The organism is Bacillus sp. CZDM1 (assembly GCF_055502545.1).
In genome coordinates this window covers 57,672-115,342 of sequence record NZ_JBUESO010000008.1, presented here as the reverse complement: position 1 = coordinate 115,342, position 57,671 = coordinate 57,672, and the positions used below count along the sequence as shown (strand labels likewise).

General features: G+C 36.8%; 54 protein-coding genes, 1 pseudogene and 1 riboswitch (2 of these 56 cut by a window edge). Of the genes and pseudogenes, 28 read left to right on the top strand and 27 right to left on the bottom strand.

The window, feature by feature from the left end; all coding sequences use genetic code 11:
- From ACY3XC_RS18590 to ACY3XC_RS18570, 5 genes are all read right to left on the bottom strand, one after another.
- Positions 1-349, bottom strand: the 5' portion of a protein-coding gene (locus ACY3XC_RS18590) for an enoyl-CoA hydratase (protein ID WP_464869865.1). 443 nt of this gene lie to the left of the window's left edge; only the first 349 of its 792 coding nucleotides appear in the window; the start codon lies at positions 347-349; the stop codon falls past the left edge of the window.
- 166 nt (positions 350-515) lie between these two features.
- Positions 516-2,132 carry a long-chain fatty acid--CoA ligase gene (locus ACY3XC_RS18585; protein WP_464869864.1) on the bottom strand — a complete coding sequence of 539 codons (1,617 nt, stop codon included), beginning with the start codon at positions 2,130-2,132 and terminating at the stop codon, positions 516-518.
- A 111-nt stretch (positions 2,133-2,243) separates the two neighbouring features.
- Positions 2,244-3,755 (bottom strand): coproporphyrinogen III oxidase, encoded by a 1,512-nt coding sequence (locus ACY3XC_RS18580; RefSeq protein WP_464869863.1) that lies wholly within the window; start codon positions 3,753-3,755, stop codon positions 2,244-2,246.
- A 125-nt stretch (positions 3,756-3,880) separates the two neighbouring features.
- Complete coding sequence (locus tag ACY3XC_RS18575) at positions 3,881-4,750, bottom strand: Cof-type HAD-IIB family hydrolase (protein WP_464869862.1); 870 nt, start codon at positions 4,748-4,750, stop codon at positions 3,881-3,883.
- Between the two features lie 126 nt (positions 4,751-4,876).
- Positions 4,877-5,224 (bottom strand): YlbF/YmcA family competence regulator, encoded by a 348-nt coding sequence (locus tag ACY3XC_RS18570; RefSeq protein WP_095248519.1) that lies wholly within the window; start codon positions 5,222-5,224, stop codon positions 4,877-4,879.
- A gap of 176 nt (positions 5,225-5,400) precedes the next feature.
- On the opposite strand from ACY3XC_RS18570, the gene ACY3XC_RS18565 reads away from it, so the two are divergent.
- From ACY3XC_RS18565 to ACY3XC_RS18530, 8 genes are all read left to right on the top strand, one after another.
- Entirely contained in the window at positions 5,401-6,762 is a 1,362-nt protein-coding gene (locus ACY3XC_RS18565; RefSeq protein ID WP_464869861.1) for a YheC/YheD family endospore coat-associated protein, read from the top strand.
- The gene (locus ACY3XC_RS18560; RefSeq protein ID WP_464869860.1) at positions 6,763-7,866 is read left to right on the top strand and encodes a YheC/YheD family endospore coat-associated protein; all 1,104 of its coding nucleotides are present in this window, start codon (positions 6,763-6,765) and stop codon (positions 7,864-7,866) included.
- The gene (locus tag ACY3XC_RS18555; protein ID WP_464869859.1) at positions 7,844-9,211 is read left to right on the top strand and encodes a YheC/YheD family endospore coat-associated protein; all 1,368 of its coding nucleotides are present in this window, start codon (positions 7,844-7,846) and stop codon (positions 9,209-9,211) included. Before ACY3XC_RS18560 ends, ACY3XC_RS18555 begins: the two co-directional genes overlap by 23 nt.
- Positions 9,205-10,266: a YheC/YheD family endospore coat-associated protein gene (locus tag ACY3XC_RS18550; RefSeq protein WP_464869858.1), complete on the top strand. Its 1,062-nt coding sequence runs from the start codon at positions 9,205-9,207 to the stop codon at positions 10,264-10,266. The genes ACY3XC_RS18555 and ACY3XC_RS18550 overlap by 7 nt, the downstream gene beginning before the upstream one ends.
- Positions 10,267-10,346: 80 nt before the next feature.
- Entirely contained in the window at positions 10,347-10,556 is a 210-nt protein-coding gene (locus ACY3XC_RS18545) for a YheE family protein (protein ID WP_179158237.1), read from the top strand.
- A gap of 65 nt (positions 10,557-10,621) precedes the next feature.
- Positions 10,622-10,798 carry a hypothetical protein gene (locus ACY3XC_RS18540; RefSeq protein ID WP_464869857.1) on the top strand — a complete coding sequence of 59 codons (177 nt, stop codon included), beginning with the start codon at positions 10,622-10,624 and terminating at the stop codon, positions 10,796-10,798.
- 116 nt (positions 10,799-10,914) lie between these two features.
- Positions 10,915-11,817, top strand: a complete 903-nt coding sequence (locus tag ACY3XC_RS18535; protein WP_464869856.1) for a PucR family transcriptional regulator — start codon at positions 10,915-10,917, stop codon at positions 11,815-11,817.
- Positions 11,818-11,928: 111 nt separating this feature from the next.
- Entirely contained in the window at positions 11,929-13,038 is a 1,110-nt protein-coding gene (locus ACY3XC_RS18530; RefSeq protein ID WP_179158234.1) for an ABC transporter ATP-binding protein, read from the top strand.
- A gap of 165 nt (positions 13,039-13,203) precedes the next feature.
- Here ACY3XC_RS18530 and ACY3XC_RS18525 read toward each other — a convergent pair whose 3' ends face one another.
- On the bottom strand, positions 13,204-13,446 hold the full coding sequence (locus ACY3XC_RS18525; protein WP_464869855.1) for a hypothetical protein: 243 nt from the start codon (positions 13,444-13,446) through the stop codon (positions 13,204-13,206).
- A gap of 286 nt (positions 13,447-13,732) precedes the next feature.
- On the opposite strand from ACY3XC_RS18525, the gene ACY3XC_RS18520 reads away from it, so the two are divergent.
- On the top strand, positions 13,733-13,939 hold the full coding sequence (locus ACY3XC_RS18520; RefSeq protein ID WP_179158232.1) for an alpha/beta-type small acid-soluble spore protein: 207 nt from the start codon (positions 13,733-13,735) through the stop codon (positions 13,937-13,939).
- Positions 13,940-14,014: 75 nt separating this feature from the next.
- Here ACY3XC_RS18520 and fumC read toward each other — a convergent pair whose 3' ends face one another.
- The 12 genes from fumC to thiT form a co-directional block, all read right to left on the bottom strand.
- Positions 14,015-15,394: a class II fumarate hydratase gene (fumC, locus tag ACY3XC_RS18515; protein ID WP_464869854.1), complete on the bottom strand. Its 1,380-nt coding sequence runs from the start codon at positions 15,392-15,394 to the stop codon at positions 14,015-14,017.
- A gap of 268 nt (positions 15,395-15,662) precedes the next feature.
- Positions 15,663-17,678 (bottom strand): ABC transporter ATP-binding protein, encoded by a 2,016-nt coding sequence (locus ACY3XC_RS18510; RefSeq protein ID WP_464869853.1) that lies wholly within the window; start codon positions 17,676-17,678, stop codon positions 15,663-15,665.
- Complete coding sequence (locus ACY3XC_RS18505) at positions 17,675-19,432, bottom strand: ABC transporter ATP-binding protein (RefSeq protein WP_464869852.1); 1,758 nt, start codon at positions 19,430-19,432, stop codon at positions 17,675-17,677. The genes ACY3XC_RS18510 and ACY3XC_RS18505 overlap by 4 nt, the downstream gene beginning before the upstream one ends.
- A 320-nt stretch (positions 19,433-19,752) precedes the next feature.
- Positions 19,753-19,953 (bottom strand): sigma-Y antisigma factor component, encoded by a 201-nt coding sequence (locus ACY3XC_RS18500; RefSeq protein WP_464869851.1) that lies wholly within the window; start codon positions 19,951-19,953, stop codon positions 19,753-19,755.
- On the bottom strand, positions 19,950-20,297 hold the full coding sequence (locus ACY3XC_RS18495; protein WP_464869850.1) for a YxlC family protein: 348 nt from the start codon (positions 20,295-20,297) through the stop codon (positions 19,950-19,952). Before ACY3XC_RS18495 ends, ACY3XC_RS18500 begins: the two co-directional genes overlap by 4 nt.
- Positions 20,251-20,808, bottom strand: coding sequence for an RNA polymerase sigma factor SigY (gene sigY, locus ACY3XC_RS18490; RefSeq protein WP_464870007.1), 558 nt, complete (start codon positions 20,806-20,808; stop codon positions 20,251-20,253). The genes ACY3XC_RS18495 and sigY overlap by 47 nt, the downstream gene beginning before the upstream one ends.
- 150 nt (positions 20,809-20,958) lie before the next feature.
- Positions 20,959-22,989 carry a transglycosylase domain-containing protein gene (locus tag ACY3XC_RS18485; RefSeq protein ID WP_464869849.1) on the bottom strand — a complete coding sequence of 677 codons (2,031 nt, stop codon included), beginning with the start codon at positions 22,987-22,989 and terminating at the stop codon, positions 20,959-20,961.
- Between the two features lie 110 nt (positions 22,990-23,099).
- Positions 23,100-23,555, bottom strand: coding sequence for a helix-turn-helix transcriptional regulator (locus ACY3XC_RS18480; RefSeq protein ID WP_179158225.1), 456 nt, complete (start codon positions 23,553-23,555; stop codon positions 23,100-23,102).
- A 103-nt stretch (positions 23,556-23,658) separates the two neighbouring features.
- Positions 23,659-23,823, bottom strand: a complete 165-nt coding sequence (locus tag ACY3XC_RS18475) for a FeoB-associated Cys-rich membrane protein (protein WP_464869848.1) — start codon at positions 23,821-23,823, stop codon at positions 23,659-23,661.
- A gap of 17 nt (positions 23,824-23,840) precedes the next feature.
- Positions 23,841-25,847 carry a ferrous iron transport protein B gene (gene feoB / locus ACY3XC_RS18470; protein ID WP_464869847.1) on the bottom strand — a complete coding sequence of 669 codons (2,007 nt, stop codon included), beginning with the start codon at positions 25,845-25,847 and terminating at the stop codon, positions 23,841-23,843.
- Entirely contained in the window at positions 25,847-26,071 is a 225-nt protein-coding gene (locus ACY3XC_RS18465; RefSeq protein WP_179158222.1) for a FeoA family protein, read from the bottom strand. The genes feoB and ACY3XC_RS18465 overlap by 1 nt, the downstream gene beginning before the upstream one ends.
- A 136-nt stretch (positions 26,072-26,207) precedes the next feature.
- Positions 26,208-26,780, bottom strand: a complete 573-nt coding sequence (gene thiT, locus ACY3XC_RS18460; protein WP_464869846.1) for an energy-coupled thiamine transporter ThiT — start codon at positions 26,778-26,780, stop codon at positions 26,208-26,210.
- Between the two features lie 128 nt (positions 26,781-26,908).
- Positions 26,909-27,015, bottom strand: a riboswitch (TPP riboswitch).
- A 120-nt stretch (positions 27,016-27,135) separates the two neighbouring features.
- Between thiT and ACY3XC_RS18455 the strand changes: the two genes are divergently transcribed.
- The 4 genes from ACY3XC_RS18455 to ACY3XC_RS18440 all read left to right on the top strand — a co-directional run bounded on the left by ACY3XC_RS18455 (position 27,136) and on the right by ACY3XC_RS18440 (position 30,576).
- A complete protein-coding gene (locus ACY3XC_RS18455) occupies positions 27,136-28,269 on the top strand; it encodes a histidine kinase N-terminal domain-containing protein (protein WP_464869845.1) in 1,134 nt (377 codons plus the stop codon).
- A 209-nt stretch (positions 28,270-28,478) separates the two neighbouring features.
- Complete coding sequence (locus ACY3XC_RS18450) at positions 28,479-28,856, top strand: MerR family transcriptional regulator (RefSeq protein ID WP_218781139.1); 378 nt, start codon at positions 28,479-28,481, stop codon at positions 28,854-28,856.
- 61 nt (positions 28,857-28,917) lie between these two features.
- Positions 28,918-30,270, top strand: coding sequence for a hemolysin family protein (locus ACY3XC_RS18445; protein WP_179158219.1), 1,353 nt, complete (start codon positions 28,918-28,920; stop codon positions 30,268-30,270).
- A gap of 129 nt (positions 30,271-30,399) precedes the next feature.
- On the top strand, positions 30,400-30,576 hold the full coding sequence (locus ACY3XC_RS18440; RefSeq protein ID WP_179158218.1) for a hypothetical protein: 177 nt from the start codon (positions 30,400-30,402) through the stop codon (positions 30,574-30,576).
- A gap of 80 nt (positions 30,577-30,656) precedes the next feature.
- Here ACY3XC_RS18440 and ACY3XC_RS18435 read toward each other — a convergent pair whose 3' ends face one another.
- Positions 30,657-30,995: a hypothetical protein gene (locus tag ACY3XC_RS18435; protein WP_464869844.1), complete on the bottom strand. Its 339-nt coding sequence runs from the start codon at positions 30,993-30,995 to the stop codon at positions 30,657-30,659.
- Between the two features lie 304 nt (positions 30,996-31,299).
- Here ACY3XC_RS18435 and ACY3XC_RS18430 point away from each other — a divergent pair, with 304 nt between their 5' ends.
- The 6 genes from ACY3XC_RS18430 (at position 31,300) to ACY3XC_RS18405 (ending at position 36,666) form a co-directional block, all read left to right on the top strand.
- Positions 31,300-31,596: a HesB/YadR/YfhF family protein gene (locus ACY3XC_RS18430; RefSeq protein WP_179158217.1), complete on the top strand. Its 297-nt coding sequence runs from the start codon at positions 31,300-31,302 to the stop codon at positions 31,594-31,596.
- Between the two features lie 277 nt (positions 31,597-31,873).
- Positions 31,874-32,587, top strand: a complete 714-nt coding sequence (gene atpB, locus ACY3XC_RS18425; protein ID WP_464869843.1) for a F0F1 ATP synthase subunit A — start codon at positions 31,874-31,876, stop codon at positions 32,585-32,587.
- Between the two features lie 55 nt (positions 32,588-32,642).
- Complete coding sequence (locus tag ACY3XC_RS18420; RefSeq protein WP_179158215.1) at positions 32,643-33,029, top strand: ATP synthase F0 subunit B; 387 nt, start codon at positions 32,643-32,645, stop codon at positions 33,027-33,029.
- A 3-nt stretch (positions 33,030-33,032) separates the two neighbouring features.
- The gene (locus tag ACY3XC_RS18415; RefSeq protein ID WP_464869842.1) at positions 33,033-34,004 is read left to right on the top strand and encodes an AtpZ/AtpI family protein; all 972 of its coding nucleotides are present in this window, start codon (positions 33,033-33,035) and stop codon (positions 34,002-34,004) included.
- A gap of 87 nt (positions 34,005-34,091) precedes the next feature.
- Positions 34,092-35,345 (top strand): DUF445 domain-containing protein, encoded by a 1,254-nt coding sequence (locus tag ACY3XC_RS18410; RefSeq protein WP_464869841.1) that lies wholly within the window; start codon positions 34,092-34,094, stop codon positions 35,343-35,345.
- A gap of 244 nt (positions 35,346-35,589) precedes the next feature.
- Positions 35,590-36,666: a putative glycoside hydrolase gene (locus ACY3XC_RS18405; protein ID WP_464869840.1), complete on the top strand. Its 1,077-nt coding sequence runs from the start codon at positions 35,590-35,592 to the stop codon at positions 36,664-36,666.
- An 89-nt stretch (positions 36,667-36,755) separates the two neighbouring features.
- On the opposite strand, the gene ACY3XC_RS18400 is transcribed toward ACY3XC_RS18405, so the two are convergent.
- The gene (locus ACY3XC_RS18400; RefSeq protein ID WP_464869839.1) at positions 36,756-38,039 is read right to left on the bottom strand and encodes a purine/pyrimidine permease; all 1,284 of its coding nucleotides are present in this window, start codon (positions 38,037-38,039) and stop codon (positions 36,756-36,758) included.
- A gap of 384 nt (positions 38,040-38,423) precedes the next feature.
- On the opposite strand from ACY3XC_RS18400, the gene ACY3XC_RS18395 reads away from it, so the two are divergent.
- Entirely contained in the window at positions 38,424-40,133 is a 1,710-nt protein-coding gene (locus ACY3XC_RS18395) for a PucR family transcriptional regulator (RefSeq protein ID WP_464869838.1), read from the top strand.
- Positions 40,134-40,178: 45 nt separating this feature from the next.
- Here ACY3XC_RS18395 and ACY3XC_RS18390 read toward each other — a convergent pair whose 3' ends face one another.
- The 3 genes from ACY3XC_RS18390 to ACY3XC_RS18380 form a co-directional block, all read right to left on the bottom strand.
- Positions 40,179-41,399 (bottom strand): amidohydrolase family protein, encoded by a 1,221-nt coding sequence (locus ACY3XC_RS18390; RefSeq protein ID WP_464869837.1) that lies wholly within the window; start codon positions 41,397-41,399, stop codon positions 40,179-40,181.
- 15 nt (positions 41,400-41,414) lie between these two features.
- Positions 41,415-42,653, bottom strand: coding sequence for an amidohydrolase family protein (locus tag ACY3XC_RS18385; RefSeq protein WP_464869836.1), 1,239 nt, complete (start codon positions 42,651-42,653; stop codon positions 41,415-41,417).
- A gap of 68 nt (positions 42,654-42,721) precedes the next feature.
- Positions 42,722-44,299, bottom strand: coding sequence for a glutathione ABC transporter substrate-binding protein (locus ACY3XC_RS18380; protein ID WP_464869835.1), 1,578 nt, complete (start codon positions 44,297-44,299; stop codon positions 42,722-42,724).
- Positions 44,300-44,642: 343 nt separating this feature from the next.
- Between ACY3XC_RS18380 and nikC the strand changes: the two genes are divergently transcribed.
- From nikC to ncs1, 8 genes are all read left to right on the top strand, one after another.
- Complete coding sequence (gene nikC / locus ACY3XC_RS18375; protein WP_464870006.1) at positions 44,643-45,497, top strand: nickel transporter permease; 855 nt, start codon at positions 44,643-44,645, stop codon at positions 45,495-45,497.
- A gap of 14 nt (positions 45,498-45,511) precedes the next feature.
- On the top strand, positions 45,512-46,432 hold the full coding sequence (gene nikB, locus ACY3XC_RS18370; protein WP_179158205.1) for a nickel ABC transporter permease: 921 nt from the start codon (positions 45,512-45,514) through the stop codon (positions 46,430-46,432).
- Positions 46,433-46,448: 16 nt separating this feature from the next.
- Complete coding sequence (locus ACY3XC_RS18365) at positions 46,449-47,468, top strand: ABC transporter ATP-binding protein (RefSeq protein WP_464870005.1); 1,020 nt, start codon at positions 46,449-46,451, stop codon at positions 47,466-47,468.
- On the top strand, positions 47,468-48,460 hold the full coding sequence (locus ACY3XC_RS18360) for an ABC transporter ATP-binding protein (RefSeq protein ID WP_464869834.1): 993 nt from the start codon (positions 47,468-47,470) through the stop codon (positions 48,458-48,460). The genes ACY3XC_RS18365 and ACY3XC_RS18360 overlap by 1 nt, the downstream gene beginning before the upstream one ends.
- Before the next feature lie 99 nt (positions 48,461-48,559).
- Positions 48,560-49,309, top strand: a complete 750-nt coding sequence (locus ACY3XC_RS18355) for a sensor histidine kinase (RefSeq protein WP_464869833.1) — start codon at positions 48,560-48,562, stop codon at positions 49,307-49,309.
- Between the two features lie 18 nt (positions 49,310-49,327).
- Positions 49,328-50,020: a response regulator transcription factor gene (locus ACY3XC_RS18350; protein WP_464869832.1), complete on the top strand. Its 693-nt coding sequence runs from the start codon at positions 49,328-49,330 to the stop codon at positions 50,018-50,020.
- Positions 50,017-51,330 carry a sodium:solute symporter family transporter gene (locus ACY3XC_RS18345; RefSeq protein ID WP_464869831.1) on the top strand — a complete coding sequence of 438 codons (1,314 nt, stop codon included), beginning with the start codon at positions 50,017-50,019 and terminating at the stop codon, positions 51,328-51,330. Before ACY3XC_RS18350 ends, ACY3XC_RS18345 begins: the two co-directional genes overlap by 4 nt.
- 13 nt (positions 51,331-51,343) lie before the next feature.
- Positions 51,344-52,786 carry an NCS1 family nucleobase:cation symporter gene (gene ncs1, locus ACY3XC_RS18340; RefSeq protein WP_464869830.1) on the top strand — a complete coding sequence of 481 codons (1,443 nt, stop codon included), beginning with the start codon at positions 51,344-51,346 and terminating at the stop codon, positions 52,784-52,786.
- 71 nt (positions 52,787-52,857) lie between these two features.
- Here ncs1 and ACY3XC_RS18335 read toward each other — a convergent pair.
- The 4 genes and pseudogenes from ACY3XC_RS18335 to ACY3XC_RS18320 all read right to left on the bottom strand — a co-directional run.
- Positions 52,858-54,423: pseudogene (locus ACY3XC_RS18335) on the bottom strand (glutathione ABC transporter substrate-binding protein).
- A 217-nt stretch (positions 54,424-54,640) separates the two neighbouring features.
- A complete protein-coding gene (locus ACY3XC_RS18330; protein ID WP_464869829.1) occupies positions 54,641-55,864 on the bottom strand; it encodes an amidohydrolase in 1,224 nt (407 codons plus the stop codon).
- A 74-nt stretch (positions 55,865-55,938) separates the two neighbouring features.
- The gene (locus ACY3XC_RS18325; RefSeq protein ID WP_464869828.1) at positions 55,939-57,498 is read right to left on the bottom strand and encodes a glutathione ABC transporter substrate-binding protein; all 1,560 of its coding nucleotides are present in this window, start codon (positions 57,496-57,498) and stop codon (positions 55,939-55,941) included.
- A 115-nt stretch (positions 57,499-57,613) separates the two neighbouring features.
- A protein-coding gene (locus tag ACY3XC_RS18320; protein ID WP_464869827.1) for an amidohydrolase family protein crosses the window boundary here: on the bottom strand, positions 57,614-57,671 show its 3' end. Its footprint extends 1,412 nt past the window's final position; 58 of the gene's 1,470 nt are visible here — the last part of the coding sequence; its start codon lies beyond the right edge, outside the window; it ends in the stop codon at positions 57,614-57,616.

Below are 57,671 nucleotides of genomic sequence, written 5' to 3'. Positions count from 1 at the left end.
ATCCAAGCCCTGCTGCAGCACCATTTACGGCGCTAATGGTTAATTTAGGAATACTGTATAAAGTAATGATTAATTCGCTAATGCAGTCCATCACTGGGAAGAATTCGCTTTCATCCAAGTCAGAAAGCATCGTTTTAATATCCCCGCCTGCGGAGAAGGCTTTGCCACTACCAGTTAATATGACAATATCAATATCATCCGAATCAGATATTTCTTTTAATTTAGAGGCTAACCCTTTTATCATTTCCACATCGAGTGCATTTAATGCTTCCGGTCTATTCATTTCTACCGTTACAACCCGGCCGTTAACCCTCACCTTTACCTTATCTGTTACAAAATTAATACTCACCCCAAACGCCTCCCATTCACTTTATTCATTTCTATTATAGCTTGAATTGGTTTGATAAAAAATAAATTTTCATAATATATGGAATTTTCACTGCCACTATTTACTAAAACTATTTTTTACGGCAAAAAGGACAAAGAGCAGCCTCTTTGTCCTTTTACAAACCTACTTACTTCCTTAGTACTTCCTTTTGTACCTGCTCTCTAAGTGTCATCTTTAAAAACTTCCCTACAGAGGTCTTCGGAATTTCCTCTAAGAACAAAATTTCATCAGGTAACCACCACTTAGCAAACTGTGGTTTTAAAAATTCAATTAATTCTTCTTTCGTCACCTTATCTTTATAGACATCTTTTAAAACCACACAAGCAACCGGTCTTTCCTGCCATTGTTCGTGCGGTACAGCAACAACTGCCGCTTCAAACACCGATTCATGGGCCATCAAAGCATTTTCCAAATCAACGGAAGAAATCCATTCTCCGCCGCTTTTAATTAAATCCTTTGTCCGATCGACAATTTTCACAAAGCCTTCCTCGTCGATTGTTACAACATCTCCAGTGTGAAGCCAGCCATCATGGAAGGCATCTAGTGTTCTCTCATCCTTATAATACTCAGAGGCAATCCATGGGCCCTTGATGCATAGTTCACCCATTTCCTGACCATCCCAAGCCACTTCTCCGTTCTTGCCGACAACTTTTATGCTCAAGCCTGGAACAAGAACTCCTTGCTTTGCTCTTATTTCGAGTCTTTCCTCATAATCTAAATTTTCTTGATAGCTTTTTAGTGTGGAAATAACCACCAGCGGACTTGTTTCAGTCATACCATATGCATGTAAGAACGGCACTTTGTGACGTTGTTCAAATGCCCTAATCATTCCTTTTGGAGCTGCTGATCCGCCGCAAAGTACTCCTCTTAAACTACTAAGGTCGTAAGAACCCTCGTCAAGTTCTTTTAACAACCCGAGCCATATGGTTGGAACACCCGCGGTAATGGTTACTTTTTCATTTTCTATGAGCTCTGCTAGTAGTTTCGGAGTAAAATATGGTCCTGGCAGCACTAAGGAGGTCCCAAACCATACAGCTGCAAATGGCATCCCCCAAGCATTGGCATGGAACATTGGCACAACTGGCAATGCAATGTCTTTTTCACTCATCGCCGCACTATCCGCAAGACCTAACGCCATACTATGTAGAAAAATCCCTCTATGCGAGTATACGACTCCTTTTGGATTTCCTGTGGTCGCAGAGGTATAACACATACCTGCTGGATCATTTTCTTCGATATCTACAGGATATTTAAAATTAGGATTCGCTTCAGCTAGCAGATCTTCGTAATGATAAATAGGTGAAAGGCTGGTTTCAGGAAGTTCCTTATCATCTGTCATGATTACATAAGCCTTCACGCTTTTTAGCTCTGATGCACATTTTTCAAGTAATGGAATTATGTCTGGGTCTACTAAGAGGACACTATCTTCTGCATGATTAATAATATAGGATATATGATGTGGAGAAAGACGGATGTTAATCGTATGAAGAACAGCACCGATACATGGAATCGCAAAATAGGCTTCTAGATGACGGTGATGATTCCACGCAAGTGTTCCTACCCTGTCACCTTTTTCTACTCCTAGTCTTTTTAGACTATCTGCAAGTCTTCTCGTTCTATCACCGATTTGTTTATACGTAAAACGATGAATGCCGCTAGATGTTCTCGAAACAACCTGTTTCTTTGGAAAATACTTCTCTGCTCTTTCAATCATCTGTGTCATTGTTAAAGGCGTCTGCATCATTACTAAATCCCCTCCATAACCGAAAGCGTTTTCAAGTCATATAAAATATTCTCCATAATAATGACAATTCCTCTATTAAGAACGAGAATCAAAAAAAAAATCTCCTGCCTATTAAGCAAGAGATCCTTTTTCAGTGAATAGTTCATCTAATATTTTTATCTTTTCTTCCGTGTAAGCTTCAAAGCTTTCATTATATGTTTTTGGATCTTTCGGATTAGCAAACTGCGTGATTTTCCCTGTCTCCGGGTCAATAAATTTACTTGCTGCTCCGCATCCAAGTCCAATAATGGTCTGCTGTTCTTCCATAATCATGATATTATAAATGCTTTCTTGATTTGGAAATGCATAGCCAACATTTTCGAGATTACCAAGAATGTTTTTTTGACGGTAGAGATAATAGGGAACATAGCCGTGGCTGTCTGTCCACTCTGTTGCTAGATTCATCATTTGTTCTACTTCTTCACGACCTGCCACTTTGTATTTATCTTTGTTTCTCGTCATTTCTGAGGCACGCTTAAATGATAAAGTATGAACGGTTAGAGATTCGGGCATTAACTTTTCCGTTTCAGCAAGTGAATGTGTAAATTCAGCTATACCTTCGCCTGGCAGGCCAATAATGAGATCCATATTGATATTATTCATGCCCATTTCTCTAGCTAAGTGATACTTTTCGATTGTTTCTGTAACCGTGTGATGACGCCCAATGGCCTTTAAGGTTTCTTGTGTATAGGATTGTGGGTTAATACTAATCCGGTCGATCTTCCATTTCTTTAACACTTCTAACTTTTCAGAGGTAATCGTATCAGGACGCCCTGCTTCGACTGTGATCTCACGTATCTTTTCAACCTCTGGGAATGAAGCATACATTTCTTCGTAAAGCATATCCATTTCTTCAGCTGTAATACTCGTTGGTGTACCGCCGCCATAGTAAACGGTGGTGATCCTTACACCCTTTGCTTTCAGCCATTCTCCGATTTTCTTTATTTCATAATGCAGCCCGCCTAAGAACGAATCAACTGAACCTTGTCGACCGTTGATTGCATATGCCGGGAATGTACAATATGCACATTTTGTTGGACAAAAAGGTATACCAATATAGATGCTAACCTCCTTTTGAAGTGAATAGAGGTCCGGAACAATGGCAAGCTGTCTATCGACGATTTGCTGCATCAGATTTATCTTTTCATCTGTAATAAGGTAATCCTCTTTTAATTGTTGGTGGGCGATTTCTTGAGGAATCCCCTCTTGGACCTTACGATGTAATAGCTTTGTGGGTCTGATTCCGGTTAGAATCCCCCACTTTTGGATGATTCCTGTCCAATTCTGCAGAAGTTTTAAATAAACATGAGCAACTACATTTTTTATTTGTTTGAACTTTTCCTTTTCTGATTGGGACTGGAGGAATTCCTTTTCATAGCTATCTGTAAAAGAATTTCCGTCTTGATCTTTATAATCAGCAGAAACATTAATAAAGTCATTTTCTACTAAAGAAAAATTTATAATTAAATCAGCAGCTTCATCTTTAACTTTCAAAATCTCTGTTTCTTCAAAAAATAAATTCCCAATTAGCTGCAACATCCGATTAAATCGTTCATCGTCTAAACCTAAAATACTAATACGCACTATAAATCACCTTTTCCTATAGAAAAACTTCTTTAAGTTTACAGAATCAAGAATATAAGGTCAATATAATGGAAAGCATTGACAAAGATAAAGAGACATCATCGTATATGATGATGTCTCTTTTATTACTTTTTAATAATATTCATTTTCCTTAAAAACTCAATTGGCTGCTGCTTTCTAAAGTGTTCCTTAACCATATAGGCAACGCCGTGCTCATTTTTCGATCTGGTTACCCAGTCAGCTGCTCTTTTTACATCAAATGCGGCATTCCACATGGCCACACCTAATCCAGCAGCCTCAATAGCTGGAATATCATCTAATCCTTCTCCAATGACAACCATTTCCTTTAACTGAATCCCAAGGTGGCTGCCAAGATACGCAAGCCCCTTTAACTTTGAGACACCTGCTGGGACAATATCTAATCGCAAAGCGTCAAGCTGTATCGTCTCAATTTCTGTAAACATCTTTTCGATTGCCTTTTTTGCATCCTGAAGATCACTTTCCTCTTCAAAATAAACCTCTATTTTCGGTGGAGTAACCGGTTGATCATGCAAGTATTCACTAAGTGACGAAACAAATTGCTGTGAATAAAATACTGGATCTCCTGATGTAAATACAGTTTTAGCTAACAAATTGGTGTTTAACTTCAACCTATTTGCTAACGAATATTGTTCATGAACCAATCTAATTTGACAAGGCATCCCCTCGAGGAAACGGACTGTATCATACGTGATATTTTCGTGTATTCTTTGGACAAGATTTTGTTTATCTTGAATGTTTGCAATATAGGCACCTTGATGAGTGATTAGCGGGTTCTTTATTTTTAATGCCCTTGCCACCTTCTTGGCTGAGGGAAAACTCCGTGATGTCATAAGCGTTACATAAATTCCCTTTTGCTGAACATACTCAATGGCTTCCTTCGTTGACTTATGGATTTTTCCATTACTCTGTAAGAGAGTTCCATCAATATTTAATGCAAGCAAACGATAAATCATTATGCTGCCCCCTGTTCTTGGTGAAGTTACCCTTATAACACTTTTATGATTTTTCACCGAAAGATAGAACAAGGGCTGATTAGAAAAGAAAAAACTTCCGAAAAAATCGGAAGCGTTTAAATCTTATTATAAATTTCCGTAAAGCTCTTCTAGCGGCTTCATAATAACTTGGTTTAACTCACCAATAATCATGCTCATCCGCTGTTCTGCCTGCATAAGTCGAGATATTTTTTCATTTTGCTGGACAAGAGCTACCGTTGATTGCGCATGCTGGACCTCTTGTTCGGATATTTCCTGACCCATCATTTGTTTTTGTTGTAAATTCATTTGAATTTGGCGAAAGTTATCAAACATATTTTTTGCTGTTGGATCAGCATTGACTTCATTATACATTTGCTGTAAGTGTTTATATTCATCACTTTGACGAATCGCTTTTTCTAAGGCATAAGCTGCATCGTATAAATTAACGGACATTGATTCCACTCCTCTTAAGAAAATAATCTTAATAACTATAACAAACTATGTTTGTAAATGCGAGGATGTTCAACTACGCCACAATTATGTATCACCAACTATTGGGCGTTAACATACGATACCATATCAAAGAATGCCTATTTAAACACATATTCGCCGATAAATGAGGAGTGACTATGCCCCTAATCACAATTGTTCCGATGAAATCAGTTAACAGGACAGATCATTTTGTACAGATGTCCTCAAAACTTTTTATACAGTTACAGCTTGAAACAAATGAAATCAAGATCTCTGTTGGAAAGAAAATGGTGAAAGTAAAAATAAGTATGGTTGAAATGTCTCCTAACGAGATTCATTTCCCTGAAAATCTATTTCAACTTTTTTGTTTACCCATTCAATGTTATAAATTTCATTCCATTTATAAGGAAGATAGCCATTCACTTTTCTTGGGCCCAGTCATTGGTCTGGTAACAGACTTTAAGAATAATGGAAATGAAGAACCCTATTTTCGCTCAATCCATAGTTTTTGTGAAGAACTTCATCATGGTTTAACGGAGAATGGCGGTTTCTTATATATATTTTCATATCCAGAATTTTCTGTTCAAGGTTATTATTTTGAAGACGGGAAATGGAAATCTGCAGAACTCCCTCTTCCTGATGTCATTTATAATCGTATCCATGCTCGTAAAATTGAATTTGGCAAGGAATACCATTTATTTCGTCAAAGACTTACTGAGTTAAGTATTCCTATTTTTAATGATCGCTTTCTTTCAAAATGGGAGGTTCACGAGCACTTAATCCATGAAAATCAACTTCATTCCTATATACCTGAGACAAATTTGTTTACTAAGGATCATTTAGCCGCATTTGCAAACAAATATGAGACTGTTTTTATTAAACCTGTACATGGAAGTCAAGGGAGAAACATATTCAAACTAAAAAAAGAGAATACCAACTTGATATTGGACTCCTCTGTTAAATTGCACCCAGCAAATAAGCAAGTCCTAATGTCCTTTGAAGAGATATATCAGCATATTAAACCATTATTGAACAATAGAATCTATATTATCCAGCAAGGAATTCCCCTCCTTACCTATCAAAATAGAGGGATGGACTTTAGAGTATTGTGTCATAAAAATCAACGAAACAACTGGAAAGCTACCTCGTTGGTGGCCAGAATATCAGCAGAGGATGAGTTTGTTTCCAATATTGCCAGAGGCGGAGAAATAATGACTCCCATAAATGCATTAAAAGATAGTATGAGTTTAAATGATGCAAAGCGTCTTATCGCACAAGTGAAAGATTTAGCCATTGAAACTGCAATGATTATTGAAAGGAAGTCAACCGGAATTACTGGAGAACTCGGAATCGATATTGGAATTGACCAAGAAGGTAACCCCTGGCTAATTGAAGTCAATTCAAAGCCATCTAAAAACTTTGAAGATGGTCAAATGAAAATAAGACCATCTGCCAAAGCAATTATTCAGTTTTGCACCAAGTTAGCATTAGATACAACCTCAGAAATGGAGGATTCATAGATGATTACCTTTGGAATTATGACCTTAAATTTAGAAAGTGAAGCAGCCTATCTTCATGAAATTGCTGCCCGCGGTCATTCTTGCGGAATGGAATGTTACCACTTTCTTCCTTCTAATATTAATCCTCGTACCACACAGGTTCTAGGGAGACGGTTTGATACAGTAAAACAATGCTGGGTAGAAGATGAATTTATCATCCCTTCCATCATCTATGACCGTTGTTTTTACGGCGATGACGAACATTCTAAGCAATGTATCCCCATTGTTTCTTGGCTAAAAAGTAGAGAGGATATTACTTTTTTAGGATTTGGGCTTCCAAATAAACTAGAATTATATGATACCTTACGTAATTCTCGATTAGTTCCTTATTTACCTTACTCACAACCTATTAAAGATTGCTCACAAGTAGGAAATGCTTTACGAAAACAGAAAAAAGTCATTATTAAACCAATAAATGGTTCTCAAGGATATGGTATCTATTATTTAAAGAAAAACGATAAAACCATCCATGTCAAAACCGAAAAAAATAAGAAAATTATCTCGAGGATCTTTCCTAATGAGAAAAAGTTATTTCAATGGCTCCAACCCTTACTAAACTTCCGTCCATACCTTCTGCAGCCCTATCTTGAATTATCCAATGCTGCTTCACAGCCATTTGATATTCGAATTTTACTTCAAAAAGATGAACAAGGGTTATGGGTTGAACGTGGAAAGGCTATTCGTCAAGGAAATACTGGAGGTATTCTTTCAAACTTAAGTGCAGGAGGCTCAAGCGTTGACTTTACTGACTGGTCCTCTTCCCTCGCTTTAGCCAGCAAAGATTATATTTTATCAGAATTAAATTTTATTACCAAAAACCTCCCACATATTCTCGAAAGTGAAATTCTTCCGTTATTTGAAATTGGCATTGATATTGGAATGGCAAAGGATGGTGCCCTTTGGATTCTCGATATAAATTCAAAGCCAGGGAGAAAGGTAATCTTACAAACACAGCCAGATTTAGCAGAAACCTTATTCCTAGCCCCTCTTCTTTATGGGAAACACCTTACTCAGTCTGTTCGTAAAGAAAGGAAGAGCTACGATGAGAAATCGTTATACCATTGAGATTGCTGATAACAGCCATTTAGTTGTTTACTGTCCTCAAGAGCTCTTAAAAGATAATGTGTTAAAAAAAATTGCCTTTGGGTCTAAAGCAATTGAAGCTGACTTAAGACCTCATCCTAAGAAAAATAATCATATTGTGATAAGCAAAGAGATTCAAAAGCTCTTACTTTTTCCAGACTTTTCTATAAAAATGCATGTATTTGTTCAACATCAAGTTCTCCATATTGGACCGCTTGTTGGAATATTTACAGCAGGCTTCACCCCATTCCCTCACCGTCCAATTGGTGAGAGAACCAACTTTTTCTCCAAATTGTTATCGGTAAAAACCAATGTTGGAGCTATACCATTTGTTTTTGGAGAACAGCATATTAACTGGGAAGTCGGTACGATTAGTGGTTATTTTTACCATGATAGCTATTGGCAGAATATAGAGGTTCCCTTTCCTCATGTTATTTATGATCGGATTCCGAATCGGAAAAGTGAAAGAAATCCCAAACTAGTTAAGGTGAAGGAAACACTACAAAAGGACTATCTGATTCCTTGGTATAACCCAGGATTTTTTAGTAAGTTAGATATTTATGAAAGGTTGCAGCAGGACAAATCTGCGGCCGTCTATCTTCCAGAAACCCATCCTTTTACATCCTTTTCATTGATTGAAGACATGCTCTCTAAATATGGTCATGTCTATCTTAAACCAATAAATGGCAGTTTAGGTTTAGGTGTCCATCAAATTCTCTACGATAAAATCCAAGATGAATATTATTGCCGCTATCAAGATCGTGATGGTGTGAACCTTCTGCGAAAATTCACTTCCTTAGAGGGCTTGTTTCAAACTGTTTTTGCTAATCGTAATTTAGAAAAGATGCTTGTTCAGCAAGGAATACACCTCCTCAGGCAAGAACAGCGCCCGATTGATTTTCGCATACACAGTAATAAAGATGATGCTGGTGTATGGCATGTTACAGCATTAGCTGCAAAATTAGCAGGCCGAGGCAGCGTAACTACACATGCCCGAAGCGGGGGAGAAGTCAAAACAGTGTTAGAACTTTTTCAGCAGGAAGAAAGTCAACTTTATACAGAAAAGCTGGTTCATGCTGCTCTGTTATTAAGTAACAGCCTCTCAAACAACATGGAAGGAATTATTGGCGAAATTGGATTTGATTTAGGTATTGATAAACATGGTGATGTCTGGTTATTTGAAGCAAACTCCAAGCCAGGCAGATCTATTTTCAGTCACCCGGAACTAAAGGATTTCGATAAACTCACGTGTAAGCTATCACTAGCTTTTGCGGTTTTTTTAACGGAACAAACCATTTTGCACCCTGAGGACGATTTCAAATGGTAGTCATCAATCCATGGAGCAAAAGAATGCAGCCTGTCATTGGAATTTTGACTGCAAAGAAAAAGGACGGAACAATTGGCGGGAATGGATCCCTATTTATTGAGCTGCAAAAGAAGCTTATTTCACTTAATGGAATAAGCTTTATCTTTACACTTGACGGGGTTCAAGATGATTCAATAGATGGGTTCATATTTATCCCAGAGAAGAATGAATGGAAAAGGATTAATTCCCCCTACCCGGACCTTGTATACAACCGTATACCCTTTCGAAAGTCAGAAGAAGAAATAAAAAATAGTGCGTTTTTTTCTCACTTAAATGATAAAAATATCCCTTTTTTTAATCCTGGCTTTATTGATAAATATGAACTATATCAACTCTTTAAAGAACACACCATTCTTCAATCTTATATGCCTGCTACCATCCCGGCTTTTCAAAAACAAAAACTTTCTGCATTTTTGTCTCAATACCAAACCATTTACTTAAAACCTTCTCAATCTGCAAGGGGAAATGGCATTTTTAGATTAGAACTAGCTACAGAGAAAAAGCTTATGTTAAATGGAATAAGAAAGAGCGAGGAATTCATTACTTTTGATCATTTTTGGAACGAGTGGGAAAACATACTTAGGGAGAAAAATTACTTGGCTCAAGAGGAAATACAGTCTAAAACGTATGATGGGAAACGGTTCGATTTACGAATTCTTGCTCATGCTGAAAATGACAAATATATTGTTACAGGTGTTGGAATAAGACAATCGCAAAAGCAGGATATAACCACTCATATTCCATCAGGAGGAAAGCTTTTACCATATACTCTATTCAAAACGAAGGAGCTCGACTTTTTTATTGAAAGTGTTGTTGAACAAATTGGGATTGCACTTTCACAGAAGTTTGGCTTTTTTGGTGAATTTTCCATAGATGCTGGTATAAGTGAGACTGGACACTATTATATTTACGAAGTCAACTCAAAACCAATGAGTTTTGATGAGAGTGAAATAGAAACAAAAAAAATTGAACACCTCTGTCAGTTATTCCTACAGCTTACGGTTCATAACAACTAACTGAAAAATGTACTGGAATGTATTTATTATTTCCCTTAAGCTAGAAGTAACCACTAGTTAATTAAGGGAGATGGATAATAATGTTGACACATTTTCAATTTAAGCCCCTATTTGAAAATAAAAATATTCCTGGTTGGAATTTTTCCTTTTACTATAAAAAACAAAGATATTCTGGTATCTATCATCAAACCGGAAAAATTGAATGGTCAGCCAATACTCCCGAACAGGATGACATTGACGCACTAACCAGCCAAATCCACGAGTTAATGCTCTTCCATGTATATGAATAATGATTATGAATGAAAAAATACCCTTTCCGTAAACTAAAGAAAAACTAGGAAAGGAAATGATTGCTGTGAAAGAAGGAAAAAAAGACTTGCAGTATGAAGGAAAAGACAAGGTTTACCTTGATATTGACAGAATAATTAACGAAGGATTGTCAGGAGGTTCCGTCCATTCTCGTCATGATACTGCCAATATTGAAGAAGCACGTAACCTTACCGAAGAAGAACCTCCTTTACAATCAACATAATAATTAAAAAAGGCTAACTCGTTGAAATGATCACGAGTTAGCCTTTTTATCTGATTGCTAAATTAATGCTATAATTAGTGTATTATTCTAAAAATATCAGTTTGGAGAAGTTGATCTTGCTAAAAAAAATCATGTCCTTATACAAAAATTCCGTACTGTCTTCTGTGCAGCCAACATACACTTCTGACCAATATTACATATTTTATGACCAATCTGAAAAGAACTGGCTTTCCATTCCGAAAACAAATTTAACAGAAAACGAACTAAACCTTCTAAACGTTCTGTATGAACAAGTTAAAATGTCTTCTTCCATGCCGCTGAGCTCACTTTCTAGAAAATGGCATGATTTTTTGCTATTAGATGGATCAATCCCTAATCTAAGTAGTGAAAGTAATTTTCGCTTCATCCAGTTCTATATCAAAGGTCATGGCGTTGACCCAACAGAAATCGAGTCAGCCATTAAAGGTTTTTTTTCTGATGAAGTACAAATTATTTGGGAAGATGACCATAATGGGATTGTCATCGAAGAAAGAAGACAATTTTCTCTTATCGAAAGTGAGTTATCTTCCATAGCTGATACATTAGAAAGTGACTTTTATGTAAAAGTTTCCTTTTATATTGGCAGGCTCTACCCTGCTTCCAATCAATTGCGAAGCCATTTTCAACAAGAAAAGGAGTATTTTGAATTTGCTAAGAAAAATCTAACAAGCACAAATGTTATTTCCTTTGAAAAGATATTTCCAGCTTTTGTTGCATTTAATTTGCCTAATGACATTAAAGATAAAGTTAATAAGGAACTTTCTTCGGTATTCTTAGAGGATCCCGAATTATATACAACCATAAAAGTATTCTTAGAAAATAATTTAAATGCCAGCTTAACGGCTAAAAAATTATTTATTCATCGTAATACACTCCAATACCGACTTGATAAATTTATTGATAAGACTGGAGTACAATTAAAAGACTTTTATGGAGCCTTTACCGTCTTTTTAGCATGTTTACTATTTGAACAAAAATAAATAGGACACAGTGCACAAAATTCATTTTAGGAACTTTGTGCATTGTGTCCATATTGTTTGTAACCCTTTTCATGTAAACTGAAATTAATCAAAACAGGGAGGGTTTACACAATGGCTGAATTAAAATTAGATCATATTTATAAAATTTACGATAATAAGGTTACAGCGGTTACAGACTTTAATCTACATATTCAAGATAAGGAGTTTATCGTCTTTGTCGGTCCTTCTGGCTGCGGAAAATCAACAACTTTACGTATGGTTGCTGGTCTTGAAGAAATTTCAAAAGGTGACTTTTATATTGATGGAAAAAGAGTGAATGATGTAGCTCCTAAAGATCGTGATATCGCGATGGTATTCCAAAACTATGCCCTATATCCGCATATGACGGTATATGATAATATGGCTTTCGGTTTAAAACTTCGTAAGTTTCCGAAGGATGAAATTGATCGTCGTGTAAATGAAGCAGCAAAAATTCTTGGATTAGAAGCTTATTTAAAGAGAAAGCCGAAGGCATTATCCGGTGGTCAACGTCAGCGTGTTGCACTAGGACGTGCAATTGTCCGTGACGCAAAGGTATTCTTAATGGACGAGCCACTTTCAAACCTTGATGCAAAACTTCGTGTAGCGATGCGTGCTGAAATCGCTAAGCTTCACCGTCGTTTAAACACAACGACTATTTATGTAACACATGACCAAACAGAAGCAATGACAATGGCTTCAAGACTTGTAGTTATGAAGGATGGTCTTATTCAACAAGTGGGAACACCAAAAGAAGTATATGAAAAGCCTGAAAACGTTTTTGTTGGCGGATTTATCGGTTCACCTGCAATGAACTTCTTCAATGGTAAACTTGAAGATGGCAAGTTTGTAGCTGGCAAAACTTCTATCGCCGTTCCAGAAGGTAAGATGAAAGTTCTTCGTGAGCAGGGATATGTAGGAAAAGAAATCATCCTTGGTGTTCGTCCAGAAGATATCCATGATGAGCCAGTATTTATCGAAGCATCTGCTGGTACAAAAATTACAACTAATGTGGATGTAGCTGAGTTAACTGGTGCAGAATTAATGGTTTACTCTAGTATTGATGGTCAGGACTTCGTGGCCCGCCTTGATTCAAGAGCTGACATTCACCCAGGAGATTCACTTGATCTAGCTTTTGATTTAAACAAAGGTCATTTCTTTGACGCTGAAACAGAGTCCCGCATCCGCGTGGCAAACGAGTAGAAAAGCGGAAGCGCCTTGCACAGAGGCGACAGGCATAAGACGAGCCGGCGAGAAGGTTGCCCTTCACTTTCTTGACGGATTGGCTTATGACCCCGAGCCTCTAGGCGCTGTAGCTAGACAATAGAAAAGAACCAAAAGGTCCCGAATTTTCGGGACCTTTTGCATTTATTCTTTAATAAAGATCACTTCATCCATTTGACAGGATGGACATTGATATAAGTGAGGGCATTTTCCCCCTGAGTTACTGTCCGGATAACCGTCTTCCATCTTCATTAAATCAATTTCCATATACGGACTGTAATCATCATAGAAATCCATTAACCTTCCTCTTTCTAACATTTGTTCGCCGCAATGTGTGCATAATAGAGATACTTCACGCAAACCATTGCAAATTGGGCATATCGACATTCCCATTCACCCTCTAAGTTATTGTATACGCTTAGTTTGCGTTACTATTTCGGCACTATGTAACGGAATAAATTACCAGTAAAATCTAGTGAATAAGTTGTCCATTTTTAATCATAATAATATTACAAAGCAAGCAACAACCCAGCAACACAAAAGAAAGTATGAAGCATCTCCAACATCTAATAACTTTTAAGATGGGTTAGGCCAAGGTGGCAATGGTTAATCTTAACCATATGGTTCAATTCCATACTGACCCCAAAATTATTAAGAGGAGTGTTATTCAACTATGGCTAGTAACAACAACTCTAATCAACTTTTAGTACCTGGAGTGGAGCAAGCACTTCAACAAATGAAGTATGAAATTGCAACAGAATTTGGTGTACAACTTGGTGGAGACACTACTTCACGTGCAAATGGTTCTGTCGGTGGAGAAATCACTAAGCGTCTAGTTGCAATGGCAGAATCACAACTTGGCGGCGGATTCCAACGCTAATTTTCAAAAAGCACAGTACAACAAATAAATAACATGGCTTAAGCCCCCTCCATTACGGAGGGGGCTTTCAATGATCTAGAACATATTCTCTGGTTTAACCCACTCATCAAATTGCTGTGGGGAAACATATCCTGTTTTGACAGCCGCTTCTCTTAACGTGCTATTTTCCTTATAGGCTAGCTTGGCAATCTCGGCGGCTTTTTCATAACCAATATAAGGATTTAACGCTGTAACCAGCATTAATGATCGCTCTACATGCTTTTTGACCACTTCTTCGTTAACTTCAATACCAATCGCACATTTTTCATTAAAGGAACGGATGCTGTCCGTTAAAAGAGCGATCGATTGAATGAGATTGTAAATAATGACAGGCTTAAAAACATTTAATTCAAAATTCCCCTGGCTTGCAGAAAACCCGATGGTGGCATCATTCCCAAAAACCTGGCAGGCGACCATCGTTAACGCTTCGCTTTGGGTAGGATTTACCTTACCGGGCATAATGGAGCTTCCAGGCTCATTTGCCGGTATCGTTAACTCTCCTATCCCGCTGCGAGGCCCGCTTGCCAGCCACCTGACATCATTGGCAATTTTCATTAAATCTGCTGCTAGTGCCTTTAGGGCACCGTGCACAAAGACGATTTCATCATGACTCGTTAACGCATGAAATTTATTCGACGAAGTCTGAAAGGAGTAACCCGTCAATGTTGAGAGCTGTTCCGCCATTTTCTCCCCAAATTCAGGATGAGCGTTTATTCCCGTGCCAACTGCAGTTCCGCCAATAGCAAGGTTCAGTAAATACCTGCTTGAATCGGCAGCCATCTTTTCAGCCTTTTCAAGCATAACTCTCCAGCCGCTTATTTCTTGACCAAAAGTCAATGGCGTAGCATCCTGCAAATGAGTTCGGCCAATCTTCACCACATTTCTAAATGCCTTTTCCTTTTTTATTAAGGTAGCCTTTAGCTCCCCAATTACGGGAAGCAAATTCTCCGTTAATTTTATGTAGGCAGCAATATGCATGGCCGTCGGAAATGTATCATTCGAACTCTGCGACATATTGACGTCATCATTTGGATGAATCCGTTCTTTACTTCCTTGACTCATTAATAAATCATTAGCTCGATTTGCTATGACCTCATTCACATTCATATTGGTTTGGGTGCCGCTTCCGGTTTGCCAGACTGCAAGTGGAAAATGGCTGTTATATTTCCCGGCAAGGATTGGGTCGCAGGCAGCAGCAATTGCCTTCATTTTACTTTCAGTTAATTTTCCTAATTGATGATTGACAATTGCACCAGCTTTTTTAATTAAGGTTAACGCATAAACTACTTCAATCGGCATTTTTTCGGTACCTATATCGAAGTTGTTCAAGCTCCTCTGTGTTTGTGCACCCCAAAATTTATTAGCCGGAACCTGAACCTCACCAAGTGTATCTCTTTCTATTCTAAAGTTTTCCATAAATGATCACCTCACTATCATATATACCCAATAAATAGAAAAAAACTACAGACATTTGTCTGCAGTTTAATTTTTAACAACGATATATCCGATAAAATACGAAAGAATTAAGAGACTGCCAATAACATTAACAATTGAATAATCTGCCATCTAATCCACCCCTTTTTTATAGAAAAGCTTAAACACATTTAAGTTATCATAATAAAGGGAGTTTACATGTGATAAAAATAACAGGTTATCGGTATAAATGTGAAATTTACGTGAATCTTTACCCAGCCAACTCAGCGCTGCCTTTTTGAAGTTCATACAATTGATAATACTTTCCGTTTACTAACATCAATTCTTCATGTGTGCCGTGTTCGACAATCTTTCCGCGGTCTAGAACCAGAATTAGGTCAGCGTTGCGAATGGTGGATAATCTGTGCGCAATAATAAAGGTGGTTCTTCCTTTTTTCAAGACATCCATCGCCTCTTGAATAATGGCCTCTGTTTCGGTATCAATACTCGATGTAGCTTCATCAAGAATTAAGATTGCCGGGTTAAATGCAAGCGCTCTGGCAAAGGAGATTAACTGGCGCTGTCCGCTTGATAGGGTGCTTCCTTTTTCGATCACAGGTTCATCGTATCCATTTTCCAAGTTTTTAAAGACTTGGTCTGCCCCAACATCCTTTAAAGCCTTTTCCACCATTTCTCTTGTTATGGATGGCTCATTAAGACTTACATTTGAGGCAATCGTGCCAGTAAACAAGTATGGGTCCTGTAACACTATCCCCATATGATTTCGAATCGTTTGGCGAGCTATACTGACAATATCCTTACCATCAATTAGAATCTTCCCTTTTTGACAATCATAGAAACGGAAAAGCAGATTCATAATCGAGCTTTTTCCTGAACCAGTGTGTCCAACAAGCGCAACCGTCTGACCCTGTTTAGCTTCAAAGTGAATATCTTTAAGTACATATTCACCCTCTTTGTATCCAAAGTACACATGATCAAATTCTACATTGCCTTGAAATCTTTCGATTCGTTCAGTACTTACATTCTCTCCCTGTTCATCCATAAGCTTAAACACTCTTTCACCTGCAACGAGCGCTGACTCCAAATTGGCTAATTGATTGACAATCCCCTGTACGGGCTGAAAAAGACGATTAATGTAATCAACAAAAGCATAAAGCACACCGAGAGAAATGACAGAAGAAGGATTCAACGACTGACCCCCAAAGTACCAAATGAATGCAACAAAAACGAGATTTCTAAGTACCCCCACTAAATTGTGTGAAGTTAAAGCATTCAAGCTTAATAATTTATTTTGATACGTAAAATGTTCAGTATTAAGCTTTTCGAATTCCAATTCTGTCTCTTTTTCCCTTCGAAAGGCTTGAATAATACTCATACCGCCAATCGATTCATTAATAGTGGCATTGATATCACTTATTCGAGAACGAATAACATGATTATATTTTGAAGCAAACTTTCGATATAATAACATCCACCCATAAAGGATTGGCAAAAGTAATAAACAAATGGCTGCCAGCTTCACATCTAAGATAAATAGTGCCGCATATATTCCTGTGATATATATAGCACTGGTGAAAAATTGGGCTAATACAGTCACATATAATTCGCGTATTGCTTCAGTATCATTGGTAACCCTTGCAACCACTTTTCCTGCTGGAAGGTTATCAAAGTATTGAATTGGAAGCCGTTGGATTTGGCCGTATACATCCTCCCGCATTTTTTGTATGATTCGATTTGCTGACTTCTGCAGCAGAAACCGTTGTCCATACTGAAAAATAGCAGATATCACTAAAAGACAGAAATATATAATCAGCAGTTTCATAATCCCTGGAATTTCAAGTTGATAGAACGCCATTAACTCCCTAGTGGTAAGTTCCTTTGCGTCATATTCAACCTTCTCTGTTCCTTTTTGAAGGGTTATGACCCCATTTTCAAATGTTCTTTTCCCATCGAATTCAAGCTTATCTTCCACCATGACAAACTTTGCTCCAACCTGCAAAATTCTAATTTCTTTCCCCTGTTCTTCACCATTGGAGAAATTCTTTTCTTTCTTATAAAATTGCTCGTTATATTCAGCTGTGTTTTTTCCTTTTGTTGTTTCATACCAAATGGACTCGATGCCTAAAATGTGTTCATCGATAATATTTTTTGCAATGAATGGCCCTGCCAAATCAGTAGCTACAGAAATGCTCAGCATGAATAATGCAGCAATAATGATTTTTTTATAATTTAAGGCATACTGGGTTAATCGCCGGCCTGTACTCATGCCGTCACCTCCTCTTCAAGATTATTTTCAACTTGTTGTCGTAAATATTGTTCTTTATACCAGCCATCAGCAGCAAGCAGCTGTTCATGGGTCCCTTCTTCAATGATCCGGCCTTCATCAAGAACAAGGATTTGGTCTGCATATTGAACGGCTGACATTCTGTGAGTGGTGATAATAGTTGTTTTGTCATTTCTTATTTCACGAATATTGTCAATGATTCTCTTTTCTGTTTTTGCATCAACTGCAGACAAGGAATCATCAAGAATAAGAATTTCAGGATTTCTTATTAGCGCACGTGCGATTGAAATTCTTTGCTTTTGACCGCCAGAAAGTGCGACTCCTTTTTCACCCACAAGAGTTTCTAACCCTTCCGGGAGCAATTCTAAATCCTTTCTTAGTGCAGATAAGTCGATGGCTTTCTCCAATTCTTCTTCAGTTGCTTCACTGTTCCCAAAAAGAATATTTTCTTTTACACTTTTTGAAAAAAGGACATGGTCCTGAGGCACATAACCAATCCATTTACGAACTTGATTCAGTGTCTGCTCTTTAAGGTGAACACCTGAGATGGATAGTTCACCACTTCCAAGCGGATATTGTCTTAACAGCTGTTTGATAAATGTTGTTTTTCCACTTCCTGTTTTTCCAACAATACCTAATGTCTGCCCTTGAAGCAATTGTACAGAAATATTCGTTAAATTATCTTCCTTAGATGAAGGGTATCGAAACGTTACCTTTTCAAAATCAATTCGCTCTGGATTTTCGACCTTAATAGGCTGAGCAGGATTCTCTACGGTCTCTTGAAAGGAAAGAGTTTCATTTACCCGATCTAAGGATGCATTTCCTCGCTGCATGATATTAATTAATTCGCCTATCGCAAACATCGGCCAAATTAGCATCCCTAAATAGACATTAAAGGCAACAAGGTCACCTAAGGTAATAGCCTGATTAAAGACTAAGTAGGCACCATAACCAAGACCAATCATATAGCTTAATCCGACTAGTATTTTTACAGTTGGATCAAATAACGAGTCAATCCTTGCAACTTTGATATTTTTTTCGAAGACATCCTCTGTTAACTGGTGGAACCTTCTCCCATCTGCTTCTTCCTGAACATATGCACGAATAACTCTTACACCTGCAACAGATTCCAAAACGCGGTCATTTAACTCCCCGAACGCATCCTGTGCATCCATAAAGCGCTTATGAATTCTTTTCCCGTAAATTTGCATGATGTAAGCCATAATCGGAAGAGGCAGGATTGCTGCAATCGTTAGCTTCCAACTAATTAATAGCCCCATGGTAATGATAAGCGTAAGCATCCAGACACTTGAATCGACTAGCGTCAATATCCCAAACCCTGCGGTGATGGAAATTGCTTTTAGGTCATTTGTTGCTCTCGCCATTAAATCGCCCGTTCGATTTTTCTCATAAAAGGTTGGAGACATTTTTAATAAATGTTTCATAAAACTCGATCTTAACTTTCTTTCTACAAGAAAGGCACCGCCGAATAATTTATACATCCAAACGTATGTGATTCCATATGAGAAAACCATTATGATAGAAAGATAACCAACATACTTTACTATTTTTCCATTACTCATTTCGCCAACCTGGATATCATCAATAGCCATTCCAATCAATTTTGGCGGCACCACATCTAAGATCCCAACTAGAATTAATAAGGAAATGGCAATGACATAACGCTTCCAATATTCTTTAAAAAACCAACTTAATTTCTTTAAAACCGAAAACATACTGATTCCCCCCTATGCAAAAAGAAAAAGGCATACCGCAAAAGTGCAGTATGCCTCAAAACTAAAAAAAGAGACAAAAAAACACACGTTACGTACGATAAAGAACGCCACCTGTGTTTTGATTATCATCTAATTAAAATATGGATTCATTAAAAAGAGATCATAATGGACCAGGTTACATTCAAGTATTCAGTTGCTGATAAAGTGCTGTGTAATACAATCATTTCGTAACCCTCCATTTCCTTTTTTTTCATCCTTTGTTAGATTATCACCAGTTCATTTAAATGTCAATTCCCATTTTTCGGAATTTTCCTATTTTATTAATCAGCCCTTTTTCGAAATATCTTACGAATAAATACTAAGTAAAAAAGGGTTGGCATTGGAGCTTGAATGAGACCGACGATACCCCAAAACCAATAGTTGTGATTTCGTTTCCTAGCATCTAAGAATAAATAGATACTTTGGAGTAAAAGAATAGCAGCAACAATAACGATAAGAGTTGGTGAGTAATCATTACTCATTGATTTTTCACCTTCCCACTAAACCTAGAAATTGTATAGTATGCAATAAATACCGGAGTAATGATTTGAATGAAAATAAATACTACTGGCATCTGATAAAAAGAAACAATGATTCCACTTAAGATAAATAAGGCGATTATCAGAAATAAGGATAGTTCTTTCCTTAATTTTTTTCTGTTATTTTCTTTCTCAGTTCGTACCATGCTTTCAAACCACTGGAGATCCGGAGTATAGACAGGGAATTGATCAACCTTGCTCAACCCTTCTTGCATTTTGTGAATAGCATCCAAGTCATGTTTATTTTGTTGTTCGTTGTCGAGGATGACGACCTTCTGTTTCTTCACCTAGTTTCAGCTCCCTTCTTACCGCCAAAATTCCATTATGAACTCTTGATTTCACCGTTCCAGAGGATATTTTCATCCATGCACCAATTTCATCATAGGAGTAACCATAATAATGCTTCAGTACAATGGGAACCCGAACGTCTACAGGTAATTTACCTAATGCCTCCAGCGCATCGTTCCATTCCTCATTCCGGCTTTCAAAATGCCATTTCAGCTTTCGATAAACTTCTTCTTGTCCTTTCCATTGGTTTTCTCTTTTTTGTTTTCTGCATTGGTCAATATAAGCATTGGTAGCAATGGAAATCAGCCAAGTGGAAAATTTGCTTTGACCATTATAGAGATGAATTTTTTGAATACATTTTGCCATTGTTTCTTGTGCAAGTTCCTCTGCAATATCTGGATTCATTGTAATTTTCATTAAGTACTTTACAAGGAACGGATAATTTTCTTTAAACAACATGGCAAATGCAAGATGATCCCCTTCTTTTGCACTTTTTATTAACGGATCCATCACACTTGTCCTCTCTTTCCCCCATCTATCCCTCTTTTTCTGTTTATGTATAAGACGGTAAAGTATTAATTTCGTTCATATTTTATAATATTTTTATTGAATATATAAATTTCTAACACAAAAGGCACGAATAATTTCGTGCCTTACGCATTAGTGATTCATATTAGGGCCAATTTTTTTCCAGCGCTTTTCCCACTTTGCCTTTTGTTTCCTCCACTTTTCTTCCCATCTCCTTGCACCTTTATTAAAATGCTCTTCAATTGTATCTAGGTTCATTTCTATTTCTTCCTCTTGCTTCTTTTGAATCAATCCATCGATGAGTGGGACATCAAAGCTGGTTGAAGGCGTGCCTTTTAATGCCTCCTTCATGACTTCACGAAATACAATGGCTGCACCCGCGCTGCTTGTAGTTTTCAAGTAGTGTTTTTCATCTGTTTTATCGTAGCCAACCCAGACCGCTCCAACTAATTGTGGAGTATAACCTACAAACCATTGATCCTTGACACCTTTAACTCCTTCAATTGGTACTTGCGTTGAGCCTGTTTTCCCAGCAATTTCTCTACCAGGGATTTGAGCGTTTTTTCCAGACCCGTGGTCAACAACGCCAAGCAGCATTGTGTTTATGTCCTCTGATACAGCTTTTGTAGTGACTCTTTCCTTTTTTTCCTTCCATTCAGCTACTGTATTCCCTTCTGCATCCACAATTTTTTTAATAACATGGGCTTTCATACGGACTCCATTATTCGGGAAGGCAGAATAGGCCTCAGCCATTATCAACGGAGATACTCCTTCTTCTACTCCTCCAAGTGCAAGTGATAGATTGCGGTCACCCTTTTCTAGTGGTATTCCAAAACGTTCCGCCGAATCTAATCCCTTTTCAATCCCAATTTCGTTCAATAACCAGACAGCTGAAACATTTTTTGACTCCTTTACTGCTTCATACATTGGAACTTCCCCAGCATATTCATAATTGTAATTACTTGGTTCATACTCACCAAAGCTCATCGGTTCATCCATTAACATATCGGTTATTTTCCAGCCATTTTCGAGTGCAGGAGTATAGACTGCAAGCGGTTTAATGGATGAACCTGGCTGTGCCTTTAACCCCGTTGCTCGATTATATCCTCTAAAAGTGTGCTCTCCGCGGCCACCTACAATGGCTCGGATTCCACCTGTTTTGGGATCAATTAATATTCCGCCGCTTTGGACCATTTGGTCAGTACCTTTTGGGAATAACTCATCTTTTTGATAGGTTTTCTCCATAGCATTCTGCATAGTAGAATCAAGCTCAGTGTAAATCTGATATCCGCCAGTTAATAATTCATCCTGTGATAAATGATATACATTAATCGCCTCTTCAAAGACTTGGTCAACATAGTGAGGATACTTCCCTCGGAACGGGTCTCCTCCTTTATCATTTAATATTACTTTTTCATTCATGGCTTGTTCATACTGCTGATTCGTTATATATCCTTGCTTCTTCATTTGTGCTAAAACAAGATTTCTCCTTTGTGTTGCTTTTTCTAAGTGGTGATAGGGATTTAAAGCAGAAGGTGCTTTAATCAAGCCTGCCAGCAATGCCGATTCGCTAATGGACAGATCCTTGACATCTTTTCCAAAGTAATTTCGTGCTGCATGCTTTATCCCCCAAGCACCATCACCAAAATATATCTGATTTAAATACATTTGAAGGATTTCCTGTTTGCTGTATTGTCGCTCAATTTGCATGGCAAGGAATACCTCATCTACTTTTCTCTTTAACGTTTTTTGAGAGGTAAGCAGTGTGTTTTTCGTTAATTGCTGGGTAATGGTACTGCCGCCTTCTACCATACCACGAGCTTTGATATCCCTTATCAGTGCTCTTGTAATACCAATATAATCGACGCCATGATGCTCGTAGAATCGGTGGTCCTCTATGGCAATGACGGCATTCTTCAAAGAGTCAGGTACCTGATTGATAGGGACACCTTCATTTTTATTTGCTGAAACTTTACTTGCAACCTCTCCATTCAAATCATAAAATACAGTTGCCTGGGGAAGCTCATTCCTTAGTGAAGAAATATCCGCATCCATTGAATATGCATATACGATACCTAAAAAGCCTAAAACTAAAAGCGAAAACGAGAGAACCATTAGTTGGTTCATATGCCATCGCTTCCAATTATTCACTACCTTTTTCATGGTTCCTCCTTATAAATATAAGCACAAATGAAGGTCATCATTTTCTTTTTCCCAAGAAAGGGTAAAATTATCCAAAAAAAAGCATTCGAAAAAAATTCGAATGCTTTTCTTTAATCGTTCTTTGTTAATTCTTTAAATCGTATTTTTGATTGTTTTTCATCAAAGCTGCTGTATACCCGATAATGTTTGTCATCCAATATTCGGAAATGCTTGCTAAGAATATTCTGTTGAAGGATGAATCCGTTTTTCCTTGAGACCTCACGCCACCAAATTCGGCCTCCAAACGTTTTCATTTTCCGATAATCAATGCCTTCGCGAGCAACAGTCTCCAAAACTTCAAGCGGTTCATTTCCAAATAGAAATTGGACCGTTTCTGTCTCCCTGAATAAAGCACATACAGTAACAACAGTAGACCAGCCTGCAAGGACCCTTCCTTTTTCGACCTGTACTAGGGTTTTCTTTGACACTCCAATGATTTCCGCCATTTTATCCTGGGTATAGCCTGCTTCTGTACGAATCAATCGCAATTTATCTGAAACTAGCATAATGATTTCTTCCCTATTCATGCTAAGACCTTCTTTCAAAAACCTACTAGTGTAATTTTACACAAGTTGCCTTATTTTTAAAAGAAAAAACTGCTATCGTTTAAATGATAGCAGTTTTAGCGTTTTATTTAGAAGGAATCCCACATTGACTTTGAGTAGAACAGGACTTTTCAAGATCACATGCTGCACATTTTCCTTTTTTTGATTTATTAATAAACTTCACTAATGCCCATGCCGCATAACCAAAAATTGCAGCGCCTATTATGAAACTACCTATATTTGCTATCATACGGAACACCTACCTAATTAGACTAATCCAAACAGTTTACCGCCTTGATAAATGACCAAACACAAAACATATGCAATAAATAGTGCGTAAAGGATAGAAAATGCAGTCCATTTCTTTGAACCTGTTTCTTTATAAATGGTTGCAGCAGTGGCTAAACATGGTATATATAATAGTATAAAAACCATAAAGCTATAGGCAGCCAGCGGTGTGTAAAAATCACTCAATAAACCTTGCAGACTCGCGTTTTCTGGAACAAAGTAAATAATATTCATGGTTGAAATAATTGCTTCTTTTGCTAAGAATCCTGTTATTAAAGATGCGGCAGCCTGCCAAGTACCAAATCCTATTGGCTCTAAAACATGAGCAAACAAATTACCTATTGCAGCTAAAAAGCTGTCATCCATATCCACTTTTAATCCATTCGGGCCTGAATATGATAATAGCCAAATGAAAACGGAGCCTGCAAAGATAAACGTTCCTGCCTTTCTAACAAAACCTTTGCCCTTATCCCAGGTACTTCTCCAAAGCGATTGAACTTGAGGAAGACGATATGGCGGCAGCTCTATAACGAATAAAGATATTTCTGATTTTAATAATGTTTTAGTAAATATTTTTGCTAGTAGTAACGCGACAACGATTCCTAGAACATAAAGACTTAATACCACTAGTGCTTTATGACCCACAAAAAATGCTCCAACAAATAACGCATAAACCGGTAAGCGTGCTGAGCATGACATTAGTGGTGTCAATAATATGGTCATTAGTCTCTCTCTTGGTGTTTCTATCGTTCTTGCAGCCATAATTCCAGGAACATTACAGCCAAATCCAATCATCATTGGAATAAATGCCTTTCCATTTAGTCCAACAGACTCCATAATCCGGTCCATTACGAGGGCAACCCTAGCCATGTACCCAGAATCCTCTAACAGGGAAATAAAAAAGAAGAGAATAAATATCTGTGGAACAAATACCAGTACCCCGCCGACACCAGCAATCAGTCCTTCAATAATCAATGCATGGATAAAGTCTGAAGCATGAATAACACCAAGGAATTTTTCGAAGCCTGTGGTCACTGGTCCTGTTAATATCCCGTCCAAAATATCAGATAATGGAGTACCCAGCCAATCAAAGGTCAGCATAAACATCAAATACATACATATTAGGAAGATTGGCATTCCTAAATAGCGATTGGTTACGATGGCGTCAATTCTTTCAGACAAAGGTACAATGGTACTCCCCTTTTGAACAGATGCCTCTACTATTTTTTCTATAACTTCTTTTCTCTTCAGATAAATATAGTTTGCCAGCGATTTAACATGACTCTTTTCTTGTTTTACGACTGATTCCAAATTTGAAACAAGTGATACTAGTATACTAGGTTCTACAAGGTCAGAAAGATAATGATTTACGTATTCATTCCCCTCAAATAGTTGTATGGCGAGCCATCTCGGTGAATGCTCTGTTTTTCCTATTAGCTCCATACTTAATTTGGTTATACCGTCCTCGATTGCTTTTCCATAGTAAACATGTTTTTTTACCTTTGAATGATCTGTACTTGTTGAGATAACTTCTATTAAAGTGTCGCAGCCTTTACCACTTCTTGCCACAACAGGTACAACGGGTACACCTAAAATCTGGGATAACTTATCTGTATCTATATTAATGCCGCGATTATTCGCGACGTCAATCATATTCAAACCAATCAAGGCAGGTTTCTCATATTCGAGAAGCTGCAAGGTCAAATGCAAATTTCGTTCTAATTGAGAAGCATCGAGAATATTTAACAGTCTATCAACTTGTTCCTCTAGAAAGTAAGTGGTAACGACTCCTTCATCCTCTGATAATGGATTCAAGGAATATATTCCAGGCAAATCAATTAATTTTCCTATATGATTCTTGAAAACCCCGACTTTCTTTTCAACTGTAACACCGCTCCAGTTGCCCACATACTCATAGGATCCTGTAAGATTATTAAACAATGAGGTTTTACCTGTATTTGGGTTTCCAATAAGGGCAATTTCCATTACACTCTCTCCACTTCTATTAAACACGCTTCTTTGCGACGGAGTCCTACACACTGTCCACAAGACTCAATCATGACTGGCCCGCCAAAAGGCATAACACATTTTACACAAACTTCAGATCCTTCTGTTATTCCAAGGTCCAATAACCTTCTTTGGACTAGGCGTCCAACCTTTGAAATATTAATTATTTTCCCTTTTTCTCCTATTTTAAAAGAACCGAACATCCTTATCACCCTATCGTATTTTAATTGAGAATGATTATCTTTATTTATAACCTCATTTTACCATTGAAAAACAGATCATTCTGTGACAAAAATTTGAAAAAAAATAGAAAAGTCACAGACTTTTCTATTTTTCAACTTATATCATTTTTTTGGGTGCTGCACTAATGACAAGGATTACAAGGACTGCGCTTACGATAAAGCTTGGAAGCATATATGTTCCATTGTAAACAAAGGAATAAACAGCAACTGGCTGACCAGCAGGTGCATATTCACCAAAGAATACGATACCCGAATACACATGAGCAAGATAACGCAAGGCACTTCCTAAAAACGTTCCTAAAAGAACAAATGTAACCCAATTTCTTGTATTATTCTTAAGAGAAGTCTTCACCTGTGAAGCAAAAATTCCAGCTAAACCAACCACTGAAAAAGCAATTCCATAATCAATAATTCCTTGAAGAAGGGTATAAATTTGAGAAAAGCCAAGGATGAATTGAAGTAAACCCAATAAAAATCCGGACAAGATTCCTCCTTTTATTCCCCAACGAAATGACATTAGGAAAATCGGAATCATCGCGATTGAAATCGAACCTCCTTGTGGCCATATCTTTAATGACAATAGCCCCGAAACAAGATCCAATAAATAAGCAAGTGCAGAAAACACGGCCACTTCAACTAAAAATAATGTGTTATTTCGTTTTTTTCCCATACATGTTCCCCCTATAGTTTGTAAATTGGAGAACGTTCGACAGGTATAACTCCTAAGAATTAATATGGCGCCTTAAAAACAAAAAAACAATGCAGGACAGTTAGGATTGTCTGCATTGTTAGCTTTTAATAGTTGGCAAACCACATCCCTACGCTAGCGTTAACTAACAGGTTCGTAGGGTCAGAACTCGAACGTTCACTCTCAGCCGCCATAAGCAGCTCCCCCTGTGGAAATATTTAATTGATTTCATAAACGAATATACTATTTTTATAGAACTTTTACAAGGAAAAACTTCCATACATGGTATAATAATAAATAACTAGTCAGTTTGACATGTCCTAGGAGGAAAACTGTGATGTTATCTGAAGTACAAACGGAATTAATAGCCTTTTTTGATGAGAATAAAGAAAGTTTAGTACGTGAGTGGGAAAAGTCAATTGTCATTTCTAACGGGGATCCCTATAAAGAAAAAATACGTGAAAATGGAATTGCTTTATTTAATGTTATCCTAACTATGCATACAATGAGTGAGGAAGAGCTATTAGAGATTATCAAAAAATATGCTCTTGAAATTTCTGAGGAAAGAGCTCTTGCGAATATTAATATTGGTGACTTTGTTTATAATGTTAATCTTGGCAGAAGTGTGTTCTACAGTTATCTACACAGGGCTGGTCTTCAGTGGGAAGACCTTCAGGAATCGATTAATAAGATAAATTATACTTTTGATAAATTTCTATATTATGCGGTTACACACTATACAGAAGCTAAAAACAAAATCATTGAAGAAAAAACAATGTTTATTGATTCAACTCATCAGGACCGATTAACACTTCTTGGCCAAATGACATCTAGTTTTATTCATGAATTTCGAAACCCTCTAACATCGATTCAAGGGTTTGTTCAGCTGCTTAAGGCTGACCATCCTAATATGAAATATTTAGAGATTATTTCCAGTGAGTTAGAACAGTTGAATTTCCGGATTTCGCAATTTTTACTTCTATCTAAAAAAGAACTAATTGGAAAAGAAAAAGAACAGTTTCATCTAAATAAATTGATTGATGAAGTCTTAAATTTCTTATATCCCAGTATTTTAGATGGTAAAGTAAAAATAAAGAAAGAAATCGTCGATGAGATCACACTTTATGGATATGCGGATGAAATGCGGCAAGTACTCATCAATATTATATTTAATGCGATTGACGTGTTAAATCATCACAGAATCTCTAATCCAATTATTGAGATTAAAAGTCATATAGAGAATCATACACATGTTATTTTCTCCATTTCCAATAATGGTCCAATGATTCCTTCAGAATTAAGTAAAACAATATTCGAGCCATTCTTTACAACCAAAAAACTCGGTACTGGTCTTGGGCTTTTCGTTTGTAAAGAAATCATTGAAAAACATAAGGGTGATTTAACCTGTATTTCAACTCCAGAATTAACTGTTTTTACACTTAAATTACCTCTTGCTGCGTCTCCTATGTAGGAGACGTTTATTTCTAATTATTTTTTGAAAATTTATAATTTTACAATTCATATAGACAAGACTTTTTTCATAAAATGTTGATACCAACTAATATACTAACTAGAACGTTTGACTGTACAGTTGTAATTTACTATAATTGTTTGTAAATTTAGTTACCGAGGTGATTTGATGGGGCTGTCTATCGTATCGGTGAATTAGCAGAAATTGCAATGGTTTCCAAACGAACAATTGATTATTATACATCAATTGGTTTATTAAGCGCAGAACGTTCGAAATCTAATTACCGAATTTATTCTGATGATTCCTTAAGGGATTTAAAGTTTATTGAAGAGTGTAAGAATTTACACTATCCGCTTGAAGAGATTAAAAGAAAACTAGATAGGAAGAAAGAAAAAAAAATTCGTGATTCAGAAGTGGAGAAGCATGTAGATGCAGTAACACAGCAAATGCAGCAGTTACAAAATGATTTAGTTGACCTAATCCCAGTTGTTGAAAAATTAGATGACCTGCAGAAAGAGAAATTCACAACAAATCTAATGTTGCTAAAATCAGTCTTGATGAAATCCCTTTTGAATGTAACGAGTTAATTTTTTTAAATTACTAGGAGGTGACTCCTTAACTCGTATTTAACGAGCTAAGGGAACTTATTTGGACATATTTAACTTGGTTATAATAGCCATTTTAATTGCTTTAACTGCCTTTTTTGTAACTTCAGAGTTTGCTATTGTCAAGATTCGAAGTTCAAGAATTGATCAGTTAATTGAAGAAGGTAATTCGAGTGCTATTTCAGCAAAAAAAGTAATTTCAAACCTGGATGAATATCTTTCAGCCTGTCAGTTAGGAATTACCATTACTGCCCTGGCTTTAGGTTGGATTGGGGAATCAACGATTGAGCATTTACTCGCTCCCCTTTTTAATGGGCTGGAGATCCCTGAAGGTGTTTCCCACATCTTATCGATTGGGATTGCCTTCGCGACAATTACATTTTTACATGTTGTCGTAGGAGAGCTTGCACCTAAAACACTGGCTATACAGAAAGCTGAAATGATTACTCTGCTTATGTCACGGCCTTTAATTCTCTTTTATAAAGTGATGTATCCCTTTATTTGGTTATTAAATGGGTCAGCACGGATCGTAACGAGCATTTTTGGTCTTAAGCCAGTCTCTGAAAGCGAAATGGCACATACAGAGGAAGAGCTTCGAATTATCCTTTCTGAAAGCTATAAAAGCGGCGAAATTAACCAATCTGAGTTTAAGTATGTAAATAAAATTTTTGAATTTGATAACCGGATTGCCAAAGAAATTATGGTTCCCCGGACGGAAATCGTTTCATTGTCGAAAGATGATACGTTAGATACTTTTCTCCAAGTAATTCGCGAGGAAAAATATACGAGATATCCGATTATTGATGGTGATAAAGACCATATCATTGGTCTAGTTAATATTAAAGAAATGGTGACAGATTTAATTAGTAAAGAAACCCTTTCAACTAAAACGCTGGAGCATTATACCCGCCCAATTATTAGAGTAATTGAAACGATTCCCATTCATGATTTACTCGTCAAAATGCAGAAAGATCGAATGCATATGGCTATATTAATGGATGAATATGGCGGAACATCGGGATTAGTTACAGTTGAAGATATTCTCGAGGAAATTGTTGGTGAAATCCGCGATGAATTTGATTCCGATGAAATACCTATGATACGTAAAATTAAGGAACATCACTATATTATCGACTCTAAGGTTTTAGTTACAGAAGTCAATGACTTGTTGGGAGTCGACATTGATGATGAAGATATAGACACTATTGGCGGCTGGATATTAACTGAAAATTATGAAGCAAAAGAAGGAGACTCCATCCATCACGAATCATATAGCTTTAAAATACTCGATATGGAGGAGCATCACATTAAGTATATTGAGGTAACAAAGAAAATCAATGAAGAGGAACCAAGCGAAAATAAAATTTCCTTACCACAAACAGAGGTACTCTCCTAAAAACAGACCCGAAAAAAAACAGGCCAATTTTGGTCTGTTTTTTTGTAATAAAATTGTAATATTACTTCTATAATCCAATCACCCCCCCCTTTGAAAACATATTCTAAACTAAAGGGGGGAGAAATTACGATGGAATTAATTTTCTTATTTTTAGCGTCTATACTTTCTGGCTTTGCCTTAATGAGCTTTGAGCCGGTATCATTTTTAAGTTTCTTAGGTCCAGTTTTTGATATCGTTGGCGCATTAGCAATCATTATCTTTTCTTCAGCACTACTATTTAAAGGTGTTAAATCACTATTTAAATAATTTTGTAAACGGTTACATTTTTTTATAAAATATCAAATGAAAAAAGGTCAGAATTTACTTCTGATCTTTTTTCATTGTAATTATTTGTTTTTTAAGATTATGATATCTTCTTCTGCTCGGGCTAATTTAATGAGGTGTGAATCCAGACGTCGATTAATATATTGGATATCCTCACCTTTTCCTGAATGATTCTTTATTTCCTTTACTACAGTACTCTGTACTTCTTCAATACGCTGCAGGGATTCTTTTATATCTGATAAGTCAATCTGGTTAACCTCTACTCGATGCTCAATACTATCCATTTGTTCTAATCGAGAAAGTCTGTGCTCAATATTTTCTAAGGTTTTATTAAAAGTATGAATTAACGTTTTTATATCGGATATGTCCTCTGTCAATTTATCAAGTTTATGCTCCATCATAATAACTCCCTTTTCGTAGTAAGTATATTTTATCATCTTTAACAATTTAAATATGTTACAAATTCCAAAACAATACTGAACGATTTTTATTTTAGTATCCACCATTTAAAATGATTATTGCAGAAATATGAACGATTTATAAAATCAGCCTTCTAATAGGTATCCTCGTGAAAAATGTCACATGCAATTCTAATAAAAAGCCTTAATCTAATATCATAAGAAATGATAATAGTTCTTTTACATTTCCCGGGTTTTCAATCTTAGTTTTGGATATTACCATTTTGAAAAGGTTGGTGCATTTTATATGTTAATTTCAATTGATGAAAAAGCTGCAAAGTGGTTTACAAGTGAATTTGAGATCAATACCGTAAGAATGTTTCCGCGATACAGTGGTTTCGGTGAAAAAAACAAGGGCTTTAGCCTTGCATTTTCAGCAGAGGCACCAACAAATGTTGGCTTTACGAAAGAAATTAATGGGATTAACTTCTATGTTGAAGGAAATGATGTATGGTTCTTTGAGGATACTGAAACCTGTCTATCATTTAACGATGAAATGAATGAAATTCAAATAACTTTTAAGGAAACTATGGCGGTAAACTAGTTCTCCTCCAAAAAACAACTAAGGGCAGCCACCTTAACTGGCTGCCCTTATTCCTTTATTATTACTATTCCAATCAAAATAAATTGTATAATCAACTATACATTAAAATTGTTTGTAACCTTGCTAACTTTATAATTCTGAAAATTAGCAATAAATTGTTAACTATGGTGCAATAATATTTGATTGGCCTTATAATGAAAGCGCTAACCTAGTAAATATTTCCTATATCTTAAGCAGTAAAGCTTATTTAACCTATTATAGAAAGGGGTTAGACATCATGGAACATTCTAGGCCACAAGCAGTACTTTTTAATTTGACCTTCGATTTATCCATCATTTTGACCACCACCATCGCTGCCATTCTGGTCTTTTTCATTGCTTACCTTGCTACAAGAAACCTCACCGAAGGTATACCTAAAAAATGGCAAAACTTTATGGAATGGATCATGGACTTTGTTAGGGATATCATGAATAATTCAATGGGACCAAACAATAATTTATTTATTTTGTCCACTGGGGTATCTCTTTTAATGTATTTGTTTATTGCCAATCTTTTAGGCGTCCCCTTTTCAATCATAACCATTGAAGAACACCCTGTTTCATGGTGGCGCTCCCCGACCGCAGATGCTCATGTTACCATGACATTAGCCATCATGATCATTGCCTACACACATTTCATTGACATTCGTCTACATGGATTTAAACATTATTTGCGCAGCTTTTTCAAACCCTTTAAAGCCTTGTTTGCCATTAATATCCTGGAACAATTTGCTACAACTTTAACCTTAGGGCTAAGATTATTTGGTAATATATATGCTGGGGAAGTAATGCTTGCTCTCCTTGCTGGTGCTGTAACCCATGGATTCGCAGTCGCTTCACTAGCTGCTATTCCCCTCCTCATTTGGCAGGCATTTTGTGTCTTCATCGGTGCTATTCAGGCTTACATATTTGTAACACTTACAATGGTTTATATTGCTCACCGCTTAACATAAAAAGAAAATACGAAAAGCGGAAGTAAACAAATAAAATGAAAGGAGTTGAATTACTATGGGTGATATTACACTGTTTGGACTTCCCATCTCTTTTGGAACCATGATTTATCAAGCTCTTATTTTTACTGTTTTAGTCTTTATTTTAAAGAAACTTGTTTTCAAGAAGTTAGTTGAAGTCTTGGATAGTAGAAAACAACATATTGAAAATCAGCTTCAATTAACAGACCAATATAAGCAGGAAGCTGAGAAAAATTTGGAACTTAGTGCCGAAGTTCTTAATCAAGCTAGAAAAGACGCCAGGGAAATAATGAGGCATAGTGAACACGAAGCCAGATTAATGATTTTGGACGCTAAAGCACAGGCTAAAGAAATACTAATGGAAGTGAAAGAGAAATCATTCCGTTCCCAATCATTTGTGCATAAAGATAGTAAGGGGGCGTAAAATATGAGACACAAGTTTACCAAGTACTTAGGCAGAGTAACTGAGAATCTTGAATTGGGTTTTGAAGAAAAATTTATTTACGTTCATTACACAAAAGGAAAAACAGAAAAAACAGCTTGTATTTTAAAAAATAATGAAAAAACGAAAAGTGAATATTTAGAGTCCTTCTTCGAAGAAAACAAGGTGTCTGAAGAAATGAAAAAGGAGGTAAGAAAATTTCTTAACAATGAAAAAAACTTTAACGATCAACATTGGAACGAGTTTTCAAATTTTTTAATGAAAACCCTTTCACTCAATATGGTATTTGGATTAACAATCGCCTTAACGGTCTTCGGGTTTTATAAAATTGGATCTTTCTTAGATGCCCAATACGGTTTCCAACCGTGGTTAACCGTTATATTTACTTTTATTGGAATTGGAATTGGAGGACTTACAGGGTACGTAATGGTCCAAAAGTATTTTAAAACACCTGTAAAAGACACTTCTCAGAAAGATTATGACGTACAAAGAGAACAAAATGAAACTACTGACTATCCTATGATTGATGTTACCATTGATCAAGTTCGGAAAGCTGTGAGACAATTTTCTGATAACCTGCCAAAAGGTGTATACCGTACGATAATTATTCAGGAGGATAACAGTATCGATTTTAAACAGCTGGCCAATATTCTAGGCGGGCTTCCTTCCAAGAAGTATTATATGTCTAAAGAAACCTATGATCTTTTTGAAGAAAAAGACAAGAAAATTCCTGCTGAAATGGATATGGTACAAAAAGCAGTAGACTTGTTCGTAAAGGAGCGCAAGGAATACCCAATGCTGCGCTTTGATCCAAATCGAAGAGTTAACTATTACCAATTACTTCAAGAAAAATATTTGAAATCTGCACCCGAAACACAGTTTTATATCACGGAATTGGATGGGCTTATTACACATATTAAACCTGAAAAGAGAAAAATGGAAAACTCCTCTCATTAAGATAGGAGTTTTTTTTTGCTTTTTTTTGCGATATTGAGATAATAGCATTAGCAAGCATACTTTAGTAAAAAAATGAGGGATTCAAAGATGTCGAGAAAAAAGAATAAATCGAAGCACTTAGCGACGATTTCTCTAGCTGTAATGGGATTAGGTTTTGTCGCGACCTTCCCTTTTCAGGATTCCCTATGGGGAATAATCCTTCAAGGGGGATTTGAAGCAGGGTTGGTCGGAGGACTTGCCGATTGGTTTGCAGTTACTGCATTATTTCGTCACCCTCTTGGTATACCAATACCTCATACAGCACTTTTACCAAAAAATCGCAAAAGAATTATAGCTGCAATTATTTCAATGCTTGAAAATGATTGGCTCACGAAAGAAAGCATTAGAAAAAAAATATCGAGCATTTCATTTACCGAGAAACTATTTCATTTAGCACAGAATTCGTTAAGCGGACAGCCTGTGAGAAATGCTGTTGTTAACTTGATTCAACATTTACTTCATTCTATTGACAGTAAAAAGCTGGCACCCATCATCTCAGAAGAATTAAAATTAAAGCTTAAAGATTTAGACGTAAGTAACTACCTTCCCACAGCCATTGATCAACTGCTAAATAGGAAGTATGATGAAAAAGCACTCGATTTCATCCTAAAAGAAGTAGATGACTGGGCAAAAAAGGAAAGTACAAAAGAAAGACTTGGCAGGATGGCAGTGGATGCACTTGAAAATATCAAAGCAGATGGTTTTATGCAATTTGCACTTAAATCATTTACGAACATTGTAAATGAGGAAAAATTAGGGAATATTATTCAAGGTCTTATACAAAAAGGTGTAAAAAGCTTTAGTGACCCTTTTAATCCAAATAGGCAAACCTTACTTTTTCATATAAACACAAAACTACAAGATATTAAATCCGACGAAAATCTCGCTTTGGAATTAAACACCATAAAGGAACAAATGATTTCAGAATGGCAGTTAGAGGATAAAATCACGGAATTTGTTGAACAGTTAAAACAAAAAGCAAGTTCCCTTATCAAAGCACCTAACTTTTACGAATATCTCCTCCCTCTCTTATCCAAGGCACTTGAAAACCTGAAAGCAGATAATGAAAAAGTCGAGGCTATTGAGGCTTGGATTCAGGATCAAATTTCTATCTTTGTGGATAATAATCATGCGAAAATTGGAAAGCTTGTTGAGGAGAACTTAGAAAAATTGGATAATGAAACTCTCATTGACATGATAGAAAATAATGTTGGAAAGGACCTGCAATGGATCCGAGTAAACGGCGCCGTCTGCGGATTCCTAATCGGCCTAATCCTAGTAGGATTGAAATTGATTTTTTAAAAATGCAGACTGTATTAAAAGGTGAATATTAATTAGTTTAACTAAGTTGATTTGTGCGGAGGGCGCTTCAGCGCCGAAGAGGCTCCCCGGACCGCCCGCGGAAAGCGTAGCGCCCGGAGCCCAAATCAACGGACTAATTTATTATAAAAATTGGGCTATCTTGATCTTCAAGATAGCTTTTTTTTATAAAAATCACCTTTAATGCACAACCTATTAAGTAATAAATAACAAAGGAGCTTTTGTTATGAGAAAATATTTATTAACTCTTTTTGTCATCCTTTTAACCTTCAGCCCTCCATTTCATGAAATAGTTCTAGCGTCTAAACCATTTCCAGGACCTATCAGAGGTATCTATGTAAATGCTCCAAATACAAATAAACCTATATTTAACCAATTGCTTTCACTCGTTAACAGCACCGATTTAAACGCAATGGTCATTGATATTAAAGATGATCATGGGAATCTTACCTTCATCCCTTCAAAAAAATCACCCTATTACACAATAGGACGTCCATACATTCCAAATCCTTCTTCACTCATGAACACATTAAAAAAGAATAACATCTACCCAATCGCCAGAATTGTCGTCTTTAAGGACAATGTATTAGCAAATAAGAATTCAAATTTATCTTATAAAACCACTAATGGAATATGGAAAAATGCCCGGGGAGATTCCTTCACTAACCCCTTTCTTAAGGAAGTTTGGGATTATAATATCGGGATAGCTATGGAAGCAGTAAGAATTGGATTTAAAGAAATTCAATTTGATTATGTACGATTTCCTGAGAAGTTTGAAAAGGTAGAAAACCAACTTGTCTACGATAAATCGGCATTTAAAGGAAATAGGGTTGCAGCTGTAAGCCAGTTTGTAAGATACGCTAAAGAAAAACTCAAGCCCTATAATGTGAAGGTTTCAGTCGATGTCTTTGGAAATGCAACCGTCATTCATGAGGCAGCAGGAATTGGCCAGAATTTCACAAATATCGCTCAGAACGTTGATGTTATTTCTGCGATGATTTATCCAAGTCATTGGACCGCCATATTTGGTATTCAAAAGCCTGATTTACAGCCCTATCACCTCGTTGAGGGCTATGCTAAGGTTGAAAATGAACGATTAAAGAAGTTAAATAATCCCCCAATATCTCGGCCATGGCTGCAAGATTTTACTGCTTCTTGGCTTGGAAATGGTAATTATAAGGTCTATGGCAAGAAAGAAGTAGAAGATCAAATCCGAGCTTTACATACACAGGGAATCAATGAGTACTTGTTATGGAATGCAACCAATAACTATACGCCAAACGTTGATTATACACCCTATTAATGTAAGTTCAATAATCAATAGATCGGGTGATTTATTTTCTCTATCAGCACTCAAAATAGTGAAGCTGCAGAAACATTTGCCTCTGCAGCTTAATTTTTTGGTTTCCAAAGTTGTTCAAAAATAATCACTAGAAATGTTCCTACTAATAAACCATTTTTACCTATATTTTGAAAGGTATATGGAAGACCGTTAAAGGTCTCATCGGGTAAAAACATGACTCCAATACCAAATAGTAAAGATATCCCAATAATAGTAATATTCCTGTCATTTAACGGCTGTTTTGTCAGTGAACGAATTGCTATTCCCAGCATCTCGATTAGTGTGGCTAGAAGTGCTGCGCTGGCTACTGGTAAAGGTAAGGTGGCCAACAACCCAACAATACTTGGAGACAATGAAATGATTACCATAATCCCACAAGCAAACAGAAAAGGAATAATACGATATTGTTTTGTTAATCTAACAAAACCGGCTGTAGCTGGCAATGGTACAACAGCAATTGTTGAGAATACTGCAGAAAAAAGATGAGAAACTCCCCCTATCCACGTTCCCCGAATAAGTTTTTCATGGAATTGTCCTTTATTATTTGGAATTGATTCCTCTGCAGCAGAAATGGCAGCAAATGTATTAGAAACGAGTAAAAAGGTGAATAAAATAGCTGTAACCAATACACCGCCAGTTATTTTTGGAAAACCCCATGGGAAAATTTCCGGGAGCTCAATAAAATCAGTATAAATTGAAATGCTAAGATGACCTTTTCCAAAAACAATAAATGTAATCCACCCTGCTAAGATTCCTAATAAGATGGCATAGCTCTTTATCCAGCCTTTAGCTTTTGAAGAAAATATAATAATAATAAAAAAAACAATAATAGAGAGGAGAAAGCTGACCACATCCATCTGTCCGGTCCTGTTATCTATTGACACCATCCCTTTAATAAAGACTCCACTTAATTGGATGGCTAAAATAAACAGAAACGTGCCAGTTACAATTGGTGTAAAGAGAAACAATAAATGTTTAACCCATTTTGTTATCCCTAGTATAAATAATAATAATCCAGCAACGATTAAACCAGCCTCAAGTGTTTGTAATGTCTCGATCATGGTCATTCCTTGCTGCGTGCCAATACTTGCAAAAATAACAAAAATACTTACCCAAGAACCGGCTGGCCCATCTGCAATGGGAAATCGATGGCCGAATTTCGCCTGCATAAACGAACTAAGCCCGACGATAAAAAAAGTTCGCTGCATTAAGGCTGATATTTCAGATGCAGTAAGCTGAAATACATTTCCAATTACAATTGGAAGTGCAATAGAATTTGCCAGCAAATAGACAAACCATTGAAACCCACTTAAGTATTTGTTTTCTGTATTCATAGGGGATTTAGTAACCTTTCAAATTTCTAAAAGTGTCAAAGTTCGGATCATATATAGCAGTAAAAAAACAAAGCTTTAAAAAACTTTTAATATTTTATGGTTATCATGCCCAAAATAATACCAATTCAACTAGGCGATATGCACAATAACTTATGTTTAGCATGACTAAAGATACCTACAGGGTAAATATACCTCCTTTTTAATAAAAAGAATACTTTTAAGCATAGGAGTAGGTAATAATAGCATTCTACCCCTTATTCTATATACCATTTTAATTCTAGTTCCTATAATCGTCATTGTTTAACGGAACCAAAAAGACTTGAATTCATTTGAGCATGTTGTACAATTAATAGTAATGAAATGATAATTTAGGATGTGTACAGATTGTTGACTGTTAAGGACCTTATTAAAATTAAAGCCATTGATGGATTAAAAATAGTAGCTGGGGAAAAAGGGATTAATAATGAGATAACCATTGTTAATATTATTGAAAATCCTGAGGCTTTCGACTGGCTTTCACCAAATGAACTGCTTTTATCTACAGGATATATCTTTAAAGACAATAAAGAATTACAGAATCGAATCATTAAGGAGCTTTCAGACATTAACTGCGCGGGACTAGTTATCAAAATGAAAAGATATTTTGATGAACTCCCACAAAACATGATCGACCAAGCAAACAAACTTGGATTACCTTTACTAGAGTTACCATTTGAATATACTTTATCAAAAGTAATCTCAATTATTAATGAAAAAGCATCAGGTAGATACGATTTATTAAATAGAAAAACCCTAGACATTCATAACTTATTTTTTAGAATTACACTAGAAGGCGGCGGAATTGATAGAATATTAACAATGTTATCTGAGACCATTAACAATCCGATTATTTTTGTAAATGAAGATTGGAAGTTAGTTGACTTTACAGAACACGTAAATAATAAAGTCCCGCTTTCATACTGTTTTGACTTGGTGAAAAATAGACCCGTGTTCTCAAAAGAATTCATTGACTCCGTTCCAAAAAATGTTAGTGAAATAAAAAAGACGATTAAACGAATTTATTATTTAGAAGGCATGGAAATAAAATGCAGAATCCTGCCTGTTGCAGCAGGAAACTCTATTTATGGATATATAATTGTATGGCAAACAGTGAGAGAACTGGCTGAATTAGACTTCATTATTTTAGAACAGGCATCCACAAATATTGCACTTGAAAGGATAAAAGCCAAGGAAATAGAGGAAGTAAAGTTAAAAATCAGACAGGACTTTTTCGATGATTTGCTAACTGGAAAAATTACCTCTAGCGAAACCATCCATACACTAAGTGAAATGCATGGACTTCATTCAAATTATATGTATTACTGTATTGTAATTAATATAGAATCAGAGGAGTTTCAGCAGTATGAGGATATGGTGGCTAGAAGGGTTAGCTTGGAGAATAAAGCAAGAAAATGTGTAGAGTTAATTTATGATTACGCTAATAAAGCAGACGGAGAAGTTACCTGCTTTCATCGAAACAATCGAATCATCATCTTAATTGGACAGCATGAAAACCGGCCAGCAGTTTCTGTATACGAAGCAAAACAATACACGAATAACCTATACAGTATCCTGAATAAGCAAATAAGCAATTCCACCTTCTTAATTGGAATTGGCAGACAGTATGGAACAATTCGTTCTCTTCATAAAAGCTTTTCAGAAGCAAATGAATCAATAAGATTAATGCAAAAGTTTGAAGATAGTGGCGGAGTATCTCATTTTGAAGATCATTCTATCTATCACTTTTTAGATTCCAATATTAAGGACTTGGAATTAGAAGAATTTTTTATGAAGCGGCTCGGAAAAGTTTATGAAAACGATCAATTACATGGAACAAGCTACATTATTACATTAGAGAATTATTTTCAGAATAACCTTAATATCAGCGAAACATCAAAAGCAATGTTCTTGCACCGGAACACACTCATATATAGAATAGAGAAAATCAAAGAAATATTAAATTCTGATTTAAAGAATTCAGAGGAACTGCTTCAAATCCAATTAGCATTAAAGATTTTTAGACTTTTAAATAAGAAACTTCACGCAGATTCATAAGACGAAACAATGCCCCGTTAATTAATAACTAACGGGGCATTTAATTTACAATTGTCCTGATACTATTTTACCTTTAAAGATAACTGCCTCACGCTTCGGTGTTCTTGCAACCGCCTCCGCTGAACAAGATGCATTGACAAGCACTAGACTTGCTTCATCTCCAGGAAGTGGCCAGGCTACTTCACCTTCATTCGTTAAAGGGGTTGGACCGCCCGTCGCAAACTTTAAGGATTGTGCTAATGAGCGTTCATCACTTCTTCGATAAAGTTCACCGTAGCGTGTTACCTTTTCTAATACATCCCCTGTACCATAAGGTCCCCAAGAATCATAGAATCCGTCACAGCCTAAATAGACGTTAACTCCCTTTTTATCTAAAAGGTCAATTGGCGGCAATGATTTTGTGATTGGGATTGTGGACATAATCGACATTCCAAGCGTACTTAATTTATCAGCGATTTCTTCCTGCTGAGGTACCGGCACCTCCCCTAAGCTAAAAGCATGACTTACGGCAGCGCGATTGTGCCATTTTGCTTCTTCAACCATTTCAGTAAATTTATCAACCGTATAAAAGCCTACATGGCCGCCATCATGTAAATGAATATCAATATCAGCATCAAATTCGGTCGCAAGATTCATCACTTCATAGAGCGATTTTTCGATATTGCGGTCAATCCCTGCTGGATCCAGCCCACCAACAAGTTGTGCCCCCGATCTCATTGCTTCTTTCATCAGTGGAATAACATTTTCTCTTAATAGGCCGTGCTGAGGAAAAGCAACAATTTCATATGTAAGCTTATCAGAATAATCCTCAAGCGCCGCTTTAATACCTTCAAGATTTTTCAAGCCGATATAAGGATCGACATTAACATGTGTCCGGATATGTGTTGAACCATGAGATAGCAGTAACTCAATCATAGTACTAGCACGCTGTTTGGCTGTTGGAGCTAATTCCTCAAGCTCCATCGCTTCTAAACGTAAACGTTCTTCCAAACTTTTTGCCGGAATGGGTGCCTTCCAATCAAGAGAAAGATAGGTTTTATCTAAATGATTGTGCATTTCTTTAAATGTTGGAAGAGCTAATAGCCCTTTTCCATCAATCGTTTTCTCAGCTTGTGGAATGGCAAAGCTATTAGATTTCTTCTCTACAATTTTACCGTTCTCGATTTTCAAATGAAAAAGCTCTGTTTTCGTTTCGTAAACTCCTTTTTCATCCTGAACATATCCTGTTTCTAATCTTACATTTGTTAACCAAAATGGAACAGTCATTCTTTCATTCCTCCTTTATACTTGAACTGGATTGGATTCTGTTAACTTACTTTCAACCTTTTTCCCTTTGAAAAACAACGCTTCCACTGCTGCTCTCCTTGCAACTGCCTCCGCAGAACAAGATGCGTTTACCAGCATCATAGTAGCTTCATCTCCAACCTTTGGCCAGACGCGCTCTCCTTTTTCATTTAGCGGAGTAACTCCACCTGTTCCAAATTTCAAAGCAGTAGATAGAGAATATTCATCAGACATACGGAATCGTTCAGCAAGAGTTCCCAGCTTTTGAATAGTATTTCCAGTGCCAAAAGGTGACCAGTGATCCGTAATACTGTCATGGCCAACAGATACTGAAATACCAAACTTATCAAGAGTTGGTATCGGAATGGTTGCACGATTAACTGGTACTGTAGTCGTTACATCAATCTCTTGTTCTTTTAAAATTGCGGCCATTTCATTCAGTGCCTCTCCTTGAAGATCTGCTAATGCTATTCCATGGCTGATGGTAGCTCTGCCTTTTAGGCCAGCTTCTTTCGTATAATGGGCCATTCTTTCAAACGTAAATGCTCCTAGAGTGTTTGGATCATGTAAATGGATATCGACACCTTTATTGTTTTCAACAGCAATTTCAAATATCGTAGATAAAGATTTTTCAATATTTCTATCGACTGTAGCAGGGTCAACTCCGCCAACAAGTGTTGCTCCATTCTTCATCGCATCACGAATCAATTGGACAGAGTCACTCTTCAACAATCCATGTTGCGGAAAGGCAACGATTTCATATGTCAGAACATCCTCGTATTTTTTCAAGGCGTTCACTGTTGCCTCTAGATTTTTAAGACCTATCACTGGGTCCACATTACAGTGGGTCCGAATATGGGTATGGCCATTTTTCAAATACAGTTCAATCATTTTCTCTGCACGTTCCTGTGCTGTCGGCAGGAGTTTTGGAAGGAGTTCTTTTTCCTCTTCTAATCTAGTAAAAATACCATTTGTGATTGGAGTACAAGCCTTCCAAGGTCCGCCATAGTAGGTTTTATCGATGTGAATATGCATATCTCTGAATGATGGGAGCAGCAATTGTTGATTTGCATCCATTTGTTTTACATCAGAATTCGGTAATTCCTGCGTGATTTCGATAATTTTTCCATCCTCAATTTGCAAGTGACAAATTTCCGTCTCAGTACCAGCAATACGATGATTATCGTATTTAAAACCCTTTTCTATACGGACATTCGTTAACCAAAAAGTAGTCATTCCTATTCCTCCTATTAAGAAAATTAGGAAAAGTACTTTTTTTCAAAAGTACTTTTCCATTGATTCCTTTACTTAATTACTACATCATCAATCATTAGGTAGTTTGCAGCATTTAACCAAAAACCACTTACGTTTTTACTATGAGCAGCCATGTGCTCGTAGTTACGGATTGGAATATAAACTGCTTCGTCAATTTCCATTTGCATTACTTCTTCATAAAGCTTTAAACGTTTTGCTTCATCTGTTTCTTTACGGGCTGCTTCAATCTTTTGGTCTACCTCTGGATTACTATAGTAGAAATGGTTTCCTGCAGGGCCCTGTGATGCAGAGTGGAATAAATTATACTGATTGTAGTCTCCGTCACCTGTTGCATTACCCCAGCCGCCGATAAATAAATCATGCTCACCATTATTGGCCATTTCTATATATGCACCATATTCCATTACTTGAATTTTTACATTTACGCCGATACCTTTTAATTGAGATTGAATAACTTCAGCCATATTAATACGTTCTTTTCGATCGCTAGTTAACAATGTAAGCTCAAGGCCATTTTCATAACCTGCTTCTTTTAACAATTTCTTAGCTTCATTTAAATCATAGTTGTATGGCTTAACTTCTTTACTATGTCCATAAACCTTCGGACTCATTGCTACGTTTGCCAAAGTTCCAACGTTATTGTAAACACCTTTAATAATTGCTTCTCTTTCAATTGCATGGCTGATTGCTTTACGTACTTTTACATCATCAAACGGTTTTTTCTTTGTGTTAAAACCAACATATTCTACAGCTAGTCCCTCTGTACGATACAGACCCATTGTTTCAGATGCTTCAATTCGTTCAATTTCAGTAACAGGAACTTGGTCATTTATGTGTGCTTCACCCGTTTCAATCATCGCAAGACGGGTAGCATCCTCTGGTACTACCTTAAATACAACACCATCAATATTTGGCTTTTTGCCCCAGTAATTTTCATTTTTCTTTAATGAAATTTCCTGACCGCTCTTCCAAGCTTCAAATACAAATGGACCTGTGCCAACTGGATGCTGCGCTAAATTTTCAGGATTTTCAGCTAAAGCTTTTGGACTGAGGATGCTTCCTTCCTGACTTGCCAAAATGGATAATAGGGGTGCATATGGGTAGGCAAGCGATAATTGAACCGTATACTCATCTACCACTTTCACCTCTGTAATCATCGAGAATTTCTCACGCTGCGGCGATCCTGTATTAGGATCTAATAAACGATCAAATGTTGCTTTCACTGCCTCAGCATTAAAAGGTGCTCCATCATGGAATGTTACATCATCTCTTAATTTAAACTCCCAAGTTGTATCATTTACTACTGTCCACTCTTTTGCAAGAAGCGGTTGAATTTTAAAATCTTTATCTGGTACTACAAGTCCTTGATAAACTTTTTGATAAACTACATTTGCTGATGGGATATCCGTAATAAAATGTGGATCTAACTTGGTAGCATCAGATAGTCGAACAACTGTTAATGTACCACCTTGGTTCGTTCCCTCTGTTTTACTTGCTTCTTTATCAGAAGAAGTTGATTTTGTCGAACAAGCTTGAGCCACCATTAGTACTAAACCAATTAAAACTAATAGTAAGCCCTTTTTTATGGATCGTTTTTTTCTCTCCATTTTCGTCTCTCCTTTGTTGTTTATTTATTTTCATTTTGAATTTAAAAGGAAAAGTAGTTTTCATTCTTCCTTCGAAATCCTTATCTGCATTATAGAAGATGATGCACTGGAATATTTACAGAATATTTACTAAAATTTTAAGTATTTTGACAAACAATTTAAAAAATATTTACTTTCCTATAAATTTTGATAATTTTGTACATAATCCCAAAAAAAAATAACAGTATCTGAAAGGAGGATATGACAGCTAGAAACGACTTCATTCTTTCAAATAAAAATTTAAGGAGGGTTTTATATGACACTAGAAGTAAAAACAGAACAGCCAGTTGTAATAACACAAACAATGAATCAACCGAAAGAATCTAAAATAAAAGATTTCTTATCTATTTTAACCATGAACAAAGCAGCAATGGTCGGGGCTATCATCATTCTTTTCTATATTGTTGTCGCACTCTTCGCACCCTTACTTGCACCCTATGATCCATACGAAATCAATTTGGAAAATAAATTAATACCTCCCTCTGCAGATCACTGGATGGGTACAGATGATAAGGGAAGGGATATTTTAAGCCGAATCCTATATGGTTCCAGACTTTCGATGGGGATTGGAATAACCGCTGTAATCTTTGGTGCCTTCTTTGGAATTATTTTAGGACTGATTGCAGGCTACTATGGTAAATGGATTGATTCGACTATTATGAGAATCATGGATATTCTCTTGGCATTCCCTGGTATTTTACTCGCTTTAGCTATCATTAGTGCACTTGGACCTGGTTTAATCAATGTAACGATAGCTGTCGGCGCATACTCTATTCCATTATTCGCCAGGATTGTCCGCGGTTCAACCTTAGAAGTGAAACAACTCGAGTATATTGATGCCGTACGTTCTCTAGGAGCAAATGATTTAACGATTATTTTTAAACATATTTTACCGAATATTCTTTCACCTATTATTGTACAAGGTACACTAAGACTAGCTACCGTCATTCTTTCTGCAGCAGGTTTATCATTCCTTGGTCTTGGTGCCCAGCCACCATCTCCAGAATGGGGAACAATGTTAAGCAGTGGAAGGGATTTCTTATTCTCAGCACCTTATATTGCTATTTTTCCAGGGCTGGCTATTTCTATACTAGTTTTAGGTTTTAATATTTTTGGTGATGGATTACGTGATGCTTTTGATCCAAGAATGAAGAAATAGAGGAGGTATATTAGATGTTGATGTTTATAGTACGCCGATTAATGCAAACGATCCCGGTTATTATAGGGGTAACCTTTGTCGTATTCTTTATAATGCAGTTAGTTCCAGGTGACCCAGCAGTCTTGCTTGCTGGTGAAGGTGCCTCAAAGGAAACCATTGAAGCCATACGAGAGCAATTAGGTTTAAATAGACCATTATTGGTACAATACTTCGATTACTTAACGAGCGTTTTTCGTGGAGATTTTGGAGTGTCACTTAAGAATAGTCAGCCTGTCCTAGATGAAGTTTTAGTGAGACTACCTATTACAATTGAGCTTGCCTTTTTTAGTATTCTTATAACGATTGTTTTAGGAATGGCTGCTGGAATTATTTCTGCGATTAAGCCTTATTCCCTAAAGGATACAACAGTTATGATTGTAGCCTTATTAGGGATTTCATTACCAAGCTTTTGGTTTGGTTTAATGTTAATGTATTTCTTCTCAGTAAAACTGCAAATCCTTCCTGTTGCTGGCTGGGATAGCATTCTTCATGTTATCCTGCCTGCGCTGACATTAGGTGCAGGGGGTGCAGCCATTGTAGCCCGAATGACAAGATCTAGTATGCTCGATGTTATACGTCAGGATTATATCCGAACAGCTCGTGCTAAAGGGGTACGTGAAAGTGTAATTATTTATAAGCATGGATTACGTAATGCTTTAATTCCAGTTATTACAGTAGTTGGATTACAATTCGGGGCTTTACTTGGCGGGACAGTTCTAGTTGAATCAATCTTCGCTATTAATGGACTGGGAAGAATGATTGTCGACTCGATTCGAATGAGGGATTTACCAATGGTTCAAGGCGGGGTATTAGTTGCTTCTCTCGTTTTCGTCGTAGTGAACTTGATTGTCGATGTACTATACCGATTCTTTAATAAACGGATTGAATTAAATTAACAGGTGGTGAAAGATGATGACGGAGAATAACAAACCGATTTTAGAAGTAAAAGGATTAAAAACACATTTCTTTACAAAGCGCGGTGTAAGTAAGGCGGTTGATGGCATCGACTTTAATTTGCATAAAGGAGAAACCTTAGGAATTGTCGGTGAATCTGGATGTGGAAAAAGTATAACATCTCTTTCCATTCTGCGTTTAATCCCCTCCCCTCCTGGGAAAATAGCGGGCGGACAAGTTCTGTTTAAAGGAAAAGATTTGGTGACAATGTCTGAAGATGAAATGAGAAAAGTCCGTGGGAATGAGATTTCGATGATTTTTCAGGAACCGATGACATCATTGAATCCTGTTTTACCGGTAGGAGAGCAAATTGCTGAAGCGTTACGAATGCACCAAAAAATGGGACGTAAAGCCGCGTGGGAAAAGTCCGTGGAAATGTTAAAGCTTGTTGGTATTCCTTCCCCGGAAAAGAGAGCTAAACAAGAGCCTTTCCAATTAAGCGGCGGTATGCGTCAGCGTGTCATGATTGCGATGGCACTTGCTTGTACCCCTGAGGTATTAATAGCAGACGAACCAACAACAGCATTGGATGTAACCATTCAAGCACAAATCCTAGAGTTGATTAAAGATTTGCAAAATAAGCTGGGCATGGGGGTTATTATGATTACCCATGATTTAGGTGTCGTTGCCGAAACCTGTGATACCGTAGCCGTCATGTACGCAGGTAATATTATTGAACATGCACCAACAGAGAAAATTTTTGCTAATCCAAGACATCCATACACACAAGGTTTACTAGATTCACTTCCTAAAATTCATGAGGATCAGGAAGAATTACAAACGATTGAAGGCAGTGTCCCTAGTCCCTACAATATGCCTGCTGGCTGCCGCTTTGCTTCTAGATGCCCTCACCAGCAGCCGATTTGTCATCAGCAGCAGCCAGAACTTATTGAACAAAATGATGGAGTAAAGGTTCGCTGCTGGATGTATACAGATCAGTGGGATGCAAAAAGTGTAAAAGAGGAGGCGGTAAAATAATGCAGGCTGCAGTAGATAAGAAAGTATTATTAGAAGTAGAACATCTAAAGCAATATTTTCCAGTTAAAACAGACTCCCTTTTTAAACCAAAAGCCTATGTACAAGCAGTAGACGACATCTCCTTCAAGCTATACGAGGGAGAGACTTTAAGTATTGTAGGTGAATCTGGCTGCGGAAAATCCACAACTGGCCGTGCAATTTTAAGACTGGATGAACCTACAGACGGAAAGGTTTATTATTCAGGGACAGACATTTTAGGATTAAATAAGAAGGAAATGAGAAAGCTTAGGGGGGATTTACAGGTTATATTTCAAGATCCTTTTGCTTCACTTAACCCAAGGCAAACCGTTAAGCAAATATTAAATGAAGCTATGGCCATTCAAGATGTAGTGGAAAAGTCAAAAAGAATGGATCGAATGCTTGAACTACTTGGCTATGTCGGGCTTCCCTCTGAGGCACTTGACCGCTACCCTCACGAATTCAGCGGCGGTCAGCGGCAGCGAATTGGGATTGCGAGAGCCCTTGCAGTTAATCCTAAATTAATAATTTGCGATGAAGCTGTTTCTGCCTTGGATGTATCTGTTCAAGCACAAGTCCTAAATCTATTAAAGAAACTGCAAAAACAGTTTGGACTTACCTTTTTATTTATCTCCCACGATTTAAGTGTAGTCAGACATATTTCTGATCGGGTCATGGTTATGTATCTTGGGAAAGTCGTTGAAATTGCAGATAAAAAGGATTTATTTGATACACCTCTGCATCCATATACTCGTGCATTGTTATCATCGATTCCTGTACCAAATCCGGAATTAAAACGGGAGCGAATCATCCTAAAAGGAGATGTACCCTCTCCTATTAATCCACCAAAAGGCTGCAGATTCCATACCCGTTGTCCATTTGCAACAGAGAAATGCAAATTAGAAGAACCAGATTTAAGAGAATTGAATACAAATCATATGGTCAGCTGTCATTACGCAGAAAAATTCATGTAAGATTATTTTTTAATTATAAGAAAATAAGGTAAAATATTATATTAAAAAAGGGAGAGGCAAACGCCTCCCTTTTTCTTCATATAAAGGAGAATTTCGGTTATGTTAACAGTTGAAGCTTTCTCCCTAAATATTATGATTGCAGCCCTTGCACCTTTACTAGGAGCCTTTACATTGCTTTTTTTATTTATTTTTGAAAAGCGAATAGACCTGCTGGAAAAAAAAACACGGGAAATTGCGTTAGAAAGAGAGCTGCAAACTGCTCTTTACAACCAATTGAATCAAGAGATTCAGCCTCATTTCTTTTTTAACACATTAAATTCAATATTAAGCTTAGCAAGACTGGATCGAAAAACTGAATTAATCCGCTCAATTGAGACTCTATCAAAGCTGCTTAAATTTAAGTATCAAACAAATAACACTTTTATTACAATCGATGAGGAAATAACCTATGTTAATTATTATTTAGAAATACAAAAAATACGGTTTCGGGACAGGCTTTATTACGAATTTTCAATCGATCCAAATGTAAACCAAGCAATTACCATCCCGTTTATTATTCAAACCTTTATAGAAAATGCTTTTAAACATTCCTTTGAGAAATATGTTGGTGAAGCATTTTTAAAAACAACCGTTGAAAAACGGGAAGAAGAAATCCATATCACCGTGTGGAATAATGCAGTTGAAGGTCCTGAGGAACTGTCACTGGATAGGGGACTTGGTTTAGAAAACATTACAAAAAGGCTGGAGTTATTATTCCCCGATGGTAAAACATCTGTACAATTAATCAACTCAGAAAATGGGACAAGTGTTTTAGCTATTTTTCCATTTATGCTGAAATATGAAATTTAAGGAAGGTGAAAATTACGAATGAATATCTTGCTAGTTGATGATGAACCGCTAGAATTAGAGCAGCTCGAGTATTTAATTCTTAACAAATTTCCAAACTGGAAAATTTTCAAAGCTCAAGATGCTTCCATAGCACTCCAAATCGTTAAGCAGCATGACATCTTTCTTGCATTTCTAGATATTCAGATTCCTGGGAAGAATGGCTTGGATTTGGCTAAAGAATTAACACAAAATTATACGATTGACATTATAATGGTTACTGCTTTTCAAAATTTTGAATATGCTCAGACTTCGATAAGACTTGGGGTTGTTGATTACATAACCAAACCAATTATTGAAGCTGAATTAATGGCCGTATTAAGCAAGTATGAAAGATTAGGGCGTTACACTGAGCAAATTGTAGATGCGATAAGCATTATTCATGCGGAATATAGTGAAAAATTAACATTAAATTATTTAGCCTCAAAAATTCATATAAATCCCGCTTATTTAAGCAGAAAATTTCATGAGGAAGTTGGGATGGGCTTTTCCGAGTATTTAAACGAGTTTCGCTTAAAGGAAGCTCAAAAAATGCTCGTTGAGTATCCTGATTTAAGTATTAGTACGGTTTCTGAGAGGTGCGGATTTAACAGCCAGCATTATTTCAGCCAAATTTTCCGAAAAGTAACAGGAATCTCACCAAGGGATTTTCGCTTAAGGGAGACATTCCATTGAAAAATAATGATTATCAGTTATATATCAGTGGTGCCATTAAACTTGGGGTAAGCTTTGGAGTTGTTAGTTTATTGGCTCGATGGGTAACAGGAAATACAATCCTTTCCTCTCCGGAAACTTTGATCAAATATGGGCTAATCGGTGGAATTGGATACTCATTAGTGGGGGCGTTATCCTCTATTTTATTTGGATTTTTAGCAAAAAGAATCCGTGAGAATTACCCTGGTAAGCACACGATCGGAGATGTTTTAAGACAAAAATTAACACCAAGCGGATATTGGTTAATGATCACAGTCCTTATTCTTACCAGCTTTCATTCCTTATTTGTCCAAGCTATGGGCGCAGGAATTCTTATCCATATGATTTTTCCGATTCCTCATTTTATTGGGTTATTGCTTTTTTTGGCCTTTTGTTTTTTTATCGGAGGAGTCGGGGGCATGCAGCGCCTTCACCAAGTGGCTGGTGTTAATGTCACCCTTATTTTTGCATCGGTCATTATTATCCCGGTCTACTTTTATATTCAAGAAGGTGTTTATCCTGTTTATGACGGAATTAAGCTATATCATCCATATTTATTGTATATAAAGAACACGGATGCCTTTTGGTTTATTTTCACAGCAATCGTTGTCTTTTTTGGTCAAATTTTGATAGACCGTGCTACATGGCAAAGAATGTTTATCATTCAAAAGGAAAAGGTTCAACTAACCTTTACCTTAACAGGATTAATATGGGCAACCATCCCACTTGCATTATCCTCCTTGTTAATGATTACAATTTTCGGCAGAAGCTTTGAAAATATTTATTCCTTGTTCTCGGAATTAGTCAACAGAATCCAATCATCTATATTAATCGTCCTATTTGTTGTCTTTATATTTAGTTCAATCGCTTCTGCCCTCAGTGCAGAATTGCACGCCACAACAACCCTATTTGTAAAAAATATACTGGAAATGTTTTTAACTCTAACAAACGATGAGAAATGGAAATATACTTATATTTTTTCAGGAGCAGTAAGTGTATGTTTACTTGTCATAGTCAGTATTGTTACGCCCAGGCCGCTCACGCTATTATTTTTCACTGGGAATATTTATGCGGCGATAATCAGCCCAATTTTATATATCATCCTAAGTAAAAATATTCTCCCTTTCATAGTCCCCTTTTCATCCTTTGTTGGAGCAGCGGGAGGCTATATTTTTGTATCAATAACGGAAGACTTTAAAGGAATATGGGTTAGCTTTACGATTTCAACAGTACTTTGTTTACTTGTCTTACTATATAAGACAATAACTAGAAATAAAAGTAAGGTATTATAGGGGGCGGTTTTGTTTGAGACAAAAACATGTAATAATAGAAAATCAAGCCCATTATAGCCCAGATTTATTACCAACTCCATCTGAAGCTAGAACATGGAAGATAGGTCAATTTTTCTCCATCTGGATGGGCTCTGTTCATAACGTGCCTTCCTATGTAACAATTGGCGGGTTCTTTGCATTAGGCTTATCCATTTGGCAGGTATTCTCTATCATTATTATTTCTTCCATCTTACTATCAGTCATGATGGTATTGAATGGGCATGCTGGCAGCAAATATGGAATTCCATTTTCTATTCTGCTCCGTGCAAGCTATGGAAATAAGGGTGCTCTCTTTCCGGGGGTCCTTAGAGGCGTTATTGCTGCAATTATGTGGTTTGGTCTTCAAACTTATGCAGGCAGTCTAGCGATTAGTATATTAATAGGGGAATTTTGGCCAGAGTATTTATCTTTAGGCGGAAGTTTTAACTTTTTCGGATTAACTCTTTCTGGTCTCCTTTCCTTTCTACTCTTCTGGATTATTAATGTTTTATTCATTTTTGCCGGGATAGATCGATTAGGGAAGTTAACAAAAATTGTATCTCCCTTAATTTTTGTGGTTTTTGGCGGAATGGCTATGTGGTCGATTAAACTGGCAGGTGGAATTGACCCAATCATAAACTATAGCTCAAGAGGGGTTGATGGAAATAGTATTTTGGTTTTCATAAGTTGTGTTTCGGCCATTATGGCAACATGGGTTGCACAAATTCTAAGTGTTTCCGATATTACTAGGTTTTCTCGTTCTAATCAAGATCAATCAATTGGACAGATTTCTGGGCTGATTATTACATATTTATTATTTGCTGTAGCCAGCATTTCAATCATTGTGGGTTCAGAAATAGCTTTTGGAGTTCCGATTTGGAATGTACTTGAAGTGGTGGAGCGATTCGATAATAGATTTGCCATTACCCTTTCACTTCTAACGATTTCCTTATCAACCTTATCCGTTAATATTGTTGGAAATATCATTCCTGCCGGCTATCAACTTGCTTCTCTTTTCCCAAAGAGACTGAATTTTAAAACTGGGGCTCTAGCCGCAACCATTATCGGTATAGTTATTATGCCTTGGAAGCTAATGGAGAATCCGACAAGCATATTTGCCTTTTTAAATATTGTAGGAGGATTGTTAAGTCCCGTCATAGGTGTGATGCTGACGAATTATTTCCTAATTTGTAAAAAGGAAATTAATTTACAAGAATTATATTCTATTAATTACAATCGATATTCAAATGGGATTAATCTCTCCGCTATGCTTGCAACCATCTTCGCAGGCATAATAAGCCTAATAGGTAATTTTGTACCCTTACTTGGTCCGTTAACAAATATTTCTTGGTTTACAGGGATATTTCTAGCCATTCCTTTATATCTAGCTTTATATTATTTTAATAAGCAATTTGAATTAAAGGCAATAAAGGAATAGAAAGAAGAGGCTGATTCTAAATGGTTGTCACTTACCAACCACTAGAATCAGCCTCTCCTATTATTTATTCGTTATTTAATTGAAACATCATTGATTTCTAAATAACCGGCTGCACTTATCCTAAAGCCATCAATCTTTTTTGAAACAGCAGCTACGTTTTCAATGACACGTACAGGTACATATACTGCATCCTGCATTTCTATTTCTTGTGCCTCTGCATAAATCTGCATGCGTTTTTCTGGGTCACCCTCTATTCGTCCAGCATTAACTAACTGATCAACCTTTTCATTACTGTAAAAGAAGACATTACCAGCAGGTCCCTTTGAAGACGAGTGGAAAAGATTGTATTGATTGTAATCGGCGTCACCAGTTGCATTTCTCCAGCTATTAATAAACATTTGTGATTCGCCTCTATTTCTTTTCTCAATAAAAGTTCCACTTTCAAATACCTGTATTTCTACCTCAACACCAATCCCTTTTAACTGCGATTGAACAACTTCTGCAAGACTTACTCTTTCCTTTACATCATTCGTTGACAAGATTGTTTTTAAACCATTAGGATATCCTGCTTCTGCCAATAATCTCTTTGCTTCATTTAAGTTATATTCATAAGCTTTCAAACCTTCATGATATCCAAATACTTGAGATCCTAATAAAGAATTCGCTTTTTTTCCTACGTTATTAAATACACCCTTGATAATAGAATCCATTTCAATGGCATGTGCAATCGATTTGCGGACACGGATATCACTAAATGGTTTTTTCTCAGTGTTAAAACCAATATATTCCGTACCAAAACCTTCACTCCGATAGACTTCCATTGATGATGAAGCATCTACTGTATCCATCATTGTTACAGAAAGCGGCTCTGCTATATGTGCTTCACCTGTCTCAATCATTGAGGTTCTGGTTGTTTCCTCTGGAACAATTTTAAAAATAACTTCATCAACTTTAGCCTTTTCCCCAAAATATTGATTGTTTTTAACTAACACAATTTCTTTGCCTGGGGTCCATGATTCAAATGAGAATGGTCCGGTTCCATTCGGTTCATTGATGATGTTCTTGCCAAACTTCTCAATCGCTTTAGGACTAATAATTCCTCCCTCATGACTGGCTAGGATGGAGAGTAAAGGTGCAAACGGTTCATCTAAGATAAATTGAACTGTAAATTCATCGATGACTTTCACTTCACTAACCATTTTGAGAACACCTGCTCTAGGTGCTTTGACATTCGGATCTAAGAGCCGGTCAAAATTCATTTTGACAGCGTTTGCATCAAAGGGAGTTCCATCATGAAATTTCACATCATCTCTTAATTTAAATTCCCATGTTTTACTATCAATCTGTTTTCACGTCTTTGCCAATAAAGGCTGGATTTGAGCATCTTTATCTCGTCCTACTAAACCCTCATACACTTTTCCATGGGTTACACTTGCAGCATTGATCGTGTTCATAAAATGGTGATCTAGATTCTCTGCGTCTGCTAAACGAACTATCACTAAAGTACCGCCATCTTTAGCTTTATCTTCCTTTTCATCACCATTGGAGCTGGCACTTTGATTTGTAGAACAACCAGTAAATAACATTACCATTAACAGTGCTAGAATAAATTTTCTGATAACTAGTTTTTCTTTCATGAACTCTCCCCCTTGTTTCATCGTATTTTTCTATCCATTCTAATTATAAAAAATATTCAGTATATTTTTATTGAAAATCTTTACTATTATTTTCGTTATCTTTACTGCTTTTAGTAGTTTCTTGCCGTCCTAAAAATCTACTAAAAACACTATCAAAAAAGAGGATATGAAAATCTATCCCCTTTAATCATTGAGTTACCGGTACATGAATAATTTTTTAATGCAAAGAACCACAAACTACCTTACCTTTATAGATAACTGCCTTACGTTTTGATCGTCTAGCTATTGCCTCTGCCGCACAGCTAGCTTCAACAAGGACGATATTCGCAGCATCACCTGCTTTTGGCCATAACTGATTCCCTTCCTTATCTAACAGAGTTTTTCCACCTGTAATATACTTTAACGCTTGACCAAGTGAAACCTCATCTGTCCATCTGAATCGTTCAAGCAGACGTCCAGCCCTCTCCAGTACATCACCATTTCCTGTAGGCCACCAAGAATCAAAGATATTATCGTTTCCTACGGCTACATCCACTCCACATTCAGTTAATAGGTTTACCGGTGGAATATTCCGTCCAATTGGAAGGCTGGTCACAATCGAGATTCCAGCTTCTCTTAAAATCCCTGCCATTTCAATTGCTTCTTCTTTGGGGACATCTCCTAATCCGAATGCATGACTGACTGCTACCCTTCCTTCCCAGCCTGCTTGCTTGGTTAAATAAGCAAGTCGTTTCATTGTGAAAGTTCCTAAGTGTCCTGGGTCATGTAAATGCAAGTCGATATCAGCATTCCCTTCAACAGCCAAGTCCATCAACTGTACTAATGATGCTTCAATATTATTATCCACCGTTGCCGGGTCAACCGCCCCTACAATCCCTGCACCGTTTCTTACTGCTTCTCTTACTAGTTGAACAGTCCCAGGACGCAGCAAGCCATGCTGGGCAAAGGCAACAATTTCTGCACTCAGCCTATTTGAATATGTTTCTAGTGCACGCCCGACACCTTCCAAATTATTCAATCCTGCTTCCGGATAGATATCCACGTGGGTTCTTACATGGGTTGATCCATAAGACAATAAAACTTCCAGCAAAGCTTCTGCACGTTGCTGTGTGCTGGAAGGAATGGATGCTAGAATATTTTTTTCTATTTCACATCGTTGAATAACACCCGAAGCGGGGATACAAGCCCGAAAGTCGTCACCCATGTAAGTCTTATCTAGATGAACATGCTTTTCAATAAATGAGGGAAGCAGGAGCAGCCCCTTTGTATCTGTTACAGGATGTTCATTTCCAAAGGGCACTGATCCTTTGATTATTCTTTCGATTTTACCATCCTCTATTAATAAGTGAAATAGCTCCGTTTTTGTTCCTGCTACTCTATCATTTTCTATTATATATCCCGTTTCTAAGCGGGCATTTGTTAACCAATAAGTACGGCTCATATTAAAACATCCTTTCTAATACTGTTACAAGATAAAAGGGCGTATCCACTTGGATATCCCTTTTATCATATTTCCTATTTGATTGAAACTTCATTGATTTCTAAATAACCAGATGGGCTGATCGCAAAGCCTTGGATATTTTTAGTTACAGCAGCAAGATTTTCAATCACCCTTACTGGAATATATACGGCATCTTCCATTTCTAATTCTTGTGACTGTGCATATAGTTCAATACGTTTATTTGGGTCTTTTTCTTTACGGGCAGCATCAATTAGGCTATCCACCTCTTTATTACTATAGAAGAAGGTATTTCCAGATGCCCCGTGAGAATTGGTATGGAAAAGGTTGTATTGATTATAATCGGCATCGCCAGTCGCGTTTCTCCAGCTGAGGATAAACATTTCAGAATCACCGTTGTTTGCTTGCTCAACAAACGTACCATACTCTAAAACTTGTATATTTACTTTCACACCGATTCCTTTTAACTGTGACTGAATTACCTCTGCCATATTGATTCTTTCTTTACTATCCATTGTTTTTAATGTTGTTTCAAAGCCATCAGGATAGCCGGCTTCTGCAAGCAATTTCTTTGCTTCATTAAGGTTATATTCATAGGCTTCCATATCAGCGTGGTAACCAAAAACCTTTGAGCCTAATAATGAATTCGCTTTTTTACCAACATTATTGTATACGCCCTTTATAATCGAATCCATTTCAACAGCATGTGAAATTGCTTTACGTACACGTATATCATTAAATGGTTCTTTTTGGAAGTTAAATCCAATATATTCCGTTCCAAATCCTTCACTTCGGTAGACCTCTACTTTTGACGAAGCTTCTACAGTAGACATCATCGGTACTGAAAGTGGCTCAGCAATATGGGCCTCCCCAGTTTCGAGCATTGAGATTCTTGTCGTTTCTTCCGGTACAACTTTAAATACAACTTTATCTACATTAGCCTTTGTTCCCCAGTATTCCTTGTTCTTAGTAAAGACAATTTCTTGTCCAGGGGTCCATGATTCAAAAACAAAGGGACCCGTACCATTTGGTTCATTAATAATTTCTTTACCAAACTTTTCAATCGCTTTTGGACTGATAATACCGCCTTCATGGCTTGCTAGAATAGAAAGTAATGGTGAGAATGGCTCAGATAAAATAATTTGAACTGTAAATTCATCCACTGCCTTCACTTCTTTTACCATTTTAAATACAACTGCTCTTGGTGAACCAACATTTGGATCCAACAGACGATCAAATGTCGCTTTTACCGCTTCTGCATTAAAGGCTGTTCCATCATGGAACTTTACATCTTGTCTAAGTTTAAATTCCCATGTTAAATCATCAAGCTGTTTCCACTCTTCTGCAAGTAAAGGTTTAATTTCGGCATTTTTATCACGCCCTACAAGCCCCTCATATATTTTACTGTGGGTAACACTTGCCGCGTTAATCGTTGACATGAAATGATGATCTAAATTCTCAGCATCCGATAAGCGGGCAATGACTAGTGTACCGCCATCTTTTTTTAAGGTACCGCTGTTATTATCCTCTGTGCTGACATCCTTTTTAGTTGAACATCCAGTAATAACGATTGCTAATAGCATAACGAGTAAAAATCTTCCTAATCTCCATTTCATGGACCAAAACCCCCTGAATATTTTTATATGCATTTGTCTAATTATAAGAAATATTCAGACTACTTGTTTTTAAAATATTTACTTTATTTTTCATTATCTTTACTACTTGAATAAATTAAAAAAAGTCCACTATCTTAAAGGATGAAGGCAGCAGCTCATTCTCGGGAAGCTGT

Bases quoted from the DNA above. Each gene is read 5' to 3' on its own strand.
- ACY3XC_RS18585 (WP_464869864.1), bottom strand. From the start codon at position 2,132: ATGATGCAGACGCCTTTAACAATGACACAGATGATTGAAAGAGCAGAG.
- ACY3XC_RS18575 (WP_464869862.1), bottom strand. From the start codon at position 4,750: ATGATTTATCGTTTGCTTGCATTAAATATTGATGGAACTCTCTTACAG.
- ACY3XC_RS18570 (WP_095248519.1), bottom strand. From the start codon at position 5,224: ATGTCCGTTAATTTATACGATGCAGCTTATGCCTTAGAAAAAGCGATT.
- ACY3XC_RS18565 (WP_464869861.1), top strand. From the start codon at position 5,401: ATGCCCCTAATCACAATTGTTCCGATGAAATCAGTTAACAGGACAGAT.
- ACY3XC_RS18560 (WP_464869860.1), top strand. From the start codon at position 6,763: ATGATTACCTTTGGAATTATGACCTTAAATTTAGAAAGTGAAGCAGCC.
- ACY3XC_RS18555 (WP_464869859.1), top strand. From the start codon at position 7,844: ATGAGAAATCGTTATACCATTGAGATTGCTGATAACAGCCATTTAGTT.
- ACY3XC_RS18550 (WP_464869858.1), top strand. From the start codon at position 9,205: ATGGTAGTCATCAATCCATGGAGCAAAAGAATGCAGCCTGTCATTGGA.
- ACY3XC_RS18545 (WP_179158237.1), top strand. From the start codon at position 10,347: ATGTTGACACATTTTCAATTTAAGCCCCTATTTGAAAATAAAAATATT.
- ACY3XC_RS18530 (WP_179158234.1), top strand. From the start codon at position 11,929: ATGGCTGAATTAAAATTAGATCATATTTATAAAATTTACGATAATAAG.
- ACY3XC_RS18525 (WP_464869855.1), bottom strand. From the start codon at position 13,446: ATGTCGATATGCCCAATTTGCAATGGTTTGCGTGAAGTATCTCTATTA.
- ACY3XC_RS18520 (WP_179158232.1), top strand. From the start codon at position 13,733: ATGGCTAGTAACAACAACTCTAATCAACTTTTAGTACCTGGAGTGGAG.
- fumC (WP_464869854.1), bottom strand. From the start codon at position 15,394: ATGGAAAACTTTAGAATAGAAAGAGATACACTTGGTGAGGTTCAGGTT.
- ACY3XC_RS18510 (WP_464869853.1), bottom strand. From the start codon at position 17,678: ATGAGTACAGGCCGGCGATTAACCCAGTATGCCTTAAATTATAAAAAA.
- ACY3XC_RS18505 (WP_464869852.1), bottom strand. From the start codon at position 19,432: ATGTTTTCGGTTTTAAAGAAATTAAGTTGGTTTTTTAAAGAATATTGG.
- ACY3XC_RS18500 (WP_464869851.1), bottom strand. From the start codon at position 19,953: ATGAGTAATGATTACTCACCAACTCTTATCGTTATTGTTGCTGCTATT.
- sigY (WP_464870007.1), bottom strand. From the start codon at position 20,808: ATGGATCCGTTAATAAAAAGTGCAAAAGAAGGGGATCATCTTGCATTT.
- ACY3XC_RS18485 (WP_464869849.1), bottom strand. From the start codon at position 22,989: ATGAAAAAGGTAGTGAATAATTGGAAGCGATGGCATATGAACCAACTA.
- ACY3XC_RS18480 (WP_179158225.1), bottom strand. From the start codon at position 23,555: ATGAATAGGGAAGAAATCATTATGCTAGTTTCAGATAAATTGCGATTG.
- ACY3XC_RS18475 (WP_464869848.1), bottom strand. From the start codon at position 23,823: ATGATAGCAAATATAGGTAGTTTCATAATAGGCGCTGCAATTTTTGGT.
- feoB (WP_464869847.1), bottom strand. From the start codon at position 25,847: ATGGAAATTGCCCTTATTGGAAACCCAAATACAGGTAAAACCTCATTG.
- ACY3XC_RS18465 (WP_179158222.1), bottom strand. From the start codon at position 26,071: ATGTTCGGTTCTTTTAAAATAGGAGAAAAAGGGAAAATAATTAATATT.
- thiT (WP_464869846.1), bottom strand. From the start codon at position 26,780: ATGGGAAAAAAACGAAATAACACATTATTTTTAGTTGAAGTGGCCGTG.
- ACY3XC_RS18455 (WP_464869845.1), top strand. From the start codon at position 27,136: ATGTTATCTGAAGTACAAACGGAATTAATAGCCTTTTTTGATGAGAAT.
- ACY3XC_RS18450 (WP_218781139.1), top strand. From the start codon at position 28,479: ATGGTTTCCAAACGAACAATTGATTATTATACATCAATTGGTTTATTA.
- ACY3XC_RS18440 (WP_179158218.1), top strand. From the start codon at position 30,400: ATGGAATTAATTTTCTTATTTTTAGCGTCTATACTTTCTGGCTTTGCC.
- ACY3XC_RS18435 (WP_464869844.1), bottom strand. From the start codon at position 30,995: ATGATGGAGCATAAACTTGATAAATTGACAGAGGACATATCCGATATA.
- ACY3XC_RS18430 (WP_179158217.1), top strand. From the start codon at position 31,300: ATGTTAATTTCAATTGATGAAAAAGCTGCAAAGTGGTTTACAAGTGAA.
- atpB (WP_464869843.1), top strand. From the start codon at position 31,874: ATGGAACATTCTAGGCCACAAGCAGTACTTTTTAATTTGACCTTCGAT.
- ACY3XC_RS18420 (WP_179158215.1), top strand. From the start codon at position 32,643: ATGGGTGATATTACACTGTTTGGACTTCCCATCTCTTTTGGAACCATG.
- ACY3XC_RS18415 (WP_464869842.1), top strand. From the start codon at position 33,033: ATGAGACACAAGTTTACCAAGTACTTAGGCAGAGTAACTGAGAATCTT.
- ACY3XC_RS18410 (WP_464869841.1), top strand. From the start codon at position 34,092: ATGTCGAGAAAAAAGAATAAATCGAAGCACTTAGCGACGATTTCTCTA.
- ACY3XC_RS18405 (WP_464869840.1), top strand. From the start codon at position 35,590: ATGAGAAAATATTTATTAACTCTTTTTGTCATCCTTTTAACCTTCAGC.
- ACY3XC_RS18400 (WP_464869839.1), bottom strand. From the start codon at position 38,039: ATGAATACAGAAAACAAATACTTAAGTGGGTTTCAATGGTTTGTCTAT.
- ACY3XC_RS18390 (WP_464869837.1), bottom strand. From the start codon at position 41,399: ATGACTGTTCCATTTTGGTTAACAAATGTAAGATTAGAAACAGGATAT.
- ACY3XC_RS18385 (WP_464869836.1), bottom strand. From the start codon at position 42,653: ATGACTACTTTTTGGTTAACGAATGTCCGTATAGAAAAGGGTTTTAAA.
- ACY3XC_RS18380 (WP_464869835.1), bottom strand. From the start codon at position 44,299: ATGGAGAGAAAAAAACGATCCATAAAAAAGGGCTTACTATTAGTTTTA.
- nikC (WP_464870006.1), top strand. From the start codon at position 44,643: ATGAATCAACCGAAAGAATCTAAAATAAAAGATTTCTTATCTATTTTA.
- nikB (WP_179158205.1), top strand. From the start codon at position 45,512: ATGTTGATGTTTATAGTACGCCGATTAATGCAAACGATCCCGGTTATT.
- ACY3XC_RS18365 (WP_464870005.1), top strand. From the start codon at position 46,449: ATGACGGAGAATAACAAACCGATTTTAGAAGTAAAAGGATTAAAAACA.
- ACY3XC_RS18360 (WP_464869834.1), top strand. From the start codon at position 47,468: ATGCAGGCTGCAGTAGATAAGAAAGTATTATTAGAAGTAGAACATCTA.
- ACY3XC_RS18355 (WP_464869833.1), top strand. From the start codon at position 48,560: ATGTTAACAGTTGAAGCTTTCTCCCTAAATATTATGATTGCAGCCCTT.
- ACY3XC_RS18350 (WP_464869832.1), top strand. From the start codon at position 49,328: ATGAATATCTTGCTAGTTGATGATGAACCGCTAGAATTAGAGCAGCTC.
- ACY3XC_RS18330 (WP_464869829.1), bottom strand. From the start codon at position 55,864: ATGAGCCGTACTTATTGGTTAACAAATGCCCGCTTAGAAACGGGATAT.
- ACY3XC_RS18325 (WP_464869828.1), bottom strand. From the start codon at position 57,498: ATGAAATGGAGATTAGGAAGATTTTTACTCGTTATGCTATTAGCAATC.